The following is a 54,571-nucleotide window of genomic DNA, read 5'->3' as shown; positions in this document are numbered from 1 at the left end:
GGCCAGACGGCGACCGGCGATATCAACGGCACGATCGCCTTCGCCAAGGATGGCGCGGCTCCGAACCTCACCATCAATGCGGCCAGCACATCGATCGCCCGCGGCGAAGTGGCGGCGAAAGCGATCACCGTCAATGCGCTGATCGCCAATTATCTCAAGGGACCGGCAATATCGGGCACGATCAAGGCCGACAGCGTCACTTCCGGCAAGACAGTGGTCAGCGGTATCGGCATCGACCTGAAGCGCGACGGCGACTGGACCGCCTTTTCCGGCGGCGCGACGGCATCCGGCATTCCGGCCACCGCGACCGGGCGCGTGAAGATCGCCGACGGCAAGACCAGCGTCGAGATTGCGTCCGGCGAAGCGACCCTGCGCGGCATCAAGGCGGCGATCGCCGAGCCGTCGCGCCTTGCAATCGCCAACGGCGTCGCTAGCGTCGAGAAGCTTGCGCTCAATCTCGGCGGCGGCTCGGCGACCATTTCCGGCAGCGCCGGCCAGCTCCTCGACCTGACGACCAATTTCGCCGGCCTGCCTGCGGCGCTCGCCAATGATTTCGTGCCGGGCCTGGATGCTGCCGGAACGCTGGAAGGCACGGCACACGTCACGGGCCCGTCGGCCAATCCCGATATCGAGTTCGACGCCAAGCTTGCCGGCGCCGAGACCAGCCAGACCCGCCAGGCGGGACTTGGGCCGCTCAATCTGGATGCCGTCGGCAGCTACGGTCTGGCGAGCGGCCTGGCCCTGGACCATGCAACGCTTGCGGGCGACAAGATTTCCGGCAACGCCGCCGGCACCTTAAATCCGAACGGCGTCAGCGATTTTTCGCTCGATCTGACGTCATCCGGACCCAGCCTGCCGTTGACGATCGGCAGCGCCGAAAGCCCGGTCAAGATCGAGGTCCAGTCATTGTCGGCAAAGATAGCCGGCCAAAGCACGCAAGCTCGCCTCGAGGCTTCCGCGATCCTGCCTTCGGTTGCCGCCAGCCAGGTGAATGTGGACGGCCTTGCCGTTGCGCTGCATTCGGATGCGTTCGATCTCAAGGGGCGGGCAGGCCCGGTCTCCGGGACGGTGTCGATTGACAGGATCGGCCTGGACAATCCGATGATCGCGCCGTTGGTTGCCGGCAAGGTCACGGCCGAGGTCAACGGCCGTTTGACGAGCGACGCCGTTGCCGTCAACAGCGGCTCGCTCAAGAGCGATGCGCTCAACAGCCAGGTCGCCGGCCGCATGTCGCTGCGCGACGGCGCCGTCGACCTCAATGTGAACGCCAATGTCGCTTCTTCCGCCTTGCCGGCGGCGGCGCGCGGCATGCTGGGCGAGAGCGCGAAATTGAGCGCCGCGCTGAAACGCGACGCCAACGGCAACGTCAATGTCTCCGGCTTGAAGCTCAACTCGGGCGCACTGAGCGCCGACGGGCAGGCGAGCCTTGCCGACAACAAGCTTGCCGCCGACATCAGGGGGGCGTTGAGCGACGTTTCGCTGCTGTCGAAAGACGCCAAGGGCGCCATCGCTTTTGGCCTGAATGCGCAAGGTCCGATCATGGCGCCCGACCTTGCGCTGACGGTGAACAGCGACAGGCTGTCCGTGGCAGCGCGCGAGATCACCGGATTGAAACTCACCGCGACAGGCAAGGCGGATGCCGCCAATCCGGCGGCCGATGTGCAACTGACCGGCAATGTCGCCGGACAGCCGCTGCAGGGCAATGCGGTGCTTGCCACCGCCAATGGCAAGAGCGCGATCAACGGGCTTCTGCTGTCGCTGGGACCGAACAAGATCTCCGGCGACCTTGCGCTTGACGAAGCTTTCCTGCCGCTCGGCACGCTGACGCTGGCCGTTCCCGATGTCGGCCCGCTGGCGGCGCTAGGTGGCCAGACGGCGACCGGCGATATCAACGGCACGATCGCCTTCGCCAAGGATGGCGCGGCTCCGAACCTCACCATCAATGCGGCCAGCACATCGATCGCCCGCGGCGAACTGGCCGCGAAGGCGATCACCGTCAACGCGCTGATCGCCAATTATCTCAAGGGACCGGCAATATCGGGCACGATCAAGGCCGACAGCGTCACTTCCGGCAAGACGGTGGTCAGCGGTATCGGCATCGACCTGAAGCGCGACGGCGACTGGACCGCCTTTTCCGGCGGCGCGACGGCATCCGGAATTCCGGCCACCGCGACCGGGCGCGTGAAGATCGCCGACGGCAAGACCAGCGTCGAGATTGCGTCCGGCGAAGCGACCCTGCGCGGCATCAAGGCGGCGATCGCCGAGCCGTCGCGCCTTGCAATCGCCAACGGCGTCGCTAGCGTCGAGAAGCTTGCGCTCAATCTCGGCGGCGGCTCGGCGACCATTTCCGGCAGCGCCGGCCAGCTCCTCGACCTGACGGCCAATTTCGCCGGCCTGCCTGCGGCGCTCGCCAATGATTTCGTGCCGGGCCTGGATGCTGCCGGAACGCTGGAAGGCACGGCACACGTCACGGGGCCGTCGGCCAATCCCGATATCGAGTTCGACGCCAAGCTTGCCGGCGCCGAGACCAGCCAGACCCGCCAGGCGGGACTTGGGCCGCTCAATCTGGATGCCGTCGGCAGCTACGGTCTGGCGAGCGGCCTGGCCCTGGACCATGCAACGCTTGCGGGCGACAAGATTTCCGGCAACGCCGCCGGCACCTTAAATCCGAACGGCGTCAGCGATTTTTCGCTCGATCTGACGTCATCCGGACCCAGCCTGCCGTTGACGATCGGCAGCGCCGAAAGCCCGGTCAAGATCGAGGTCCAGTCATTGTCGGCAAAGATAGCCGGCCAAAGCACGCAAGCTCGCCTCGAGGCTTCCGCGATCCTGCCTTCGGTTGCCGCCAGCCAGGTGAATGTGGACGGCCTTGCCGTTGCGCTGCATTCGGATGCGTTCGATCTCAAGGGGCGGGCAGGCCCGGTCTCCGGGACGGTGTCGATTGACAGGATCGGCCTGGACAATCCGATGATCGCGCCGTTGGTTGCCGGCAAGGTCACGGCCGAGGTCAACGGCCGTTTGACGAGCGACGCCGTTGCCGTCAACAGCGGCTCGCTCAAGAGCGATGCGCTCAACAGCCAGGTCGCCGGCCGCATGTCGCTGCGCGACGGCGCCGTCGACCTCAATGTGAACGCCAATGTCGCTTCTTCCGCCTTGCCGGCGGCGGCGCGCGGCATGCTGGGCGAGAGCGCGAAATTGAGCGCCGCGCTGAAACGCGACGCCAACGGCAACGTCAATGTCTCCGGCTTGAAGCTCAACTCGGGCGCACTGAGCGCCGACGGGCAGGCGAGCCTTGCCGACAACAAGCTTGCCGCCGACATCAGGGGGGCGTTGAGCGACGTTTCGCTGCTGTCGAAAGACGCCAAGGGCGCCATCGCTTTTGGCCTGAATGCGCAAGGTCCGATTATGGCGCCCGACCTTGCGCTGACGGTGAACAGCGACAGGCTGTCCGTGGCAGCGCGCGAGATCACCGGATTGAAACTCACCGCGACAGGCAAGGCGGATGCCGCCAATCCGGCGGCCGATGTGCAACTGACCGGCAATGTCGCCGGACAGCCGCTGCAGGGCAATGCGGTGCTTGCCACCGCCAATGGCAAGAGCGCGATCAACGGGCTTCTGCTGTCGCTCGGTCCGAACAAGATCTCCGGCGACCTCGCGCTTGACCAAGCGTTCGTGCCGGTGGGCACCGTGTCGCTCGATCTTCCTGACATAGGGCCGCTGGCGGCGCTTGCGCTAGAAAAGGCGGAAGGCGACGTCCGCGGCGCGATCGCCTTCTCGAAGGCCGGCAACGCACCGAACGTCGCCGTCAAGGCAACCACGGCAGCGATCAGGCGCGGCGACCTCTCGGCCAAAAAAGTCGCCGTCGACGCCCAGATCGCCAATTACCTCGCAGCACCTGTCATCTCCGGCAAGATCCGCGCCGACAGCGTGACCTCCGGCGGCACTGCCGTTACCGGCATCGATGTCGACCTGAAGCGCGATGGCGACTGGACCGCCTTTTCCGGCGGCGCCACCGTGAAGAACATTCCGGCGAAAGCGGCCGGCCGGGTGAAAGTGGCGAACGGCACGACGACCGTCGAGCTCGCGTCGGGCCAAGCGACGGTGCAAGGCATCAAGGCGGCGATCGCGCAGGCCTCGACCGTGACCATCGCCAACGGCGCGACGACGCTCGACCGGCTGGTGCTCAATCTCGGCGGCGGCACGGCGACGGTGACGGGCAAGGTCACGCAGACGCTCGACATCAACGCCAATCTGGCCCGGGTGCCGGTCTCGCTCGCAAACAGTTTCTCGCCTGGCCTCGATGCGGCAGGCTCGATCTCCGGCACGGTCAAGGTCTCCGGCGCGCCGGCCACTCCGACGGTCGCCTTCGATGTCGATGCCTCGGGCGTGCAGACTTCGCAGACGCGGGGCGCAGGCCTCGGCGGCATGAACGTATCCTCGTCGGGAACCTTTGCCGGCAGCAAGCTTGCCTTCGACGCCAACATCAGCGACGGCGCCGGCCTTGGTCTCAAGGGCGGCGGCACGGTGACGACGGCAGGCGGGCCGACCCTGGCGCTCGATTTCAAAGGCAAGGTGCCGTTTTCCTTCCTTGCCTCGAAACTCGCCGTGCAAGGCCTGGCGCTCAACGGAACCGCCAATGTCGACGTGCAGGTGCGCGGTCCTGTATCCGCGCCGGTGATCAGCGGCAAAGTCACGACGTCGGGCGCCCGTCTCATCGACGCGCGCTCCGGGCTGGCGGTCAACGACATCGGGGCCGACGTCTCGATCGGCGGCGGCGTCGCCAGGATCAATCGCCTGACGGGCACGTTGTCGACGCGCGGCAGCCTTTCGGCGAGCGGCACCGTCGGCATCACGCCGTCGCAAGGTTTTCCGGCCGACCTGTCGATAAAACTCACCGACGCCCGCTACACCGACGGCAGGGTGGTGACCGCCAATCTCGGCGGCGACCTGACCATTAAAGGCCCGCTCGTGTCGGCGCCGGTGATCGCCGGCACCATCAATCTGGCGAGGACGGTCATCACCGTGCCGGACAAGCTGCCCGGTTCGCTCTCGGAGTTGGATGTGAAGCATAAGAACCCGCCGCGCGCGGTGCGCGCGCAGGACAGGGCGCTGAACCCGCCGACATCCAGCAGCGGAGGCAGCAGCGGCAGCGGCCTTGTCCTCGACGTGACGGTCAACGCACCGAATCAGATCTTCATCCAGGGCAGGGGCGTCGACGCCGAGCTAGGCGGCTCGCTGAAGCTGACCGGCCCGGCATCCTCGCCGCAGGCCGTCGGAACCTTCACCTTGCAACGCGGCCGGCTGACGATCCTTGCCAAGCGGCTGACCTTCACCGAGGGCACGGTCGGGTTCCAGGGTTCGCTTGTGCCTTACCTCAACCTGACCGCGACCACGACGACCAGCAGCGCCACCGTCACCATCGTCGTTTCGGGCGAGGCGACCAACCCGAAGTTCAACTTCTCCTCCGCACCGGCGCTGCCTGAGGACGAGGTGCTGGCGCAACTGATCTTCGGCCGCTCGATGTCCAATCTCTCGCCGCTGCAGATCGCCCAGCTTGCCGACGCGGCCGCGCAATTGGCCGGCGCCGGCGGCACGACCTCGCTGCTCGACAATCTACGCAGCGCGATCGGCATCGACGATCTCGACGTGACGACCGACGAGAAGGGCGGCACCGCGGTTTCGGCCGGCAAGTACCTCAACGACCGTACCTATGTGACAATCCAGAAGGGCGACAAACCGGGCTCCGGCAAGGCGACGATCGATCTCAATGTCGGGAGGGGCGTGAAGCTGCGCGGCGAGGCCAACGACGCGGGCGAAGCCAAGGGCGGCGTCTTTTACGAACGCGAATATTGACGGTGTTGCCCGCCCCGGCAGGCTGAAGCGGACTTTTGGCGCGCGCGCGAGGCCCTGTCCGCCGACAATGTCTTGATTTGATTGCCCTGTTAATTTTTGGAAATGTGCTGTGGACTAACAAATTTGCGTCAAGGCTGTCGCTATCACGCCAACCGGCCCCATTCCAAAGTTGCACATTCCCCACCATGTTCCAATTCCAAACCGGCTTTTGACATCACGGTCTGGATGCGGAATGTTAAAAGGCAGAAAGCCAACAATGGGAGTCAGTCATGGCAATCTACAAAAGTAACGGTGACCGCGTTCCGGACCACATCCTGGCGATGGCCGAAGCGGCCAAGTCGGGCACGGTGGACCGCCGTGAATTCCTGGCTTTGGCCAGCGTTTTCGGTGCATCGACGGCAATGGCTTACGGCATGCTCGGTCTCGCCGCGCCGACGCCGGCCAAGGCCGAGGACGTGCAGGGCAAGAAGGGCGGCGTGCTGAAGGTCGCCATGTCGATCAAGGATCCCAAGGATCCACGGACCGCCGACTGGTCGGAAATTGCGAACGCCGAGCGCCAGGCGCTCGAGCCGCTGGTGAAGTACACGAAGGAGTACACCTTCGCGCCTTACCTGCTGGCAAGCTGGGATATCAACGACGACGCCACCGAATACACGCTGCATGTGCGGCCAGGCGTCGAATGGAATAACGGCGACAAGTTCACCGCCGACGACGTGATCTACAATTTCACCCGCTGGGCCGACAAGGCAGCGGAAGGCAACTCGATGCCTGGCCGCCTCGGCAGCCTGGTCGACGACGGCACCAAGAAGCTGCGCGAAGGCTCCGTGGTCAAGGTCGACGACATGACGGTCAAGCTCAAGCTGAGCAAGCCCGACATCGCGATCATCCCGAACATGTGCGATTACCCGGCACTGGTCGTGCACAAGACCTTCGATGAGAAGGGCGCCAACTTCAAGAATTGCCCGATCGGCACCGGCCCGTTCGAGCTTGTCTCCTACGATGTCGGCCAGAAGGTGGTCTACAAGCGCCGCGAGACCGGCAAGTGGTGGCAGGGCGAAGCTTTCCTCGACGGTGTCGAGTTCATCGATTACGGCACCGATCCGGCGGCGACGGTTTCGGCTTTCGAATCCGGCGAAGTCCAGACCAACCACGAAACGACCGCCGACTACATCAAGATCATCGCTGATGTCGGCGCGCCGGTTTCGGAGGTCGTCACGGCCGCCACCGTGGTGTCGCGCTTCAACATCACCCACAAGCCGTATGACAACCAGAAGGTTCGTCAGGCGATGTTGCTTGCGGTCGACAACGCCACGGTGCTGCAGCTCGGCTACGGCAATGCCGGCACCCCGGCTGAAAACCACCATGTCGCGCCGATCCATCCGGAATATGTCAAGCTGCCCGAGGTCAAGCGCGACATCGCCAAGGCCAAGCAGATGCTGACGGAAGCCGGCGTGATCGATTTCGAGCACGAACTGATCAGCAACGACGAAGACTATCACAAGAACACCACGGACGCGATCGCGGCCCAGCTGCGCGAAGCGGGCATCAAGGTGAAGCGCACCGTGCTGCCGAGCTCGACCTTCTGGAACGACTGGACGAAGTATCCGTTCTCGCAAACCAACTGGAACATGCGCCCGCTGGGCATCCAGGTCATCTCCATCGCCTATCGCTCCGGCGAAGCGTGGAACGAGACGGCCTACGCCAATCCCGACTTCGACAAGAAGGTCAACGAGGCGCTCGGCATCGCCGATGCGGAGAAGCGCAAGGTTGTGATGAAGGACATCGAGCAGACCCTGCAGGATTCCGGAATCATCATCCAGCCCTACTGGCGCAAGCTCTACATCAACATCAAGCCCGAGGTGAAGAACCACTCGATGCACCCGACCTATGAGCACGACTTCGGCAAGGTCTGGCTCGAACAGGCGTGATCCTTTTGCGAGAAATATGAGGGGCGTCAGCCCCTCTTATTTGCAGCTTCGTCGCCGTTGCGTATTGTGCAACGGTGGCGGAGCCTCACAAGGTATCCGACACAGGGTTGAACCTATCTGATCCCAACCCGGCCGGCAGGGGAGCGCGCATGTTCTCATTCATTGCCAGACGCATCGGCACGATTCTGCTCACGATGCTATGCCTGACGCTGGTCGTCTTCTTTCTCGTCAATCTCGAGCCCAACTTGAAGAAGCTGGCGATCAGCCAGACCGAGATGCACACGTCGGCCGAACAACTCGAAAGCTGGCTGGTCAATCACGGCTACCGGCAGAACTTCTTTGCGCGCTACGGCCAATGGCTGGGCGTCCTGCCCAAGCAGCCGATCACCGATCCTGCCACCGGCAAGGTGACGCAGCGCTTCTCCTTCTGCAACGACCCGGTCGAGCCGAAATTCTCCGGCGTGCTGCAGGGCGATTTCGGCTGTTCGACCAAGTTCAAGACGACGGTCGCGGCCAAGCTGTTTCCGGCACTTGGCGCCACCGGCATATTGATGTTCTGGGTGCTGGCGGTGATGGTGCCGATCTCGCTGCTCATCGGCATCCTTGCCGGCATGCGCGAAGGCTCGCGAACGGACCGGACCCTGTCGGTGGCCTCGATCGCCTCGACGGCGACGCCCGAATATGTGTCGGGCGTCATCTTCACCGTCATCTTCGCCTCGTGGTTGGGCTGGCTGAACGGCTCGGCAGCATCCGCCAGCCAGGGCATCACCTTCTACAATTTCACCCTGCCGGTGATCACGCTGGCGATCTACGGCACCGGCTATATCGCACGCATGACACGGGCCTCGATGGTCGAGGTAATGACGCAGCAGTATATCCGCACGGCCCGCCTCAAGGGCCTCTCCTTCGGCAGTGTGGTGATCAAGCATGCGCTACGCAACGCGCTGATCGCGCCTTTCACCGTCATCATGCTGCAGTTCCCGTGGCTGCTCACCGGCGTCGTCATCGTCGAGGTGATGTTCCGCTACCAGGGTTTCGGCTACACGCTGGTCGAGGCCGCCGGCAACAACGACATCGACCTTCTGCTCGGCTGCTCGCTGGTCTCGGTGTTCATCGTGCTGATCACCCAACTCATCTCGGATGTCGGCTACGCGTTTCTCAATCCGCGCATCAGAGTTCAATAGGGGGCAGGGCGGATGCAGATCGAATATATCGGTGCCTTCGATGTCGTGCTCGGCGTGCTTTGGCGCTTCTGGCCGGTATGGGTCGCGCTTGTCCTGGTGATGGGCGTTAGCTTTACCTACAAGAAGAAGCTCGGGCTCTACGGCCAGCTCTTTGACAGCGGCGTCGGCATTGCCGGCGTCGGCATCTGCCTGTTCTGGCTGTTCACGGCGATCTTCGCCTCGACCATCTCGCCTTTCGATCCGCTGGCGCAGGTGTCGATCATGAAGGATACGCTGCCCGGCGCGATCGAGCCGACATCGAAGCTCGTCTACTATTTCGGCGGCGACAAGCTCGCCCGCGACGTGTTCTCGCGCATGGTCTATGGCAGCCAGATCGTGCTGATCATCGCGCCGGCGGCGACCGGTTTTGCGCTGATGGTCGGCATCACGCTCGGCCTGCCGGCCGGTTACTACGGCGGCAAGATCGACACGGTGCTGTCCTTCCTCGCCAATCTGGTGCTGGCCTTCCCGGTGATCCTTTTGTTCTACCTGCTGGTGACGCCAGGCATCATGGATACGCCTATCCCGTACGCCCTGGCGGGGCTGTTCTTCCTGTTCCCGATCATCTTCTTTTGCGTGCTGTTCTGGACCCGCTACAAGAACCGGCCGGACCGGCTCTATATCCTGCTCGGCCTGACGCTCGTCATCGGGGGCTGGATCTATACGGGCCTCGTCTTCGACAAGGATCCGCTGAGGATCGTCCACATCGATCCCAACCAGCTCAACATTTTCGTGGCGGTGGTGTTCGCTTCCAGCCCCGGCGTGTTCCGCATCGTGCGCGGGCTGACCATGGATATCAAGACGCGCGACTACGTGGCGGCGGCGCAGACGCGCGGTGAATCGCCCTGGTACATCATGCTGTGGGAAATCCTGCCCAATGCACGCGGACCGCTGATCGTCGATGCCTGCCTGCGCATCGGCTATACGACGATCCTGCTCGGCACGCTCGGTTATTTCGGCCTGGGGCTGGCGCCGGAGAGTCCCGACTGGGGCACCGCGATCAAGGATGCCAGCCGGCTCTTGCGCTCTTTCATCCACCCGGCGCTGCCGCCGACGATCGCGCTGATGTCGTTCGTGCTGGGCCTGAACCTTTTGGCGGATTCGCTGCGCGAACAGTCGATGAAGGATTGATGGCGGGGCTTCGGGCCCCATCTTCCAGGAAGCAAGGATTGGAGCGACCCATGAACGAGGCAGTTCGAGATCCAGCCAAGACGACCAATGGGCCGATCATCGAGATCGAGAACCTCTCGATCTCCTTCTTCACCCGCAAGGGCGAGATCCCGGCGGTGATGGACTTTTCCTGCACGGTCATGCCCGGCGAGGCGATGGGCATCGTCGGCGAATCCGGCTGCGGCAAGTCGACCGTGTCGCTCGGCATCATGCGAGACCTCTCAAACATCGGAAAGATCGTCGGCGGCCGCATCAAGTTCCAGGGCAGGGACATGGGCGAGATGTCCGACGAGGAGCTTCGGGCGATCCGCGGCAACAAGATCGCCATGATCTATCAGGAGCCGATGGCGAGCCTCAATCCGGCGATGAAGGTCGGCCAGCAATTGATGGAAGTGCCGCTGATCCACGACAAGGTCTCGAAGGAAGAGGCCCATAACCGTGCACTGGAGATGGTGCGCGCGGTCAAGCTGCCCGATCCGGAGCGCATGATGCGCTCCTATCCCCACCAGCTTTCGGGCGGCCAGCAGCAGCGCATCGTCATCGCCATGGCGCTGCTGTCGAAACCGGCGCTGCTGCTCCTCGACGAGCCGACGACGGCGCTCGACGTCACCGTCGAGGCCGGCATCGTCGAACTGGTCAAGGGGCTGGGCCAGAAGTTCGGCACCTCGATGATCTTCGTGTCGCACAATCTCGGCCTCATTCTCGAGACCTGCGACAAGATCACGGTGATGTATTCCGGCGAGGCCGTCGAGACCGGCAAGATCGAGGACGTGTTCGACCGGATGCGCCACCCCTATACGCAAGGGCTGTTCCGCTCGATTCCGCTGCCCGGCGCCGACAAGAATTCGCGGCCGCTGATCTCCATTCCCGGCCAATTGCCGCTGCCGCATGAGCGGCCGAAGGGATGCAATTTCGGACCCCGCTGTCACCATTTCGTCGAGGGCGTCTGCAATGCCGCCGAAATTCCGATGGTTGCCGTCGAGGGGCATGAGGGCCATTTTTCGCGCTGCGTGCGCTTCAACGAGATCGACTGGGAAGCGCTGCCGCCCGGCGCCAAGAAGGTCAACGAAAAGGTCGAGCCCGGCGCGCCGGTGCTCAAGATCGACAATCTCAAGAAGTACTACAAGGTCGGCGGCAGCGAGGTGTTCGGCTCGAGCGAAGGCCGCGTCGTCAAGGCCAACGAGACGATTTCGTTCACCGCGCGCGAGTCCGAAACGGTCGCGATCGTGGGCGAGTCCGGCTGCGGGAAATCGACGCTCGCCAAGGTGCTTCTGGGGCTTGAGACCGCAAGCTCGGGCACCGTGACGCTGGGCAACAAGGAGATCCAGTCTACCGGCATCGAGAGCCGCAATGTCGAGACAGTGTCGTCGATCCAGATGGTTTTCCAGAACCCGTTCGACACGCTGAACCCCAGCCATACGGTCGGCTCGCAGATCATCCGCACGCTGGAGAAGTTCAATGTCGGCAAGACCGTCGCCGAGCGGCGCAAGCGCATGCTGGAGCTGCTCGACCTGGTGAAGCTGCCGCGGGCCTTCGAGACCCGCAAGCCGCGCCAGCTCTCAGGCGGCCAGAAGCAGCGCATCGGCGTGGCCCGCGCCTTCGCTGGCGACGCCAAGGTGGTGGTGGCCGACGAGCCGGTCTCGGCGCTCGACGTCTCGGTGCAGGCGGCGGTGACCGAGCTCTTGATGGACATCCAGCGCAAGAACAAGACGACGATGCTGTTCATCAGCCACGACCTGTCCGTGGTGCGCTACATCGCCGACCGTGTCGTCGTCATGTATCTCGGCTATATCGTCGAGCAGGGGACGACGGACCAGATCTTCTCGCCGCCCTACCATCCCTACACCGAGGCGCTGCTCTCGGCGATCCCGATCGCCGACACCAGCGTGGTCAAGAAGCACATCGTGCTCGAAGGCGATATCCCATCGGCGATGAACCCGCCGACCGGCTGCCCCTTCCAGACGCGCTGCGGCTACAAGAAGCTGGTGCCGGACAATCTGTGCGAGACGACGGTGCCGCCGGTGAAGAATCTCGGCAACGGCCATATGAGCCTGTGCTGGCTGTCGGACGATGTCTTGGCGAAGATGGAGCCGGTCATCAAGTTCGACAAGGAGCATGCGGCACATGAAGGCGTGCCGGACGACGCGCCGCACGGCACCGGGCCGGGCTTTGCCGGCACCCCGCCCAAGCGCCCGAGGGGCAAGAGGCCGAAGCCGAACTAAGACTTCGCCCGGTCCCGGGGTCAGCTCCCACATTGCCGCAACTGGGCGGCGTAGTCGCGGGCCATTTGGTCGGTGGCGCGCGCGTAGTTCTGCACGCCGGCATCGCCGCGATTGCCGCGTCCGTAGGCCGACCAGCCGAGATAGTAGGCGAGATAGAGACTGTAGGTGTCGTTGCGGGCGACGCCGAAAGTGTCGACGGTCTTGGAATGATACCAGCCGACGAAGTCGATGGCGTCGGCGAAACGGCTGCGGCGCGCTGCCCAGTTGCCGGTCTCCATCTGATATTGCGACCAGGTGCCGTCCAGCGCCTGCGAATAGCCCGCGGCGGTGGAGACATGTTTCCAGGGAATGAAGCCGAGCAGCTTGGTGCGCGGTGGCCGGGCGTTGCTCTTGAAGCCGGATTCCTTGCGCACCGTCGCCATCAGCACCGGAACGGGAATGCCGTATTTTTGTTCGGTGCGCTCGGCGGCGGACTGCCAGTTGTCGAACCAGCCGTCATTCTGGTCGAAGACGGCGCAGACATTGTTGATGTGGCTGGGCGCCGTCGCGCAGGCCGAAAGCGCCAGCAGCACAGAGACAACGACAATTTTACTAAAACTCGACCTAAGCATCGGCAGACGAATAGGCCGAAATCATAAAAGGAATCTTTCGAGCTTCCTTAACGCCGGCCGAGGCGCCGCGTGGCTCTATCGATATTTCGACTTCGCTCGTCGCATTTGTCTTCATCAGAATGAAAAAATGCCGCCTTGGCTAAAATCACGCCGGCAAATGGCGAATTCCTGACAGCTCGCGCCTGACGTCGGCGCTCTGATAGACGCATGACCGAACCAAGACGAAAACGCGGCGCCGAACGGACCAGCAACCGCGGGCCGGCCGCCATTCCGCAGCTGCCGCCACGGCGCGTGGTCAACCCTTACCCGCCGATGGCGGTGCTTTCGGCCGACCAGATCGAGGCCATTCACCAGGCCTCGATGCATATTCTCGAAAATTTCGGCATCGAGGTGATGAGCCCGCGAGCGCTCGCGCTGTTCGAACGCGCCGGCGCGAAGGTCGATCACAGCTCGATGAATGTGCGCCTCGATCGGGGCATGGTCGACGAAGCGCTGAAGACGACACAGGCCGGCTACACACTTACGCCACGCAACCCGGCTCACGCCGTTTATCTCGGCGGCAACACGATCAACTTCACGCTGGTGGCCGGGCCGCCCAATGTGCACGACATGGAGCGCGGCCGCCGCGCCGGCAATCTCGCCGACTATTGCGATCTCGTCCGGCTGGCGCAGCATTTCAACTGCATCCATATGCTGGGGAACCAGGTCTGCGCGCCGATCGAGCTACCGGCGAATTCGCGGCACCTCGACACCTACTTCGCCAATCTGACGCTGACCGACAAATGCTTCCATGTCTCGGCGATCGGCCGGGGCAGGGCGCTGGACGGCATCGAGATGATGGCGATCGCGCGTGGCTTGACTCTCGACCAGATCGGCCGGGATCCCGGCGTCACCACCATCATTTCCGTCAACTCGCCGCGCCGCTTCGACGAGATGATGGCCGAAGGGCTGATGACCATGGCCGAGTTCGGCCAGTCGGTGGCGGTGACGCCGTTCACGCTGATGGGCGCGATGAGCCCGGTGACGCTTGCCGGCGCGCTGGCGCAGCAAAATGCCGAGGCACTGTTCGGCATCGTGCTGACCCAATTGGTGCGGCCCGGCGCGCCGGTGATGTATGGCGCCTTCACTTCCAATGTCGACATGAAGTCCGGCGCGCCGGCCTTCGGCACGCCGGAGAACACCAAGGCCAACATCGCCTCCGGGCAATTGGCGCGGCGCTACAATCTGCCGTACCGCACGACGCCGGGCTCGGCGTCCAATGCCGCCGATGCGCAAGGCGCCTATGAGACGCTGATGGCGCTGTGGGGTGCCGTGCTTGGCCACGGCAACCTCGTCTATCATGCCGCCGGCTGGCAGGAGGGCGGACTGACGGCCTCATTCGAAAAACTCATCATCGATGTCGAGATGATGCAGCACATGATGGAATTCCTGCGACCGATCGTGGTCGACGAAGGCGAATTGGCGGTCGACGCATTGGGCGCCGTGCCCACCGGCGGCCACTTCTTCGGCGAGCCGCATACGCTTGAACGCTATGCCACCGCCTTCTATCAGCCGATGCTCTCCAACTGGCAGAACTACGAGGCTTGGCAGGAGGCCGGCGCGCTTGACACGACGGCGCGCGCGACCCGGCTCTGGAAGAAGGCGCTGGGAGAGTACGTTCAGCCGACAATGGACCCAGCCGTGCGCGAGGCACTTGAAGTCTATATGGCGCGCCGCAAGGAAGCGATCGGGCAGGGCGAGCCGTGACGGTTTTGGAACGCTGGCGCCGCCCCTCATCCGCCTTCCGGCACCTTCTCCCCGTGAAGGACGGGGAGAAGGGAAGCGCTACAGCGCTGGCGACCCCTCTCCCCGTTTTTCACGGGGAGAGGGCAAGGTGAGGGGCAGCGCCGACGTTTGAGGAGAGACATGCCTCTCATCCTGAATCCACTCAGTCATCCAACTCACTGAAACAACGAGAAGAACCCATGAAGTCGCATGCAAAGGTCGTGGTCATCGGCGGCGGTGTTGTAGGATGTTCCGTGCTGTTCCATCTTGCCCGCCACGGCTGGACGGACGTGGTGCTTCTGGAGCGCGATGAGCTGACCTCGGGCTCGACCTGGCACGCGGCCGGCGGCATGCACACCATCAACGGCGATCCCAACGTCGCCAAGCTGCAGAAATACACGATCTCGCTCTACAAGGAGATCGAGGAGCTTTCCGGCCAGGCGACGGGGGTGCATCTGACCGGCGGCGTGCTCTTGGCAGCAACCGAGGCGCGGCTCGACTGGCTGCGCGGCGTCGTCTCCAAGGGCCGCTATCTCGGCATCGACCTCGAGGTGATCTCGGCGAAGGAAGCGGCCGAGTTGATGCCGCTCATCGATCCGAAGCAATTCGTCGGCGCCGTGCGCAACAAGGAGGACGGCCATCTCGATCCCTCCGGCGTCACCCACGCTTACGCCAAGGCGGCGCGGAAGCTGGGCGCGGAAGTGGAGCGCTTCACCAAGGTCGAGGACATCGTGCGCCGGCCCGACGGGCTGTGGCGGGTCATCACCAACAAGGGCGATGTGATCACCGAGCATGTCGTCAACGCCGGCGGGCTTTGGGCGCGCGAGGTCGGCCGCATGGTCGGGCTCGAACTGCCGGTGCTCGCCATGGAGCACATGTATCTGATCACCGAGGACATGCCGGAGGTCGCCGACTGGAACAAGAAGACCGGCACGGAAATCATCCATGCGGTCGACTTCGACGGCGAGCTCTATCTGCGCCAGGAGCGCGGCGGCATGCTGATGGGCACCTACGAGAAAGCCAACAAGGTCTGGTCCGAATTCTCCACACCCTGGAATTTCGGCCATGAGCTCTTGGAGCCGGATATCGACCGTATCGCGCCCTCGCTCGAAGTCGGCTTCCGTCACTTCCCGGCCTTTCAGAAAACCGGGATCAAGCAGATCATCAATGGCCCCTTCACCTTTGCGCCGGATGGCAATCCGCTGGTCGGTCCGGTGCGCGGCCTGCCGGGCTTCTGGGTCGCCTGCGGCGTCATGGCGGGTTTTTCTCAAGGCGGCGGTGTTGGCCTGGCGCTCTCAAACTGGATGATCGAGGGTGATCCCGGCGCCGATATCTGGGCGATGGACGTGGCGCGCTACGGCGACTGGGCGACGATGACCTACACCAACGCCAAGGTGCGCGAGAATTACTCGCGCCGCTTCTCGATCCGCTTCCCGAACGAGGAACTGCCGGCCGGACGGCCGCTGAAGACAACGCCCCTTTACGACACATTGTCGGCCAAAGGCGCGCAATGGGGCGTCGCCTTTGGGCTGGAAGTGCCGCTCTGGTATGCGCCCGAAGGCATCAAGGACGAGTTCTCGTGGCGGCGGTCGCCCGATTTCGACCATGTCGGCAGCGAAGTGGCCGCCGTCCGCAACGGCGTCGGCCTCTCGGAGATCTCGAGCTTTGCCAAGTACAAGGTGACGGGCGAGGGGGCGGCAGCCTGGCTCGACCGTCTGCTTGCCTGCAGGCTGCCCAAGCCCGGCCGCATGACGCTGGCGCCGATGCTGAAGGAAGACGGCAAGCTGATCGGCGATTTCACGCTCGCCAATGTCGGCGAGGGCGACTGGTTCGTCGCCGGCTCCGGCGTCGCCGAGCAGTACCATATGCGCTGGTTCGAGGCGCATCTGCCGAAGGACGGCTCGGTGCGTATCGAGGCGCTGGGGCAGAAGCTCACCGGCCTTGCCATTGCCGGGCCGAAGGCGAGGGCGGTGCTGGCCAAAGTCACCCGCGCCGACGTCTCAAACCCGGCGTTCCCATTCATGGCCGTCGCCAGGATGGATATCGGCATGGCGCCGTGTCTTGTCGGCCGCGTCAGCTACACCGGCGATCTCGGCTATGAGATCTGGATGGCGCCGGAGTATCAGCGCGCCGCCTACCAGGCGCTGATCACGGCCGGCGAGGAATTCGGCATCGGCCTGTTCGGGTCGCGCGCGCTCAATGCGCTCAGGCTCGAAAAGAACTACGGCTCATGGGCGCGCGAATACCGGCCGATCTACGGACCGGTCGAGGCCGGGCTCGACCGTTTCGTCGCCTACGGCAAGGAGGCCGGGTTCATCGGCAAGGAAGCAGCACTTGCCGAGCGCAAGCAAGGCGGCAAGCTCCGGCTGCGCGCCTTCATCGTCGAGGCCACTGATGCCGATGTCATCGGCGACGAGGCGATCTGGCACGACGGCGTCGTGCGCGGCTGGGTCACGTCCGGCGGCTATGCGCATAATGCAAAGAAGTCGATCGCCATGGGCTATGTGCCGAAGGAGATCGCCGACAGGCCCGACGGCTTCGAGATCGAGATCCTCGGCAAGCGCTACGCCGCGCGCATTCAGGCAACGCCGCTGTTCGATGCCAATTTCGAGCGGATGCGCGCCTGAAAAACAGGCGCGCGTCCGCACAGGGCATCAGGCGCTGCGGCGGTTGTCGAGCGCGAAAGCGCCGGGACCGGCAAAGACCAGATAGAGGAAAATGAAGCAGAACGAGATCGCCGCGTCGCCGCCATTGTTGACGGGGAAGAAGTCGCGCGGGAAATGCGCCATGAAATAGGCGATGGCCATTTCGCCGCAGAGCAGGAACGCCACGGGGCGGGTCAACAGCCCCAACGCCAGCAGGATGCCGCCGGCGAATTCGAGGATTGCGGACGTCAGCGCGAGCCCCGTCAGCGCCCCGGCATGGGCGCCGGCGGGGAAATTGAACAGCTTCTGGGTGCCGTGCTCGGTGAACTGCAGCGCCGTCATGATGCGAAGCACGCCCAGCGCCTGCGGCTGATAGCGGGAGAGACCTTCAAAAAGCTTCATCTAAACTCCATCTTGCCCTTCTCGACCCGCCATAAATTATCGCTCGGAAGCGGACCATTCACTTCCCATGCCCTGCCATCAACAATCGGTGAGTGGGCATGAGTTCACCTCTTCCGGTTCATTCGCCGTGGTTGCAATTGTCTCCTATAAGTTGTATTGATGCGCGGATACACCAAACCATCCGGGGAATCCATTCGCCATGAAAAAATTCGCCATCAGCCTCTTCGCACTCCTTGCAGGCACTAGCTTCGCCATAGCTGCCGATGCCGGTTGTGATGCCTTCAAATGGCCGGTGACACGCGAGCAGGCCTTGTTTCCGTCAGCGTCCGCCGCCCAGTCCGGCGCCGCCCTGACAGTCGGGCAAGCGGCGGATTTCGCACTTGCAGCGGTCGACACGATCGGCTTTGAAGTTCCGCCGGGACGTGCACCGGCAGCCGGCACGTTCGGCGCGATGGCAAGCGTGACCGTACCGGCTGAAGGCGAGCTCCAGTTCAGCCTGTCCGATGAGGTCTGGATCGATGTCGTCCAAGACGGCCGCGCCGTGAAGTCGGCGGGCTTCAGCCGCGCAAAGACCTGCCCGGGCATTCGCAAGAGCGTGCGCTTCAAGCTGTCCGCCGGTCCGGCCACCGTGCAGCTCAGCGGCGCCAAGAAGGCCGATCTCAAAGTGGCGGTGCTGACGCCGGAGTGATGCCCAAGAGGGCGACGCCGGCGCCGGGCTGGCGCCCCCTCTGCCCGGCCCGACCTCCGCAGCAGCTGCGCTGCGGCTGCGGAGGTGAACGGGACATCTGCCCCACAACAGAGGCGGCAGTTTCTACCGCCCAGGCGCCAGCAGCGCGAAATGGGCGCCTTGCGGGTCCTGGCATTGGATGATCCACTGTGCGCTCGGCACCTCCATCGGCCCCATCAATACCTTGCCACCATTGTCGGTGACGCGCTTGGCGGCGGCGTCGATCGCGTCGACGTTGAAATAGAACTGCCAGACCGGGACCGGGATCTGCGGCGGCTTGTTCATCATGCCGCCGCCGGATTCGGGGCCGGCGCCGAAGGTCTGGTAGATGCCCATCTCGCCCATGTCGAACTGACCGGCGCTCTCCCAGCCGAACTGGCTGGAATAGAAGTCGAAAGCGGCTTTCCAGTCCGAGGTGTAGAGCTCGTGCCAGCCAACATGGCCGGGCGTGGTAGCGGGTACCGGCGGCTGCTCGGGCTGGTTGGGCTGCAGGAACATGAAGGTCGCGCCCTGCGGGTCGGCGACGACGGCGAAGCGACCGACGCCGGGAATATCATCCGGCGCGCGATGAACGGCACCGCCAGCGTCCTTGAGCGCCTTCGTCGAGGCATCGACGTCCTTGGTGTAGATGTAGCCGAGCCAGGCCGGCGGCATGCCCATCTTGGCGGCATCCTCTGGCATCGTCATCAAACCGCCGACGCCGCGCAGGCTGGAATTCAACACGATATAGCGCGGCATGCCCGGCGCCTTGTCGAAGGGCTCGGCCCGCCAGCCGACGACGGCAGTATAAAAAGCCTCGGCGGCGTCGAGATCGGTGGTCATCAGTTCGTACCAGAAGAAGGGTTTTGCGGCATTCGGCATGGTCGGTCTCCTCACCGGTTCAGGCAGCGATCGCGGTTCCGATCCATCGTAGGACGATCTCGGCGACAGAAATCCGACATCTGGACCAGAAATCGAGAACGGCAAGGCGCTCATGCATGTCACTCAAAAATGCGCAGCGGTTTTGGGCGGCCGACACGCATCAAAATCGGAGCTTGAAGCGCGTCGGCCTATCCGTTCTGCGCGAAGCGCCATAGGAACCGTGATCTTGCATGGCCCGGGGTTTTAGCCTTTGCTGCGGGCAACGAGGGGCTGTCTTCCACGCGTGAATGTCGCTTACGCCCGAGAGTGGCTTTGTGCCATCGCGAGGAGCTCGACCCTAGTCCGAGCGGGGACTGGACGCAGCTTAACGACGACGATTTCCGCGCGCTCGCCTCGCGCCTGTCAGACGAGGCCGACGAGGGGCCGCTCTGGGTGTTCGCTTATGGCTCGCTGATCTGGAAGCCGGCGTTGGAATCCATCGAGCAACGCCGCGCCTCTGCCTATGGCTGGCATCGCTCCTTCTGCCTCGACATGGTGCGCTGGCGAGGCAGCGCCGCGCAGCCGGGGTTGATGATGGCGCTCGAGCGCGGCGGCCGTTGTGACGGCGTCATCTATCGTCTGCCGGATGGCGAGAAGCCCGCCCAGATCGAGAGATTGCTGCGGCGAGAAATCGACGAAGATGAAAGCGTCAGCTCGGTCCGGTGGGTTCCGGTACGCACGGCGCAAGGATCGCTGCGAGCGCTGAGCTTCTGGATCGGGGTGACGGGTAGGGGCACGTCGCTCAGGCAGCCGCTCGAAAGGGGTGGCAAAGACACTGGCACGCGCATGCGGCCATGTCGGTTCCGGCGCCGAATATCTTTACAACACCGTCAGCCACCTCGAAACATTCGGCATCCATGACCGCAATCTGTGGCGCCTGCAGGAACTCGTGGCCGACGAGTATCAGGTCGATCCATCCCTCCAGGATTGAAAGCGCTGAACCGACAGACATCGGCGTCGCGATAATATGAGTACGACTATCATGTTTTGTCCAAGCAATACAGCAGCTTGGCCGAAAATTGACCAATTGATAAAAAAATAAAACGTGCTAGCTTTCCTCAAAACAAACAAGGGGAACTGGAATGGCGACTGGTCATTTCATCGAAGGCATAGCCGGCGGCCGGCTGTCTGCGGAGCAATACGCCGATAATTTTTCCGACCTGCACCCGCCGCTCGATCACCACGAGGCGCTGGTTGAGGCCGATCGCTGCTATTTCTGCTACGATGCGCCGTGCATGAATGCATGCCCGACCTCGATCGATATCCCGTTGTTCATCCGGCAGATCGCGACCGGCAATCCGCTGGGCTCGGCCAAGACCATTTTCGACCAGAACATTCTTGGCGGCATGTGCGCCCGCGTCTGCCCGACGGAGACGCTGTGCGAAGAGGTCTGCGTGCGCGAGGTCGCGGAGGGCAAGCCGGTGCAGATCGGCCGGCTGCAGCGCTATGCGACCGATGTCGCGATGGATGAGGGCAAGCAGTTCTACAAGCGCGCCGAACCGACCGGAAAAACGGTCGCTGTGGTCGGCGCCGGGCCAGCGGGCCTGGCGGCGGCGCATCGCTTGGCCCGCCACGGCCACGATGTGACGATCCTCGAAGCGCGGCCGAAGGCCGGCGGCCTCAATGAATACGGCATCGCGGCTTACAAGAGCGTCGACGATTTCGCTCAGGCCGAGGTCGACTACGTCACCGCGATCGGCGGCATCGACATCCAGAACGGCAAAGCGCTCGGACGGGACTTCCAGCTTTCCGACCTGATCCGCAACTACGATGCGGTGTTCCTTGGCCTCGGGCTCGGCGGCGTCAATGCGCTGCGCGCCGAAGGCGAGGATACGGATGGCGTCGCCAACGCAGTCGAGTTCATCGCCGAACTCAGGCAGGCAAGCGACCTTTCCAGCCTGCCGGTCGGCCGCCGCGTCGTCGTCATCGGCGGCGGCATGACGGCGATCGACGCCGCGGTGCAGTCGAAGCTGCTCGGCGCCGAGGAGGTGACGATCTGCTACCGGCGCGGCCAGGAGCATATGAATGCCTCCGGCTTCGAGCAGGATCTGGCCGCCGCGAACGGCGTCACGATTCGCCACTGGCTGCAGCCGAAGCGCGTCATCGCCGAGAACGGCAAAGTGTCGGCGATCGAGCTCGAATACACAGCCATGAATGGCGACAAGCTCGCCGGTACCGGCGAAATGCTGAGGCTCAACGCCGACCAGGTGTTCAAGGCGATTGGCCAGAGCTTTGTGCCGGCTCATCTCAACGGCAGCGTTGCTTCCATCGAGCTCGATGGCGGCCGCATCAGGATCGATGCCGAGGGTCGCACCTCGCTGGCGAAAGTCTGGGCGGGCGGCGACTGCATCTTCGGCGGCGACGACCTGACGGTCTCGGCCGTGGCGCAAGGCCGCGACGCCGCCGAATCCATCCACCGGGCACTGACCTCTAACGGGAGGGCATGAGCATGGCAGACATCCGCAACACCTTCGTCGGCATCAAGTCGCCAAATCCGTTCTGGCTGGCTTCGGCGCCGCCGACCGACAAGGCCTATAATGTCGAACGCGCCTTCAAAGCCGGCTGGGGCGGCGTGGTCTGGAAGACGCTTGGCGAAGAGGGCCCGCCGGTCGTCAACGTCAACGGCCCGCGCTACGGCGCGATCTGGGGCGCCGACCGCCGGCTGCTCGGCCTGAACAATATCGAGCTGATCACCGACCGCGACCTGCAGACCAATCTGCGCGAGATGAAGCAGGTGAAGATGAACTGGCCGGATCGGGCGCTGGTCGCCTCGATCATGGTGCCTTGCGAGGAGGAAAGCTGGAAGGCGATCCTGCCGCTGGTCGAGGAGACCGGCGCCGACGGCATCGAGCTCAATTTCGGCTGCCCGCACGGCATGAGCGAACGCGGCATGGGCTCGGCGGTGGGCCAGGTGCCGGAATATATCGAGATGGTGGTGCGCTGGTGCAAGCAGTACACGCGCATGCCGGTCATCACCAAGCTGACGCCGAACATCACCGACATCCGCAAGCCGGCGCGGGCCGCCAAAGCCGGCGGCACCGACGCGGTGTCGCTGATCAACACCATCAACTCGATCACCGGGGTCGACCTCGACAGTTTTGCGCCGCAGCCGACCATCGACGGCAAGGGCTCGCATGGCGGCTATTGCGGCCCGGCGGTGAAGCCGATCGCGATGAACATGGTGGCCGAGATCGCGCGCGATCCGGAAACGCACGGCCTGCCAATCTCGGGCATCGGCGGCATCACAACCTGGCGGGATGCTGCCGAATTCATGGCACTCGGCGCCGGCAACGTGCAGGTCTGCACGGCGGCAATGACCTATGGTTTCAAGATCGTGCAGGAGATGATCGCGGGGCTGGAGAACTGGATGGACGAGAAGGGCCACGCCTCGCTCTCCGACATCATCGGCCGCGCCACACCCAATGTCACGGACTGGCAGTATCTCAACCTCAACTATGTCGCCAAGGCGCATATCGACCAGGACGCGTGCATCAAATGCGGGCGCTGCCACATCGCCTGCGAGGACACCTCGCACCAGGCGATCACCAGCATGGTCGACGGCGTCAGGCATTTCGAGGTGATCGAGGCCGAATGCGTCGGGTGCAATCTTTGCGTCAATGTCTGCCCGGTCGAGGGCTGCATCACCATGGAACCGCTGGCCGCCGGCGTGCTGGATCAGCGCACGGGCATACCGGTGTCGCCGGTCTACGCCAACTGGACGACGCATCCGAACAATCCGATGGCCAAGGTGGCCGCGGAGTAGGGAACACTTTTGAAAGAAATGCGGCGCCTTCGGGTGCCGTTTTTCGTTACCTATATTGCAGATAATAATTATCCATGATAGGTACTATCCATGAATTGGAGCCAAAGATCGTGAAGCTGGGAGAGGGCGTCGAAGCGGCGATCCACTGCGCCGCCATGCTTGCCGGCGTCGACGGCAACAGCACCATGTCGGGCGCGGCCATGGCCGAGGCGTTCGGCCTGTCGCCGAGCTATCTCTTGAAGCATCTCAATCAGCTGACAACGGCGCGCATCCTGGAATCCGTGCCGGGGCCGGCAGGCGGCTACAGGCTGGCGCGGCCGGCCGAGCGGATCACGCTGCTCGACATCGTGCTTGCGGTCGAGGGCAGGGAGCCGGCCTTCCGCTGCGGAGAGATCCGCCAGCGCGGGCCGGTCAAGCTAGACGCGTCGGCCTATGTCAAACCGTGCGGCATCAATGCCGCGATGCTGAAGGCCGAGCGCGCTTATCGTGCCGCCCTTGGCGAGGCAAAGCTCTCCGACATCGTCGCCGATTTCATGAACGACGCCGATCCCCGCACCGTCGCCGCAAGCTGCGCCTTCGTCGAACGCCATCAGCGGCTGCAAAAGTTCAACAACCAAGCAAAGCGTGAAAGGTAAGAGAATGAAACAGAGGCTGCAGTTCTTCGCCAAGGCGCCTGAAATCATGAAGGCGGTGATGGCGCTCAACAAGGCCGTCGAGGAGTGCGGGCTGGAAGAAAGCCTGATGCACCTGGTCAAGCTCAGGGCTTCCCAGATCAATGGCTGTTCCTATTGTGTCGAGATGCACAGCCGCGAGGCAAGACGCGATGGCGAAACGGAGCAGCGGCTTTATCTGGTCGCCGCCTGGAAGGAGTCGCCGCTGTTTTCCGAGCGCGAGCGCGCCGCGCTCGCTTGGACCGAGAAGGTGACGAACATCTCCGACAATGGCGTTCCGGACGATTTCTACGCCAGGACGCTGGAGCAGTTCTCCGAGGAAGAGCTGGTCAAGCTGACAGTGGTGATCGGCATGATCAACACCTGGAACCGGCTCTGCGTGTCGTTCCACGCCATCCATCCGATGCCGGCCGCCAAGGCTGCCTGACCATCCAAAGCCGCGCGGATCGCAAAACGTTCCGCGCGGCTTTCATTTGCGAAATCAATGACATGTTTGAGAATTTTCAGAACGAGATTCTGTTTGCCGCGCGCCTGCTGCTCGGCGGCGCCTTCGTCATTGCCCGGCCTGCGCAACGTCCAGCACAAGATCTGCTCATCCCGATGATGGCGGTACGCGGCGTGCCTTAGGCAGGGCCGGCATTGTGGCTGGGCATGTCCTGCAGGTCGCGCCGGACGGCTGGTGATCGGCGGCTTATGGACCGCGCTGGCGGCGGCAAGCCTGACCCTGTTCCTGATCGTCGCGACGCCGATGTTTCACAATTTCTGGAATCATCAGGGTCCGGATCGCACCTCACGCATCAACGGCTTCGTCGGCAATGTCGCCTTACCCAGCGGCATTCTGGCACTGACCACGCACTATGCCTGACAACCGCACTCGGATTCCGCACAATTGAGTGGCGCCGCGTTAATCGGTTTGTCGCGATTGTCCTGTATTGGCAAAAAACAGGTTCGCCGTCGGAGCGTTCATGGAGCAGAGCTGGACTGCATTCTGGGCACGCGTTTCGGATGCCTTCCACCAGACGCTGTTGCCGTTCCGTGCAGTCGCGGGAGCCTTCGGCCAGCATCCGAGCGACATTCAGATATGGTGCTTTCTGTGCGGCGTCTTCTTCCTGGCGGTCGTCGCCATACAGACCTATGGCGACATCATGCTCAGGCGACGCGGCGCCTTTGCCACCGGCAAGGTGATCGGCATCGACAAGTCGAGCGACGGGCCGGACACGCCGATCATCGAATTCGCCGACCGACTGGGCAAGACCTGGCGTTTCGGATCGCATCTGCCGGTCAACGGAACGACCGGGAACGTCGGCGCAGTGGTCGAAGTGATTTATGACCCTCTCCACCCGAAGCGGGCGCGGGAAGTCGGCCGCCCGCTGATGAAGGCCGTCCACCTGGCTGTCTGGTATGCGGTCGTCGCCGGGCTGATGGTGCTGGCCTTCTTGCCCGGCCTCTTTTCCAATTGATCCATTCAGGCGGCGAAGCGCAGGCCGCCGTCGCAGGTCAGCACCTGGCCGGTCATGAAACCGTTGGACACCAGGAAGGCGATCGCGTCGGCGACGTCCTCGGCGCGGCCGATGCGGCCGACCGGCGTCTTTCCGGCGTACTCGGCAAAGACCGCCTGCCGCTCTTCGCCCGATAGAAAATCCCACCAGGGCGTATCGATGACGCCGGGGGCCACGACGTTGACGCGCAGCGGCTTCAGTTCGACGGCCAGGATCGGGACTACGGTCAAAAGCATGCCGTTGATGGCGCCGATGCCGGCAATGCCGGGTGCTGCGATCTGCGCCGAGACGGCCGAAATGAAAGTGACCGATCCGGCTTTGTTCAAGGTCGGCAGGGCCGCTTGCAAGCAGCCTAGCTGCGGCTTGATCTTCTCGTCGACGCCGCTGCCGATGTCGGCAAGGTCGAGGGTCGCGAACGGCCCAAGGCCCCTGCCGCCGCTTGCGGCGAGAACGAGATGGTCGAATGGGCCGAGACCATCGAAGAAGTGCCGGACCGCGTCCGGCTTGGTCGCGTCGAAAGCGGCCTTGCCGACGGTGCCGCCGAGGCTCTTCCAGGCGTTGTTCAGCTTGTCCTCGCTGCGGCCGGTGATCGTCACCTTCATCGTGGGGCTGAGCAGCCGTTTGGCTGTGGCAAGGCCAATGCCAGACGAGCCGCCGATGATGACGCAATGTTCGATGCTCATGAATGCTGTTCCCTGGATGTCGCGGAAGATTGTCCGGTCAGTTCGAGGCTGAGCGCCCGCAACCGGCTGCGGGCTCTTTCGTCATAGGCCTGGGCATCGGCGCGCGCTTCCCGCTGGCCATCGAAATAGAGGCCGCTGCGCCCTTCGAGCGCCGGAGATATTGCCAAGTTGAGGATCGCGTCGGCGCCGGTCTCGACCGAGCTCCATGGTGTGATGCCGGCCTGCCGGACCATGGTGGTATCCATGTAGCTTGCCGGATGGAGTGCATTGACGGTGACGCCGCTGCCTTCGAGCTGCTCGGCCAGATCGATGGTGAACAAGATCTGCGCCAGCTTGCTCTGGCAATAGGCGCGCACGCCGCTGTAGCCGCGGGCCAGATTGATATCGTCGAAATCGATCGCCTGCTGGCCGGCGGAGGCGACATTGACGATGCGCGCCGGCGCACTTGCCTTCAGCAAGGGCAAAAGCTCCGACGACAGCAGGAAGCCTGCGAGATAGTTGACGGCGAAGCGCATTTCGTAGCCGTCGGCGCTCACTTGCCTTTTTGCGCCTTCGCCGCCCGTGCCGACGCCGGCATTGCTGATCAATATGTCGAGCCGGTCGGTTCCTGCCCGCACGGCGCCGGCAAGGCGGCGCACTTCGGCGAGCGACGAAAGATCCGCAAGCAGAAATTCGGCGTTGCCGCCCTCGGCTTCGATGGCAGCGACTGTCGCCTTGGCGCGAGTTTGGTCGCGGCCATGCACCAGCACGCGGGCGCCGGCAGCGCCGAGCCTTTCAGCGACCACGCGGCCAACCCCGTCGGTCGAGCCGGTGACGAGAACGGTCTTGTTCTTAAGTTCCATGTTCAGAGCCTCCTTATGCTGCTCTGAACGCAAGATGGGGCGCGGCGCGCAGGCCAAACAGTTCAATTTTTATCCTGGTATCGATACTGCTATAATAGCTGCATGGATGCCGTGCCCCATTCCCCTGACGACAGCCGCCGCCGCGAGCTCGGCGCTTTCCTGCGCTCGCGCCGGGAGCGGCTCTCGCCTGCCGACATTGGGATTGCGAGCGGCGCCAGGCGGCGTACGCCCGGGCTGAGGCGCGAGGAAGTGGCGATGATCGCCGGCGTCGGCACCACCTGGTACACCTGGCTGGAGCAGGGGCGGGACGTGCGGCCCTCGGTCGAGGTGCTGACCGCGCTCTGCGATGCGCTGCGCCTGGACGCCGTCGAGAAGCGGCATCTGTTCATCCTTGCCGGCCGCCAGCAGCCGGAGCGGCGCACGGCGACGTCTGAAAAGGTCGACGCCACACTGCTGCACATGCTGGGGAGCCTCGTCCTGCAGCCGGCTTATGTGGTTGGCCGGCGTTGGGATGTGCTCGCCTGGAATCCGGCGGCGGTCGCCTTGTTCGGCGACTATGGCCTGCTGGAGGGCGATGCCCGCAACATCGTCCATCTGGTGTTCACAAGCCCGCATCACCGCCGGCTGCTGGTCGATTGGGAAGAGCTTGCCCGCGTGGTGCTCGCTTCGTTTCGCGCGGAGAGCGCCAAATATGTCGGCGATCCGGATTTCGAGCGGCTGATCGCGCTGATGATGCGCTCAAGCCCGGAGTTCCGTGATTGGTGGCCGCGGCGGGACGTGGCGAGAAGGCTGACGGGCGTGAAACACGTCCGCCATCCCACAGCCGGCCCGATGGCTTTCGAGCATATGAGCCTGTCGATCGACGATGGCTCGGACATGCGGCTGATCGTCTACACGCCGTTGCCCGAGCAGAATACGATCGCCAAGCTCAAGAAGCTGCTAGAAGAGAAGCCCGCCGAGCGGCGCAGCGCCTGATCTTCGCCCGACCTAGACTTTCGGCTTCAGCCCATCGAGGAACAGTTGCTCCAGGAACCGGGCAGCATCCTCGAAGCGGCCGTCGCCGCCGCGGTCGGGGCCGAGCACGGCGCGCACCTGGACATCGAAATCGGCGTAGTGCTGCGTCGTCGCCCAGATCGAGAAGATCAGATGCCAGGGGTCGGTGCGGGCTATCTTGCCGGCGCGCATCCAGCCCTTGATGACGGCGGCCTTCTCCTCGACCAGCGTTTTCAGCTCGCCCTCGAGCATCGGCATGATGCGCGGCGCGCCCTGCAGGATCTCGTTGGCGAAGAGCCGGCTTTCGCGCGGAAAATCGCGCGCCATTTCGAGCTTGCGGCGGATGTAGCTTCTGAGCTCGGTCATCGGATCGCCGATATCGTCAAGCTCGCGGAGCGGCGCCAGCCAGGTGTCCAGGAGCCGCTGCATCAACGTCTCGTGAATGTCCTCCTTGCGGCGGAAGTAATAGAGGAGGTTCGGCTTCGACATGCCGGCGGCTTCGGCAATCTGGTCGATGGTCGAGCCGCGAAAACCGTTGGCGGAGAAGACTTCCAGCGCGGCTTCCAGGATGAGCTCGCGCTTTTCCTGCTGGATGCGGGTGCGGCGTGGAGCTGAGCCTTCCATCGTGTCCGTCATCCTTGCCGGCTGCTGCCGTGTGGGCACTCTGGACCAATTCTCTGGACCAGTTTTTCTCCGAGCCGTGGAGCGCGCTTTCGATGCCGCATTTCCGTTAGTAGTCCCTTGACCGCCGACAGGGCGGTGCTAACGTTTGTCCAACCGGTCAAAATTTTGCGTAGCACGAAAACGCAACGAAGACCAAGCCTTGGGAAGACCAAGCGTTAGCGCACCGAAACAGGTTACAAGGGGAAATCTTGGTCATGTCCAACCGGCTGAAAGTCACGCCGAACGATCTCAGCGCATTCTGGATGCCGTTCACGGCAAACCGGCAGTTCAAGCAGGCGCCGCGCATGTTCGTGTCCGCCAAGGACATGCACTACACGACGAGCGATGGCCGCAAGGTGCTCGACGGCACTGCAGGCCTCTGGTGCGTCAACGCCGGCCATTGCCGGCCGAAGATCACCGAGGCCATTCAGCAGCAGGCCGCCGAACTCGACTATGCGCCGGCCTTCCAGATGGGCCACCCGATCGTCTTCGAACTGGCGAACCGCCTGGTCGATATCGCGCCGAAGGGCATGGACCATGTGTTCTTCACCAATTCCGGTTCGGAGTCGGTCGAGACCGCGTTGAAGATGGCGATCGCCTATCACCGTGTCCGCGGCGAGGGCTCGCGCACCCGGCTGATCGGCCGCGAGCGCGGCTATCACGGCGTCAATTTCGGCGGCATTTCGGTCGGGGGCATCGTCGCCAACCGCAAGATGTTCGGCACGCTGCTCGGCGGCGTCGACCATCTGCCGCACACCCACTTGCCGGAGAAGAACGCCTTCTCGAAGGGCGTGCCTGAGCACGGCGCCGAATTGGCGAACGAGCTCGAGCGTCTCGTCACCCTGCATGACGCCTCGACCATCGCGGCGGTGATCGTCGAGCCGGTCGCAGGCTCGACCGGCGTCATCCTGCCGCCGAAAGGCTACCTGCAGAAGCTTCGAGAAATCTGCACCAAGCACGGCATATTGTTGATCTTCGATGAAGTGATCACCGGCTTCGGCCGTCTTGGCGCGCCGTTCGCGGCGGATTATTTCGGCGTCACGCCGGATATCATGACGACGGCCAAGGGCGTCTCCAACGGCGTCATCCCGATGGGCGCGGTTTTCGTGAAGAAGGAAATCCACGACGCCTTCATGAACGGCCCGGAGCACATGATCGAGTTCTTCCACGGCTACACCTATTCGGGCAATCCGATCGCCTGCGCCGCGGCTCTCGGCACTTTGGACACTTATAAGGAAGAAGGCCTGCTAACCTGCGGCGAGGAACTGGCGCCTTACTGGGAAGACGCGCTGCATTCGCTAAAGGGCGAGCCGCATGTCATCGACATCCGCAATATCGGCCTGATCGGCGCGATCGAGCTGGCGCCGATCGCCGGTAGCCCGACCAAGCGGGCCTTCTCGGCCTTCGTCAAAGCGTTCGAACGCGGCGCGCTGATCCGCACAACCGGCGACATCATCGCGCTGTCGCCGCCGCTGATTATCACCAAGGGCCAGATCAACGAACTGATCGACCATGTTCGCGATGTGCTGCGCTCTATAGACTAAGTGCTCAAACCGCTCGGGCGGCGACGGGAACCGCCGCCCGACCGGAGACCTGAAATGAGAGGACTTTGAATGGCCGCCCCCGGCGAGAATCTGCGAATCAATTCAGACCGTTTGTGGGATTCCATCATGGAGATGGCGAAGATCGGCCCCGGCATCGCCGGGGGCAACAATCGCCAGACGCTGACCGATTCCGACAAGCAAGGCCGCGAACTGTTCAAGTCCTGGTGCGACGAGGCCGGGCTCACGATGGGCGTGGACCAGATGGGCACCATGTTCATGACGCGGCCCGGCACCGATCCGGACGCGCTGCCGATCTATGTCGGCTCCCATCTCGATACCCAGCCCACCGGCGGCAAATATGACGGCGTGCTCGGCGTGCTCTCTGGCCTCGAGGTCGTGCGCTCGCTCAACGATCTCGGCATCAAGACCAAACATCCGATCGTCGTCACCAACTGGACGAACGAGGAGGGAGCCCGTTTCGCGCCGGCCATGCTCGCCTCCGGCGTGTTCGCAGGCGTCCACACTCAGGACTATGCCTATGCCCGCAAGGATCTCGACGGCCTGAGCTTCGGCGACGAGCTGAAGCGGATCGGTTGGGTCGGCGACGAGACGGTCGGCGCGCGTAAGATGCACGCCTATTTCGAGTACCATATCGAGCAGGGGCCCATCCTCGAGGCCGAGAACAAGCAGATCGGCGTGGTGACCCACTGCCAGGGCCTGTGGTGGCTGGAATTCACGCTGACCGGCCGGGAGGCGCATACCGGCTCGACCCCGATGAACATGCGCGTCAATGCGGGGTTGGCCATGGCCCGCATCCTGGAGATGGTGCAGACGGTCGCGATGGAGAACCAGCCTGGCGCCGTCGGCGGTGTAGGCCAGGTGAAGTTCTCGCCCAACTCCCGCAACGTTTTGCCGGGCACGGTGATCTTCACTGTCGATATCCGCTCGCCCGATAAGGCGAAGCTCGACGGCATGCGCGCCCGCATCGAGAAGGAGGCGCCGAAGATCTGCGAGCCGCTCGGCGTGAAATGCGCCGTCGAGGCGGTCGGCCATTTCGATCCGGTGACCTTCGATCCGACGTTGGTCGGCCGTGTCCGCACCGCCGCCGAGAAGCTGGGCTACAGCCATATGAACATCATCTCCGGCGCCGGCCACGACGCCTGCTGGGCGGCCAAGGTCGCGCCGGCGACCATGGTCATGTGTCCCTGTGTCGGCGGGCTCAGCCACAACGAGGCCGAGGACATCTCCAAGGAATGGGCGGCGGCAGGCGCCGATGTGCTGTTCCACGCGGTGGTCGAGACGGCAGGAATCGTCGAATGACCGAATAGAAATCACCTCGAAAAAGCCGCTCGCAAAGAAGCGCGAAAAGATCAGGGGAACGGATATGACCAAAGTCATCAAGAACGGCACCATCGTCACCGCCGACCGCACGTGGAAAGCCGACGTGCTGATGCAGCACGGCAAGATCATCGCCATCGGCTCGAACCTGCATGGCGATCACGAGTTCGACGCCACGGGCTGCTATGTCATGCCGGGCGGCATCGATCCGCACACCCATCTCGAAATGCCCTTCATGGGCACCTATTCGGCCGACGATTTCGAATCCGGCACGCGCGCGGCGCTTTCCGGCGGCACGACCATGGTCGTCGATTTCTGCCTGCCGGCGCCGCAGCAGTCGCTGCTGGAGGCGCTGCAGATGTGGGACAACAAGACCTCGAAGGCTGCCTGCGACTATTCCTTCCACATGGCGATCACTTGGTGGGGCAAGCAGGTCTTCGACGAGATGGCGACCGTCGTCGACAGGGGCATCACCTCGTTCAAGCATTTCATGGCCTATAAGGGCGCGCTGATGGTTGACGACGACGAGATGTATTCCTCGTTCCAGCGCTGCGCCGATCTCGGCGCGCTGCCGCTGGTCCATGCCGAGAATGGCGACGTGGTCGCGGCACTCTCGCAGAAGCTGCTTGCCGCCGGCAATAACGGCCCCGAGGGGCATGCCTATTCGCGTCCGCCCGAAGTGGAAGGCGAGGCGACAAACCGCGCCATCATGATCGCCGACATGGCGGGCGTGCCGCTCTATGTCGTGCACGTCTCCTGCGAGCAGAGCCATGAAGCCATCCGCCGGGCACGCCAGAAGGGCATGCGCGTCTATGGCGAGCCGCTGATTCAGCACCTGACGCTCGACGAGAGCGAATATTTCAACAAGGACTGGGACCATGCGGCGCGGCGCGTGATGAGCCCGCCTTTCCGCAGCAAGTGGCACCAGGATTCGCTATGGGCGGGCCTGCAGGCCGGATCGCTGCAGGTGGTGGCGACCGACCACTGCTCCTTCACCACCAAGCAGAAGCGCAACGGCGTCGGCGACTTCACCAAGATCCCGAACGGCACCGGCGGCCTCGAGGATCGTTTGCCCGTGCTTTGGACTACCGGCGTCAACACCGGTCGGCTGACGATGAACGAGTTCGTCGCGGTGACCTCGACCAACATCGCCAAGATCCTCAACATGTATCCGAAGAAGGGCGCGATCGTCGAAGGCGCCGATGCCGACATCGTCGTCTGGGACCCGAAGCGCAAGAAGACGATCACGGCCAAGAACCAGCAGTCGGTGATCGACTACAACGTCTTTGAGGGTTTCGAGGTGACGGGGCTGCCGCGATTCGTCTTTTCGCGCGGCGAACTGTCGATCGAAGAAGCGGACGTCAAGGCCAAGGTCGGGCACGGGGAGTTCGTGGCGCGCGAACCGAACGCCGCTGTCAACCGCGCGCTTTCGACCTGGAAGGAGATCAGCGCACCGCGCAAGGTGGAGCGCACGGGCATTCCGGCGACCGGAGTTTGAGCGTGCGCGCAACTCACCTTCTCGTCGTGGCAGCCGTGCTGCTGGCCGCCGGCCAAGCTTTCGCCGCCGGCATCGATCTCTCCAAGCCCTGGGGCAATAAATCCGGCTGCATCAACAAGAACGGCCAGGAGGTCTATGCCGAGGACATGCTGCTGTTGACCAGCGAGGCGTTCGTCACGGTCGCCAGCGCCTGCACCTTTACCGACAAGAGACCCCGGGCGAATGGCTCCCTTGTGGTGACGGCGCAGTGCGAGGCGGAAGGCGAGGAGGGGCAGACGCCGGCCCAGTTCATCATCAAGCGCAGCGCCAAGAACGCCAAGAGACTGGTGATCGCCGACAAGGACGGCAACGCGATGGGAGAAGTCTCCCGGTGCAAATGACGGCGGTCCCGTCGACTTCAGGCAACCAACGCATCCAGTTCCGGCATCAGGACCACGCTTTCCTGCTCGTTGGGATCGGTGCGGGCGATGACCGCCGAAGAGGGCGCACCGCTCAGATTGGCGGGCAGATGCGGAACTCCCGCCGGAATGTAGAACAGGTCGCCGGCCTGGACGACTTTGTGATGCTCGAGCCGGTCGCCATACCAGGTATGGACCTCGCCGGAGAGCACATAGATCGCGGTCTCGTGGTTCTCATGCATATGCGCCTTGGCGCGGGCGCCGGGCGGCATGGTGAGAAGATGCATACAAATGCCGGAGGAGCCGACGGTTTCGGCGGCAATACCGGCGAAATAGCTCAAGCCTTGCTTGCCTTCATAAGTGCTTTCAGGGCGAATAAGATGGCATGTGGGTTTAGGCGACATCGGCAAGGCTCCGGGCGTCGATCAAGTGGGACTGGACGAGTGGAAAGCAAGGCAATCGTAAAATCAACCGGATTCCGGCCGGCGCGGCAGCGGCTGCGAAAGACAGGTTTCTGCCGATGAGCGGACAGTCGCCAGCCGTCGTTTCGGCAAGCAAGCTCGGCCTCACCTTCCAGACCAATGACGGTCCGGTGCAGGCGCTGTCCAATGTCGATCTCACCATCGGCAAGGGTGAGTTCGTCTCCTTCATCGGCCCCTCCGGCTGCGGCAAGACAACCTTGCTGCGCGTTATCGCCGATCTGGAGAAGCCGACCTCGGGAACGATCTCCGTCAATGGGATTTCGCCGGAGCAGGCGCGCGAGAAGCGGGCTTACGGCTATGTCTTCCAGGCGGCGGCGCTGTTTCCTTGGCGCACGATCGAGCGCAATGTGGCGCTGCCGCTGGAAATCATTGGCCTCAGCCAGGCCGAGCAGGCGGAACGCATCAAGCGCACCCTCGAACTCGTCAACCTCTCCGGCTTCGAGAAGAAGTATCCCTGGCAGCTGTCCGGCGGCATGCAGCAGCGCGCCTCGATCGCGCGCGCGCTCGCCTTCGACGCCGATTTGCTTTTGATGGACGAGCCGTTCGGCGCGCTCGACGAGATCGTGCGCGACCATCTGAACGAACAGCTTCTTGAACTCTGGGATTCGACCAACAAGACGATCTGCTTCGTCACCCATTCGATCCCCGAGGCGGTCTATCTGTCGACCCGCATCGTGGTGATGTCGCCGCGGCCGGGCCGCGTCACCGACGTGATCGAATCTACCTTGCCCAGGAAGCGGCCGCTCGACATCCGCGAGACGCCGGAATTCCTGGCGATCGCCGCGCGCGTGCGCGACGGGTTGAGGGCGGGGCACAGCTATGATGATTGAGCGTGCTTGCCAGCGGCCGGACACCCGCTGCTTCGACATCCTGGGGCGGAGCAAGCGCGAAGCCGCGCGCGTGGCGGGAGCCGCCCGCCGTGATTTCGTCATCCTAGGGCGGAGCGACGCGAAGCGACGCGGCGCAGACCCTAGGATCCATGCCGTGACCTCGGCCGAAGGCCGTAAGCGGCTCAGAATACCCGACGAGCTGAGCGCGACGCAGGGAGCCGTAATCTGCACCACAGCGGAGCGTCGAGATAACGGCATGGATCCTAGGGTCTGCGCCGCGTCGCTTCGCTCCTTGCTCCGCCCTAGGATGACGAAGAACGCGCAGCTGGGCGTATTGCCGTTGCGCCGGGGGAAGGCCTGCTAAATGGACTCCTTCCGTTCCAAGATCATCCCGGTCACCTCAATCCTCGCCGGCGTGGTGGTGATCTGGTATGTCTTCGCCGTCATCCTCAATGCGCCGTTCCAGCGCGATCTCGACGGCAGAGCCAACGAAACCCCCGGCACGGTCGAATTCATCGGCAAGACGTTGTCGCAGCCGAAGCCGACGCTGCCGGCGCCGCACCAGGTGGCGGTGAACTTCTTCGAGAACACCTTCCTGCGCGGCATCACCTCGAACCGCAGCTTGGTCTACAATGCCTGGGTGACGCTGTCCTCGACGCTGCTCGGCTTTGCTTTCGGCACGGCGCTCGGCATCGTGATCGCCGTCGGCATCGTGCATGTGACGACGCTCGACCGCAGCCTGATGCCATGGATCATCGCCTCGCAGACCATTCCCATCCTGGCGGTGGCGCCGATGATCATCGTGGTGCTGGCGGCCATCGGCATCACCGGGCTGATCCCGAAGGCGCTGATCTCGACCTATCTGTCGTTCTTCCCGGTTGCGGTCGGCATGGTGAAGGGATTGCGCTCGCCCGAGCTCATGCATCTCGACCTGATGCACACCTATAATGCCAGCGCCTCGCAGACCTTCTGGAAGCTGCGCGTCCCCGCATCGGTGCCGTTCCTGTTCACGTCGATGAAGGTGGCGGTGGCGGCGAGCCTGGTCGGCGCCATCGTCGGCGAATTGCCGACGGGTGCTGTCGCCGGAATCGGCGCCAAGCTGCTCTCGGGCGCCTATTACAGCCAGACGATCGACATCTGGTCGGCGCTGGTTGCGGGCTCGGTGGTTGCCGCGCTTCTGGTCATGGTGGTCGGCATCGCCGGCCGCCTGGTCGACCGCGCCATGGGCGGGAGGCCGGCATGACCTGGCTGAAACCATCCTGGCAAGCGGTGCTGGCGATCCTTCTTTGCGTCGCCGCCTTCGCGCTCGGCGCGATGTCGACACCGGAAGCGGCGGCGCTCGCCGAGCCTGCCGCGACGGTTGCCTACCCGTATATGGGCACCAAAGGTCTCATCCTCGGATTGCTGCTGATCGCGGCGCTGGTTTCGACGGTGAGACTCGCGCCACTTGTCGAAGCGATTGTCCTGTTCATCGGCGCTCATGTCGCAGCGTGGCTTCTGGTCAAGGGCATCGGAGGCTTCGAGGGCACGGCACTGGCGCCGTACTTTCTGGTTCTCGCGGCCGCCTGGTTGCTTGCCTGGCGCTGCGTCGCCCTGTTGTCCTCGTTACGGCCTGCAGCCAGCGGGGCCAAAACGGCGCTACGGCTGATCATTCCGGCGATCTTCGGCGCCTGGATCCTGATCATCTGGGAAGCGGTGACGCGCGGCGCCGGCATTCCCTTCATCCTTTTGCCGCCGCCGAGCGCCATCGGCACGCGCATCGCCAACTCGCTGCCGATCCTGGGATCGGACGTGCGGCAGACGATCTTCAAGGCGGTGCTGATCGGCTACATCGTCGGCAATCTCGCCGGCTTCGTCGTCGCCATCCTTGCCGACCGTGTGCCGTTCCTCAGACGCGGGCTGCTGCCGATCGGCAACATGGTATCGGCGCTGCCGATCATCGGCGTCGCGCCGATCATGGTGATGTGGTTCGGCTTCGACTGGCCGTCCAAGGCGGCGGTCGTCATCATCATGACCTTCTTCCCGATGCTGGTGAACACCGTCGCGGGGCTTGCCGCCTCCGGCCACATGGAGCGGGATTTGATGCGCACTTATGCGTCGGGCTACTGGCCGACCTTGCTGAAGCTGCGGCTGCCGGCGGCAATGCCGTTCATCTTCAATGCGCTGAAGATCAACTCGACGCTGGCGCTGATCGGCGCCATCGTCGCGGAGTTCTTCGGCACGCCCGTGGTCGGCATGGGATTCCGCATTTCGACGGAAGTCGGGCGGATGAACATCGACATGGTCTGGGCCGAAATCGCAGTTGCAGCACTTGCGGGTTCGGTCTTTTATGGCGTGGTCGCTCTTGTCGAGAGAGCCGTCACGTTTTGGCATCCCTCTGTCCGTGGTGGATAGGGGCGGTGGGTTTGGGTGCTAACTTCAGAGGGTAAAAACATGAAAAGACTGGTAATTTCTGCTCTGGCCGGGGCGATGTCGCTGGCCGCTTTCCAAGCGATGGCGGCCGACAAGGTGACGCTGCAGCTGAAATGGGTCACGCAGGCCCAGTTCGCCGGCTACTACGTCGCCAAGGCCAAGGGCTTCTACGAGGCCGAAGGGCTCGACGTCGACATCAAGCCGGGTGGGCCGGATATCGCGCCCGAGCAGGTGATCGCCGGCGGCGGCGCCGATGTGATCGTCGACTGGATGGGCGGCGCGCTGGCCGCCCGTGAAAAAGGCGTGCCGCTGGTCAACATTGCCCAGCCGTTCAAGAAAGCCGGCATGGAGCTGGTCTGCCCGAAGGACGGCCCGATCAAGACCGAAGCCGACTTCAAGGGCCACACCCTCGGCGTCTGGTTCTTCGGCAACGAGTACCCGTTCTATGCCTGGATGAACAAGCTCGGCCTCAAGACCGACGGCGGCAAGGACGGCGTCACCGTGCTGAAGCAAAGCTTTGACGTGCAGCCGCTGATCCAGAAGCAGGCGGACTGCATCTCGGTCATGACCTATAACGAGTACTGGCAGCTGATCGACGCCGGCTACAAGCCGGAGCAGCTCACCGTCTTCAACTATTCGGCCATGGGCAACGACCTGCTCGAGGACGGCCTCTACGCGCTGGAGAACAAGCTCAAGGATCCGGCCTTCGAGGACAAGATGGTGCGCTTCGTGCGCGCCTCGATGAAGGGCTGGAAATACGCCGTCGACAATTCGGATGAGGCGGCCGAGATCGTCATGGATAATGGCGGCCAGGACGAGAACCATCAGAAGCGCATGATGGGCGAAGTCGCCAAGCTGATCGACAATGCCGACGGCAAGCTCGATCCGGCCACCTATGAGCGCACCGCCAAGGCGCTGCTCGACCAGAAGATCATCGCGAAGGAGCCGTCGGGCGCCTATACGACCGCGATAACCGACAAGGCGATCAAGTAAGGTTGACCTAGCCAGTCGAGACTTAACGGGGGCGGGTGACCGCCCCTTTTGCTTGGCTGTGGTAAAATATCCGTGTGCAGGGATACAAGCGGCCTGCCAACCGTTGCAGTGGGGCATCCGCGCGCCGGGGGAGCCGCGGCGGGGCGGATGCGCGCCAGCCAAGGAGGTTCTCCAATGCGCATCCAATCATGGCCGATGCTTTCGGCCTTTGCTGTCTCGACTGCTTTGCTGCTCGCATCTCCGGCCTTGGCCGAAACTGTGAAGTACAATGCGACGCTCGACGGTAGCCAGCAGAGCCCGCCCGTCACCACCAAAGGCAAGGGAACCGCCACATTCACCTTCGACACCGCCAAGAAGAAGCTCAGCTGGAACGTCAAATATTCCGGCCTCAGCGGACCTGCGACGGCTGCTCACATTCACGGCCCGGCCGCGTCGGGTGAAAACGCACCTCCGGTGATCCCATTCAAGAAGCTCAAGAGCCCGATCAAGGGATCGGCGACGCTGACCGACGCGCAGGCGGCCGACCTCGAGGCCGGCAAGTACTACGTCAATGTCCACACCAAGGCGAATCCGGACGGCGAGATCCGCGGCCAGATCGAGAAAGCCGGCGGATCGATGTAGCGGAGTTTCCTCAGGCAGCAACGAGGGGGGCGACCGCCTCGTTCTGCCTGATCAGGACTTGTCGCGTATCTGTGTCAGCGTGCGGGTCGGCGTGATGGCTTCAGGATCGAGCCTGATCTCGACGATCGCCGGCTTGCCGCTGGCGCGTGCGCGTTCGAAGGCCGGAGCGAAGTCTTCGGTCTTTTCGACGGTCTCGCCATGGCCGCCATAGGCGCGGGCGAGAGCGGCGAAATCCGGGTTCTTGAGGTCGGTCGCCACGACGCGGCTCGGATATTCCCGCTCCTGATGCATGCGGATCGTGCCGTAAATGCCGTTGTTGACGACCACCACGATGATCGGCAGGTCGTATTGCACGGCGGTCGCGAACTCCTGCCCGTTCATCAGAAAACAGCCGTCGCCGGCAAACGCGATGACCTCGCGGTCCGGGTATAGGGCCTTGGCCGCGACCGCGGCCGGCGTGCCGTAGCCCATCGAGCCGGAAGTCGGCGCCGCCTGCGTGGCGAAGCGGCGGAAGCGGTGGAAGCGATGCACCCAGGTGGCGTAGTTGCCGGCGCCGTTGGTGAGGATGGCGTCTTCCGGCAGCGCCTTTTCCAGATAGGTCATGATCGGCCCCATCTGCACGGCGCCGGGGCCGGTCTGAGGCGGCGTCGACCATTCGAGATAGGCGGCATGCAGCTTTGCCGTCTCCGCCGCCCAACCGGGCGCGGCCGAACCTTTGCGTCTGGCGAATGCCCGCACGAAGGCGGTGGGGGAGGCGTTGATCGCCAGGGTCGGCCGATAGACGCGGCCAAGCTCGCCGGCGTCGGCGTGGACATGCACCAGCATCTGGTCGGGGTAAGGGCTTTTCAACAGCGTATAGTCCGAGGACGGCATCTCGCCCATGCGGCCGCCGATGAGCAGCACCAGGTCTGCCTGCTTGATCGCTGCAGCCAGCTTCGGATTGATGCCGATGCCGACATCGCCGGCATAGTTCGGATGCAAGTGGTCGAACAGCATCTGGCGGCGGAAGGAGCAGCCGACCGGCAGTGACCAGGCCTCTGCGATCCGGGTGACGTCCTGAACCGCTTGAAAATCCCAGCGCGTGCCGCCCAGGATGGCAATTGGCCGTTTGGCGGCATTGAGCAGGGCCTCAAGCCGGTCGAGTTCGGCTTCACCGGGGCTTGTTTCGACCGGCGTATGAGCCAGCGCCGGTGGGGCCTCGACCTCGCTGGTCAGCATGTCCTCGGGCAGCGAGATGACGACCGGACCAGGTCGGCCCGACGTCGCCACCGCGAAGGCGCGGGTGACGAATTCCGGGATGCGCGAGGCATCGTCGATCTCGACCACCCATTTGGCGATGTCGCCGAAGAAGCGCTTGTAGTCGACCTCCTGAAAAGCCTCGCGCTCCTTAGCGTGACTGGCGACCTGGCCGATGAACAGGATCAGCGGCACCGAATCCTGCATGGCGATATGAATGCCGGCCGAAGCGTTGGTGGCGCCGGGGCCGCGGGTGACAAAGCATATCCCGGGCTTGCCGGTCAGGCGCCCCTGGCAGTCGGCCATCATCGCCGCTCCGCCTTCCTGACGGCAGACGATAGTGCGGATCGGCGAGTCATGCAGCGCGTCGAGCACCGCCAGATAGGATTCGCCTGGAACGCAGAAGATGCGGTCGGTGCCGTTCGCTTCGAGCGCCTCGACGATCAATTGTCCGCCGGTCTTCATTTTGCTGATCTCTCCAGTTCGGCAAGGATTTCCTCAGTGTGCTCGCCGAGACGCGGCGAGGGGCGCTCATAGACGAGCGGCGTGCCGGACATCACCATCGGCGCACGTACCGTAGGCAGCAAATTGCCATGACCGTCGTCCAGGTCGAGCCGCATGCCGCGCGCGATCGTCTGCGGGTCGGCGAACATCTGGCCGATCGTGTTGATCGGGCTTGCCGGCACGCCGGCCGCCTCGAGCTTCGCCAGCAGCGGATCGCGATCCCACGTGCTCAGCGTCTCGATGATCTGTTCGCGCAGCTTGGCGCGATTGGCGACGCGGGCCGGATTGGTGGCGAAATCCGGATTGGCTGGCAGATCGGTGAGGCCGACCGCTGCGCAGAACTTGGTGAATTGTCCGTCATTGCCGACCGCCAGGATGATATGGCCGTCTTTCACCGGCAGCACCTCGTAAGGCGCGATGTTCATATGCGCGTTGCCCATCTGCATGGGCGACTTGCCGGAGACCAGATAGTTGAGGTTCTGGTTGCCGAGCGCCGAGATCTGGCTGTCGAAAAGCGCCATGTCGATATGCTGGCCTTCACCGGTCCTTTCTGCGTGGCGGAGCGCCGCCTGGATGGCGATCACCGAATAAAGCCCAGTGAACAGGTCGGAGATGGCGACGCCCGCCTTTTGCGGCTCGCGGCCGGCCTCGCCGGTGATCGACATCATGCCGGCCATCGCCTGGATGATGAAATCGTAACCCGCGCGGGGCGCGTACGGCCCGTCCTGGCCAAAGCCGGTGATCGAGCAATAGACGAGGCGCGGGTTGATCCTCTTCAGGCTCTCATAGTCGAGCCCGTATTTCTTGAGACCGCCGAGCTTGAAGTTCTCGATCAGCACGTCGGCCGTGGCGACGAGGCGGCGGAGCGTGTCGGCGCCCTCGGGCTTGGAGAAATCGATGGCGATCGAGCGCTTGCCGCGATTGCAGGAATGATAATAAGCCGCCGAAAGGTTCTCGCCGTCATGGCTCATGACGAAGGGTGGGCCCCATTTGCGGGTGTCGTCGCCGCCGTCCGGGCTCTCGACCTTGATGACATCGGCGCCGAGATCGGCGAGCAGCTGCCCGGCCCAGGGGCCTGCCAGGATGCGAGCGAGCTCGATGACGCGGATGCCTTTCAGCGGGGGTTCAGCCATGGATCACCGTGAAGGGTTGAAAGCGCAGCGTCTACCAACAGAGGTCGCCCCTGTCACGACCCATGCAATGGGCCAATGCCTAGGGTTTCAGCGTATGATCCGCCCAGGCGGCGAAATCATTCATGATGACGTCGCGGTTGACCTCGTTCAGGCTCTCGTGGCGGGTGTCGGCGTAAACCTTTGAAACCAGATTCGAAAAGCCCATTTTGTCCATACGCCGGGCAAGGTGGTGAACCGCTTTGCCGTAGTCCGATGCCGGATCCTTCTCGCCGCCGATCAGATTGACGAAGAGGTCGCGGCGCACGCCGGCGAAGCTCGAATCCCTGCCGGCGTAGAGCGCCAGGTTGACCACATCGCGCCACATGGAGACCGAGGCATCCCAGCCGCAGAGCGGGTCGGCGATGTATTTGTCGAGCTCAACCGGATCGCGCGACAGCCAGTCGAACAAGGTCCGGTGATTGGGCACGGCCTTGCCCCAGGCCTGGAAGGTCAGCTTGGGCAGCAGCCGAGATGGCACGTCGGAGCCCAGCCGCATCCTTTCCCAGCCCAGGATGGCCAGGGCCAGCCGGCCGAGCAGGCCTTGCGAGAAATTGCCGTTCCAGATCGCTGCGGCATGGACGCGATCGGAATGGCGGAGCACGAAATTCAGCGCGATCGAGGCGCCGAGCGAGTGTCCAAAAGCGATGACCGGCAATCCCGGATGTTCAACGGCGATCAGATCATGCACCGCGCCGACATCGGCAATCACCTTGGCGATGCCGTCGGTATCGGCGAACCGGCCGAGCGGCGCATCGGGCGCCTTTGTCGCGCCATGGCCGCGATGGTCATGGGCGTAGACATGGAAGCCGCGCGCGCCGAGGAAGTCGGCAAAGCGGGCGTAACGCGCCGCATGCTCGGCCAAGCCGTGATTGATCTGGATGACGGCGCGCGGGGATATTTGCGCATGTCTCACATAGAGGTTGAGGTCGGCCCCGGTCGGTGAGGCCAGCCTGGTCTGCTTGTCGAATGGCATGTCTCGCTCCCTTGGCGACTGATGGGCGAGGGCTTCGGCTGCGTCAAGAGAGCGCGATCCTTTCGAGCCATGTGGAGTGCGCTTATCGCTCTCCTGGGGATTATTTTCGCGCGACGACAAAGATCGCAATTCTGACACGTCGCCTGTTCTAATGTGGCGAATCCGATACGCTTCGATGATCGCCGGGAGAGCGGGAATGCGGGTTTGGGCAGTATGGGGTTCGGTTGTTCTGGCCCAGGTTGGCGCCGGCGCGGCTCAGGCCGATGTGAAGATGCGCGGCACCTTCGTGGCCGACAGCGCCTGTCCGGCAACGCAAGCCATCAGGAGCGGCAAGAACTCCGGCAACGTGACTACCGAAGCGGGACAGACCTATCAGCTTCTGGCAGGCAACAAGGACGAGCCCACCCATTATCTCATCCAGGTTCCTGGCGCCGATCCGGAGCGACGCTGGGTGAAGATCGGCTGCGGGCATGTCACCGGCAGCAGCGCGTCCGCCACGCCCTCGCCGGCCGATCCGATGAAGCCGTCGCAACCTGGTTCCGGCAAGCCTGAATATGTGTTCGCGCTGAGCTGGCAGCCCGCGTTCTGTGAGACCAAGGCCAGCAAACCCGAATGCAAGGCGCAGAATCCCAACGAATTCGACGCTTCGCACTTCACGCTGCATGGGCTGTGGCCGCAGCCGAACGGCAATTTCTATTGCCAGGTGTCGGCGGGCGACAAGGCCAACGACAATCCCGCGCATTGGGGAGATTTGCCACCCGTCGAACTCGACGCCAACACGCGCGCCGAGCTCGACCAGATGATGCCGGGCACGGCGTCCAAGCTGGAGCGCCATGAATGGATCAAGCACGGCACCTGCTACGGCAAGAGCCAGCAAGAGTATTTCTCCGACGCGCTCAATCTGATGCGCGCGGTGAACGCCTCGCCGGTGCGCGATCTCTTTGTCAAAAACATCGGCAAGCAGCTGACATCGGAGCAGATCCGCAATGCCTTCGACCAGGCCTTCGGCAAGGGCGCCGGCGACCGCGTGCGCGTCTCCTGCCTTGTCGATCCGTCGAGCGGAAGGCGGTTGATCGGCGAGCTGACGCTCGGTCTCTCCGGTCCGATCGGCCCCGACAGCAAGCTCGCCAGCCTGCTGATCGCCTCGGCGCCGACGAGCAAGGCGGGCTGCCCGAAGGGCACGGTCGACGCGATAGGGTTCCAATAGGGCGCGTGCCAGGCCCGGATCTGGCCGCCGAACCGAGCATGATCGCCGGCTGGTGAAGATCGCGGCGTGCCGAAAGCGATTGCCGTTCGGCGCTTCATCGCCTACATAGCGCGCAACTCCACCCAATTCGACAGTTCAGTTTCAGGGAAAGCGCGCGTGGCTCGCCAGTTCATCTATCACATGTCAGGCCTCTCGAAGGCCTACGGCACCAAGAAGGTGCTCGATAACATCCACCTGTCCTTCTATCCGGACGCCAAGATCGGCATCCTCGGCCCCAACGGTTCGGGCAAGTCGACCATCCTGCGCATCATGGCCGGGCTCGACAAGGAGTTTCAGGGCGAGGCGTGGCTGGCCGAAGGCGCGACCGTGGGCTATCTCGCTCAGGAGCCGCAGCTCGACAACAGCAAGACCGTGCGTGAAAACGTCATGGACGGCGTCGCCAGGAAGACCGCCATCATCGAGCGCTATAACGAGCTGATGATGAACTATTCCGACGAGACGGCGGACGAGTCGGCCAAGCTGCAGGACGAGATGGACCGGCTGAACCTGTGGGATCTCGAGCAGCAGGTCGAGATGGCGATGGACGCCCTGCAGTGCCCGCCGGCCGATTCAGAAGTGACCAACCTGTCGGGCGGCGAGCGGCGCCGCGTGGCGCTCTGCCGGCTGCTGCTCGAGCAGCCCGACCTGTTGCTGCTCGACGAGCCGACCAACCATCTCGACGCCGAGACCACGCAGTGGCTGGAAAAGCACCTGCGCGACTATCCGGGCTCGGTGCTGATCATCACCCACGACCGCTACTTCCTCGACAACGTCACCGGCTGGATTCTCGAGCTCGACCGCGGCCGCGGCATTCCCTACGAGGGCAACTACACCAGATATCTCGACGCCAAGGCCAAGCGCCTGATCCAGGAAGGGCGCGAGGACGACGCCCGCCAGAAGGCGATCTGGCGCGAGCGCGAATGGATCCAATCCTCGCCGAAGGCGCGCCAGACCAAGTCCAAGGCGCGCATCAAGGCCTATGAGGAATTGGTCGAGCAGTCGCAGAACCGCAAGCCGACCGACACGCAGATCGTCATCCCGTCGAGCGAGCGCCTCGGCAATGTCGTCATCGAGGTCGAGGGCCTCAACAAGGGCTTTGCCGACGAGCTTTTGATCGAGGATTTGTCGTTCAAACTGCCGCCGGGTGGCATCGTCGGCGTCATCGGCCCGAACGGCGCCGGCAAGACGACCCTGTTCAAGATGATCACCGGTCAGGAAACACCGGATGCCGGCTCGATCCGCAAGGGCGAGACTGTGAAGCTCGGCTATGTCGACCAGAGCCGCGACGCGCTCGACCCGAACAAGACGGTTTGGGAAGAGATCTCGGGCGGCGCCGAGGTCATCAAGCTCGGCAAGCACGAGGTCAACAGCCGCGCTTACTGCTCGTCCTTCAACTTCCGCGGCGGCGACCAGCAGCAGAAGGTCGGCAATCTTTCCGGCGGCCAGCGCAACCGCGTGCATCTGGCCAAGATGCTGAAGGGCGGCGGCAATGTGCTGCTGCTCGACGAACCGACCAACGATCTCGACACCGAAACGCTGGGCGCGCTGGAAGATGCGCTCGAAGCCTATGCCGGTTGCGCGGTGATCATCAGCCACGACCGCATGTTCCTCGACCGCATGGCGACCCACATGCTCGCCTTCGAGGGCGACGCGCATGTCGAATGGTTCGAAGGCAACTTCGAGGAATATGAGAAGGACAAGCTGCGCCGCCTGGGCGCGGAAGCGGCAACCCCGCACCGCATGACGCACAAGCGGCTGACGCGGTAGCAAAGTCCATGGGCGGCGAACAAATATGAGGTTCTGAAATGGCTGACTGGTCCGCCGCCCAATATCTGAAGTTCGAGGACGAGCGCACGCGGCCCGCGCGGGACCTGGCAGCACAAGTCCCGGTCGACTTCCCGCGCCGCGTCGTCGATATTGGCTGCGGTCCGGGCAACTCGACGGAGCTGCTGGTCGAGCGCTGGCCGGATGCGGAGGTCAGCGGCTTCGACACCTCACCCGACATGATCGAGAAGGCGAAGGCGCGGCTGCCCAACGTCAATTTCGAGCTAGCCGATGCTTCCGCATGGCAGCCGGCACAGCCCGTCGACGTGATCTTCGCAAACGCGGTCTTTCAATGGCTGCCGGAGCATCCGGCGGTGTTCCAGCGGCTGATCGGGCTGCTCGCGCCGGGCGGCGCCTTGGCCATCCAGATGCCTGATAATCTTGGCGAACCCTCGCATCGGTTGATGCGCGACACCGCGGCCGAGATGCCGTTCTCGGCCAAGCTCAGGAGTGCCGCCCGCGCGCCGCTGCCCCCGGTTTCCTTCTACTACGATCTTCTGTCGCCGCTCGCCGATCGCGTGGATATCTGGCACACGATCTACCATCATCCGTTGGCCGATGCCGAAGCGATCGTCGAATGGGTTAAGGCGACGGGGCTGAAGCCGTTCCTCGATCCGCTCGACGCGGACGAGAGAAAGACATTCCTCGAAAGCTACACCGCAAAGATCGCAAAGGCCTATCCGAAGACGGCGACCGGCAAGGTGCTGCTGCGCTTCCCGCGCATCTTCATCATTGCCAAGCGGGCCTGACCGTTTCCGGTCAACTCATCGCGATAGCCGGAACTGCGATTTAGGCTGGCATAAACCGGCCAAATGCGACAAGGGTAGCGCGCTCCGGCACAAAGGGCCGTGCCTCGGACGGATTGGACATGCATCGCGTCATCATCAGCGGCATCGGCGCCGAAATCCCCGAGCCTGTCATCACCAATGAAGAGCTGGTCGAAAGCTTCAACAGCTGGGTCGACACCGAGAATGCGCGCCGCGCCGTCGCGGGCGAGACGCTGCTGCAGAAGTCGGACAGCGACTTCATCGTCCATGCGTCGGGCGTGCAGACCCGCCATGTGATCGAACGCGAAGGCATCCTCGATCCGACCCGCATGGCGCCGCGCATTCCGGCCCGGCCGGACGACGCGCTGTCGCTGCAGGCGGAGTTCGGCATCGCTTCGGCCAAAAAGGCCATCGCCCATGCCGGCGTGGAAGGCTCGGATATCGATCTGGTGATCTGCTCGGCCTCGCATCATCAGCGGCCTTATCCGGCGATCGCCATCGAGATGCAGCAAGCGCTGGGCAGCAAGGGCGCCGGCTTCGACATGGGGCTCGGCTGCTCTTCCGCCGCGGCGGCGCTGCACATCGCGGTCAACCTTGTCAGGGCAGGGGCGCACAAGCGCATCCTGGTGTCGACGCCCGAAATCATCACCGGCCATCTGAACTTCCGCGACCGGCAGACGCATTTCATCTTCGGCGACGCGTCAGTCGCGATGGTCATCGAAGGGCTCGACCAGGGCGAGAAGCGGCCGGGACGCTTCGAGGTGCTCGACACGCGCACTTGGACGCAAATGTCGAACAACATCCGCACCAATCTCGGCTACCACACCCGCACTGCCCAGGACGATCCCTACCAGATCAAACTCGAGGGCAATCTGATCAAGCAGGTCGGCAACAAGGTGTTCAAGGAAGTCACGGTCGCGGGCCACAAATTCATCGTCGAGTTCCTGGCCGAGCATGGTCTGACGCCGCAAGGCATCCGCCGCTTCTGGCTGCATCAGGCCAATGCGCGCATGAATGCGATGATCCTGAAACTCGCCTTCGGCCACGATGTCGACCACGACCGCGCGCCGATGGTGCTGGAACGCCTCGGCAACACGGCGGGCGCCGGCGCCATCGTGGCACTGGCCGAAAATCATGCGGACATGAAGGCCGGCGATTTCGGCCTGCTCTGCGCCTTCGGCGCCGGCTATTCGATCGGCGGCGCGCTGCTGAGGATGTTGTAAACCGGCTCAGGCGGGGACGAACGGCACCAGCATCGGCACGCGTCTGGCATAGTCGTCATAGGCGGGGCCGAGCTCGCCGCGCAGGAAGCTCTCTTCCAGCCTGGCCTTGACGACGATGCCGACGAGCAGCAGGGCAGTGCCGGCAACACCCCAGACAGTGCCCTTGGCTGCCATGGTAGCGAGGATCGACACCAGCAGGCCGGTGTAGATCGGGTGGCGGACCAGCCGATAGGGACCGGTGCCGACCACGCGGTGATCGGCTTTGGCGGTGACGGTGCCCGACCACAGCCGACCGAGATGCAAGCGCGCCCACCAGGCGAAAGCGATGCCGATCGCGATCAGGGCGACGCAGATCCAGCCCTCGGCAAGCGTCGGCGTCCACAGCCGCAATCGGCCGACATAGCCGTGCGCCGGCGCGAACAGCAGAAAGGTGCCGGCCAGCCAGAGAACCCGGTAACGGGCCTCAGCCTTGAAGTCCGCGCGCTTTTGCGCTGGATCGGCCCACGCGGCGGCCAGCACCCAAGACACCACCCAGGCCAGCCAGAGCGCGGCGATCGCATGTTGAACCTGCATGATCTGAACCCTCCCAAGTTCGCGCCGCCATTTACGCCGCCGGCGCGGCGGCAATGCGGCGGAACGTGAAAGCGTGCGGCGTCTTCAGGTAAGAAAGTCGTGATCGCCATCAAGCGCTGTGATCGGATCATCAGCGCTTTCGACTGGACCGAGTAGCCGAGCGTCTCTAGACCAACGCTATGCAGGAAACGAACCTAGAGCTTTTTCCGTCGGCGGAGCCGACGGCCGACATCGTCGCCGGCCGCAAGCTGACAGCATTGGCAGCGGCACTCTATGCCGCGCCGTCCGATCATTTCGAGACAAGGCCCGTGGACGAATTGCGCCTTGGCTTCGACGGGATCGAGGGTGACTTCCATGCCGGCGCGACGCGGCGCTCCGGCGGGCGCGAGCCCTGGTACCCGCGCGGCACCGAAATGCGCAACGAGCGGCAATTGTCGCTCGTCGCCGCGAATGAGCTCGCCATCGTCGCCCACCGCATGGGCCTCGAGGAGATCAAGGCGGAATGGATCGGCGCCAACCTGATGATCGAAGGCCTGCCGCATCTTTCGATGCTGCCGGCGGGGTCGCTGTTGTTCTTCAAGGGCGGCGTGACGATCAAGATCGACGGCCAGAACAAGCCCTGCCGGGTCGCCGGGCAATCGATCGCCGAACATGTCAACGCGGCGGATCGCGACGCGACGGCCTTTCTGTTTCCGAAGACGGCGAAGAGGCTGCGCGGTCTGGTCGCCTGGGTCGAAAAACCCGGCATCATCAGGACAGGCGAAGAGATTTCGGTGCGGGTGCCGGAGCAGTGGATCTATCGCGCGTGATCGGGCTTCGGCTTTGGATATCGCCGGTTCAAGTCTCGCTCTGAGTGAACTGTTGGAGTGGCTTTGGTCGTCATCCGTAGCGCACCGCGCTCGACCAAGCCGGATCCTCGTGCTTTTGCCAGTAGAGGCGCATCAGACGCTCAGTGATCGCCCCGACCTTGCCATCGGCAACCGGAGCACCGTCGATCATCGTGACGGGCATGATGCCGCCGGCCGTCGAGGTGATGAAGACTTCGTCGGCTGACTTGAGCGCGGCCACGCTGACATCCGCGGCAACCGCGGACAGTCGCGCCTCGGCGCACAGGTCAAACACGGTGCGGCGCGTTATGCCGGGCAGCACGCCGACGGCGGGCGTGGTCAATTTGCCTGCCCTGACACAGAACACGTTGAAGCCTGGACCTTCGGCGAGGTTGCCGTTGAAGTCGAGGACCAGCGCGGTGTCGGCGCCGCGGTCATAAGCGTCGTAGAGCCCGCGCACCAGGTCCAGCCAATGGTAGTTCTTGATCGAGGGATCGATCGAGGCAGGTGGGATACGGACCTTGTCGCTGATCGCGACGTGGAGGCCGCTTCGCAACTGTTCGGCATTGGCGACCGAGCCGAAGGGGACGGCGAAAGCCATGAACCGGTTGATCGCCTGACGCGGATCGCGGCTGAAGGTCGGCGAGGCACCGCGCGTGCACAGCATCTCGACATAGGCGGCGCGATGGCCGGACAGCGCGACGCAATTGTGCAGGATTTCGGCAACGCCGTCGCGGTCGAACGAGATGGTCATGCGAAGCTTTTCCAGCCCGCCGAAGAAACGGTCGAGATGCAGATCGAGACGGAAAAAGCGGCCGTCCCAGACATGGACCGTGTCGTAAGTGGCGTCGGAATGCAGAAAGCCCCAGTCCAGCACCGACACCTTTGCCTGCGACATCGGCAGATATTGTCCATCGAGGTAAGCGACGCCGTTGGGATAGGCATGCGGATCGAGATGACGCTCTGACAGAACGGGTAGTGGCGCGGCAGGCGCGGGGGCGGCTTGGCTCATTTCGCTCCTTCTTCGTCGTTGTGGAAAGGCAGGCTAGCGTCCCGCTTCGAATGAAGTAAGAGCCAGGCCAACGGCGCTGTCTAGCCTAGCCTGTGCTTTACTCGTCCTCGTCATCCTCTTCCAGCAGCCGCGTCGCGCGCCAGCGGGTCAGCACCTCATTGGTCTCGTCGATGACAAAGAAGCGTGCCGAGTCGCGGTCATAGCCTTCGGCCAGCAGTTTGTCATAGTCGGTATGGGTGTGGCGGACATGCGCGATGGTTGCCAGCCACACCGCGATCGTCGGCGGCAAGCTCTTCATATGCACGGCTCCGGCATCGGCGCGGATTTTTTCCATGTCGGAATAGGGGGCGAGCGGCAAGAGCGCGGTGAGCGCCTTGGCAATCGCGCGGCGGCGGCCGGTCGGCGCGCTCATTTCTCCTCGCGTCCGGCAATGGCCGCCTCAGGGAAGGCATCGGTCGACGCATAGTAGGGCTTGATGTCGACGACCGGCGTGCCGTCGAGCACGTCGATGGCGTCGATCTCGATCCGGCCTTCCTCGATATCGAGCGCGACGAGCTTCGCGATGTGCAGGCCGACAGGGTTCGGCCGGGCAGGGGAGCGCAGCGAGAAAACGCCTTTCGGTTCAGCCGCATGGCGCGGTTTCTGCACAATCAAATTCCGTGGGGCATGATCGAGCCAGGACAGGATGACGATGTGGCTGGCGCGATCGAGGTTCTGCAGCCCCCGGCGGTAGGGCTTGTCGATCAGGATGGCCGCAGTCCGGCCGGTCTCGCGGGCGGCGCGCATGTTCTTGGGACAATCCTCGCGGCTCGTCCAAGGCGAGGCGATCCGGCCGATGAAGACGACATGGCCGTCCGGCGGCAGATCGGCCGGGTCGTTTTCCAAGAGCGTCTCGTCCTCGCGTCTCTCGAACATCGTTCAATCAATCCGCGGACGCATGGCCTGCAATGCGCGGATCATGGCTGCGCCATTTTCTTGTCAGGGAGCGACATAGCGCTTGCCAGGCTTTCAAATTCGACATAAACATATCTTTATATCTTTCAGCGAGAACCTTTCATGCATGTCACGCTCGACACGATGGTAGATACATTGAAGGCGGCTGCCGAATCCAGCCGCCTGCGCATTCTGGTGCTGCTGTCGCGCGGCGATCTCACGGTCTCCGACCTCACCGAAATCCTTGGCCAGTCGCAGCCGCGCGTCTCACGGCATCTGAAGCTGCTGCTCGATGCCGGGCTGATCGGCCGCTACCAGGAAGGGTCCTGGGCCTTTTTCAGGCTATCGGACACAGACAGCTCGCGCGATTTCGTTCAGCGGCTGGTCTCTGGCGTGCGCGAGGCCGACCCGCAGGTGGTGCGCGACCTGGAGCGGCTGGCCGCTGTCAAGCGCAAGCGGCAGGACCGGGCCGCGGAGTATTTTTCGGAGAACGCCGCCAGCTGGGATCGCATCCGCTCGCTGCATGTGCCGGATCGCGCGGTGGAAGCGGCACTGCTCAAGCTTGTCGGCAAACGGCCGTTCCAGTCGATGCTCGACCTCGGCACCGGCACGGGCAGGCTGCTGGAGATCTTCGCGCCGCTCTACCGGCGCGGCGTCGGCATCGACATGTCGCGCGAGATGCTGACGGTGGCGCGCGCCAATCTCGACAAGGCCGGCGTCGCCAATGCGCAGGTGCGCCAGGGCGACATCTTTTCGCCGCCCGTCGAGCGCAACGCCTTCGATCTCGTCACCATCCACCAGGTTCTGCACTATCTCGACGATCCGGCCCGCGCCATCGGCGAGGCGGCGAGGCTGTTGCGTCCGTCCGGCAGGCTGGTGATCGTCGATTTCGCGCCTCACAATCTGGAGTTCCTGCGCGACCAGCACGCGCATATGCGGCTCGGCTTTTCCGACCGGCAGATCGCCGACTGGTTCGAGGAGGCAGGACTTGACCTCGAAGAGAGCCAGGAGTTCGAGCCGCGCGGCCAGGCCGAGGCGAGACTCACCGTCAAGCTCTGGTTGGGTCGCGATCGCCGCCTGCTGATCGCCGATCCGTCCAACGACACACTTCCAGCAAGGGAAACAGCCTGATGAACCAGTTCCGCTTTTCCCGCCGCCCCGATATTGGCGACAAGGTCCGGGTTTCGTTCGAGTTCTTCCCGCCCAAAACGGATGAGATGGAAGCAAGGCTCTGGGACACCGTCACAAGGCTCGAGCCGCTCAAGCCGCGCTTCGTCTCGGTGACCTACGGTGCCGGCGGCTCGACCCGAGAGCGCACGGCGCGCACCGTGAAGCGCATTCTCAACGAGACGACGCTGACGCCGGCGGCGCATATGACCTGCGTCGACACGGCCCGGCATCAGGTCGACGCCGTCATCCAGGAATTCGCCGACTTTGGCGTCACCCGTTTCGTCGCCTTGCGCGGCGATCCGGCAGCAGGCGTGGGGACCGCCTATCGTCCGCATCCCGATGGTTATGCGAACGGCGCCGAACTGGTCGGGGCGCTGAAGAGCGTCGGCGATTTCGACATCTCGGTCTCGGCCTATCCGGAAAAGCATCCGGAAAGCCCGGACTTCGCCACCGACATCGACATGCTCAAGCGCAAGGTCGACAATGGCGCGACGCGGGCGATCACCCAGTTCTTCTTCGACAACGACCTCTACGAGCGCTATGTCGAGCGCGCGCGCCGCGCCGGCATCTACATCCCGATCGTGCCGGGCATCCTGCCGGTGCACAACTTCACCCAGGTCGCCAATTTTTCCTCCCGCTGCGGCGCGCTGGTGCCGGCCTGGCTGGCCGAGCGCTTCGAAGGGCTGGAGAACGATCCGCAAACGCATGCACTGGTGGCCTCAGCGGTCGCGGCAGAGCAGGTCCATGATCTGGTCGAGCGCGGCGTCGGCGATTTCCATTTCTACACGATGAACCGTGCCGATCTGGTCTTCGCCGTCTGCCACATGATCGGCATCCGCTCGCATGAGGCGGAGGCGGCCGGCTCGGCCGCGGCCTGATGAAGTGTGCAGCGGTTTTGCGAAACGACATGCATCCCAAACAATGATTGAAACGGAAAAGGCCGGGCGGAACCCGGCCTTTTCGAATCGGTTGGACTCATCCTCGGTGCTGGTCTTCCCGGCTTCGGCGGGTCAGGGAAGAACGCCCATGATAAGGGCGCCGATGAATGCAAACGCAGCACAAATCATCAATGCGTTGATTGGCCTCGTCAGTCCCATGCCATAGCCTCCTCTTAAGAGCTATGGCCGGAATCTAGAGTCATTTGGGTCACAGGCAAGCGGAAAATGTGCTGCATTGCGACGCGATTGTGGAATTTGCGACCTCGAATTTGCCGTTAGCCATTGAAACTCTTCGGCAAAAATCGATCCAAGGGTTTGTGAATAAATTATGGCGAAGCCGTGGCATGGCACCGCTACCATCGGCCGAACAGGCGCCCGTCAATGGTGATCAGACCGACTCCGATCAGCGCCATGCCGCCCATTTCGAAGAGCTGCAGCCGCTCGCCCAGAAACAGGAATCCGAGCAGCACGGCACTCACCGGTACGATCAAAGTGACCAGCGAGGCGTTGGTGGCGCCGGCCGAGGCAACGAGGTTGAAATAGAGGATGTAGGCAAAGGCTGTGGAGAGCAGGGCCAGCCCGAGCACCGCGGCCCAGACCGGCGGCGAGACCGAAAACAGCCCGGCCGGGCCGTAGGCAATCAGCACGACGGGGATCATGATGATGGTCGATGCGGTCAGTTGCCCGGTGGCGATGACCGGCGCAGGCACCCCCTTGAAGCGGCGCGCGATCATCAGGGCAATCGCGTATGACACCGAGGCGCCGATCAGCGCGAGCTTGGCCCAGACCGGCTCGCCGAGACCGACAGCCAAACCAGGACCGATCATCACAGCTGTTCCTGCAACGCCGAGCGAGATACCGGCCAGCTTGTTCCAGGACAGTTTTTCGTCAGCGGTGAGCGCATTGGCGAGGAGCAGCGTCCAAAATGGCGTCGTGGCATTGAGCACAGAGGCAATACCGGCGCCGAGCTCGGTCTGGCCGGCGAAGATCAGCGAAAACGGAATGACATTGTTGGCCAACGCCAGCAGGAAGAACAGGCCGGCGTGGGGAAAGGCGAGACGGAAGGACGGGCCGCGGATCGCCAGATAGAGCTGAAGCGCGGCCGTCGCGATGGCGACGCGAAACAGCACCAGCGCCAAAGGATGGATCTCCGCCACGGCAATGCGGGCAAAGAAGAAGGAGCCGCCCCAGATCGCGCCGAGCAGCAGGAGCTGCGCCCAATCCCTGAGCGTCATCGGTCCGCGTGTCGGCGCGGCGCCAGCCGCCATCGTCATGTCGTCACCCCTCCCATGCCGATCGCTCCCTCAATCCCCGAACCAGCTCCAATCGATATACGGTTCGGTGGCAAGGGCCACCCGAAACCTGACCAGTGGTTTAGCGTGGCGCAAAGGGTGCGGACGCTCGCAGGCGAAGGCGAGACACAGAACTGTTTTCTTTGGCGTCTAGCTAGGATTAATTGTGCGCGCCGAGATCAAGGATTCGTCCATGCAGCGATTCG

At 63.7% G+C, this 54,571-nt stretch carries 48 protein-coding genes and 1 pseudogene (1 of these 49 running past the window's edge); 34 read left to right on the top strand and 15 right to left on the bottom strand.

The features are described from left to right. From CK224_RS26775 to CK224_RS26755, 5 genes are all read left to right on the top strand, one after another. Positions 1-5,853 (top strand): translocation/assembly module TamB domain-containing protein (locus tag CK224_RS26775; RefSeq protein WP_141245883.1); only part of this gene is annotated, 5,853 nt, incomplete at its 5' end. Between the two features lie 269 nt (positions 5,854-6,122). Continuing rightward, positions 6,123-7,781, top strand: coding sequence for an ABC transporter substrate-binding protein (locus CK224_RS26770; protein WP_095779087.1), 1,659 nt, complete (start codon positions 6,123-6,125; stop codon positions 7,779-7,781). Positions 7,782-7,930: 149 nt separating this feature from the next. Next, the gene (locus CK224_RS26765; protein ID WP_067328931.1) at positions 7,931-8,965 is read left to right on the top strand and encodes an ABC transporter permease; all 1,035 of its coding nucleotides are present in this window, start codon (positions 7,931-7,933) and stop codon (positions 8,963-8,965) included. A 12-nt stretch (positions 8,966-8,977) separates the two neighbouring features. Then, entirely contained in the window at positions 8,978-10,135 is a 1,158-nt protein-coding gene (locus CK224_RS26760; RefSeq protein ID WP_066990564.1) for an ABC transporter permease, read from the top strand. Positions 10,136-10,185: 50 nt separating this feature from the next. Further along, a complete protein-coding gene (locus tag CK224_RS26755) occupies positions 10,186-12,396 on the top strand; it encodes an ABC transporter ATP-binding protein (RefSeq protein ID WP_066990565.1) in 2,211 nt (736 codons plus the stop codon). 20 nt (positions 12,397-12,416) lie between these two features. Here the strand turns inward: CK224_RS26755 and CK224_RS26750 are convergent, their stop codons facing one another. After that, positions 12,417-13,007, bottom strand: coding sequence for a transglycosylase SLT domain-containing protein (locus tag CK224_RS26750; RefSeq protein WP_095783854.1), 591 nt, complete (start codon positions 13,005-13,007; stop codon positions 12,417-12,419). A 207-nt stretch (positions 13,008-13,214) separates the two neighbouring features. Between CK224_RS26750 and CK224_RS26745 the strand changes: the two genes are divergently transcribed. Together CK224_RS26745 and CK224_RS26740 are read left to right on the top strand one after the other, a co-directional pair. Beyond that, entirely contained in the window at positions 13,215-14,753 is a 1,539-nt protein-coding gene (locus CK224_RS26745) for a trimethylamine methyltransferase family protein (protein WP_066990572.1), read from the top strand. A gap of 218 nt (positions 14,754-14,971) precedes the next feature. Beyond that, positions 14,972-17,398 (top strand): FAD-dependent oxidoreductase, encoded by a 2,427-nt coding sequence (locus tag CK224_RS26740; RefSeq protein ID WP_095783853.1) that lies wholly within the window; start codon positions 14,972-14,974, stop codon positions 17,396-17,398. A gap of 27 nt (positions 17,399-17,425) precedes the next feature. On the opposite strand, the gene CK224_RS26735 is transcribed toward CK224_RS26740, so the two are convergent. After that, positions 17,426-17,818: a DoxX family protein gene (locus tag CK224_RS26735; protein WP_067328942.1), complete on the bottom strand. Its 393-nt coding sequence runs from the start codon at positions 17,816-17,818 to the stop codon at positions 17,426-17,428. A 199-nt stretch (positions 17,819-18,017) separates the two neighbouring features. On the opposite strand from CK224_RS26735, the gene CK224_RS26730 reads away from it, so the two are divergent. Then, positions 18,018-18,506, top strand: coding sequence for a hypothetical protein (locus tag CK224_RS26730; protein WP_095783852.1), 489 nt, complete (start codon positions 18,018-18,020; stop codon positions 18,504-18,506). Between the two features lie 123 nt (positions 18,507-18,629). On the opposite strand, the gene CK224_RS26725 is transcribed toward CK224_RS26730, so the two are convergent. Further along, positions 18,630-19,406 carry a VOC family protein gene (locus CK224_RS26725; protein ID WP_095783851.1) on the bottom strand — a complete coding sequence of 259 codons (777 nt, stop codon included), beginning with the start codon at positions 19,404-19,406 and terminating at the stop codon, positions 18,630-18,632. A 306-nt stretch (positions 19,407-19,712) separates the two neighbouring features. On the opposite strand from CK224_RS26725, the pseudogene CK224_RS26720 reads away from it, so the two are divergent. The 8 genes and pseudogenes from CK224_RS26720 (at position 19,713) to CK224_RS26690 (ending at position 25,339) form a co-directional block, all read left to right on the top strand. Next, positions 19,713-20,416: pseudogene (locus CK224_RS26720) on the top strand (gamma-glutamylcyclotransferase). 111 nt (positions 20,417-20,527) lie between these two features. Next, complete coding sequence (locus tag CK224_RS26715; RefSeq protein WP_095783850.1) at positions 20,528-21,892, top strand: NAD(P)-dependent oxidoreductase; 1,365 nt, start codon at positions 20,528-20,530, stop codon at positions 21,890-21,892. 2 nt (positions 21,893-21,894) lie between these two features. Beyond that, positions 21,895-23,208: an NAD-dependent dihydropyrimidine dehydrogenase subunit PreA gene (gene preA / locus CK224_RS26710; protein ID WP_067329150.1), complete on the top strand. Its 1,314-nt coding sequence runs from the start codon at positions 21,895-21,897 to the stop codon at positions 23,206-23,208. Between the two features lie 110 nt (positions 23,209-23,318). Next, complete coding sequence (locus CK224_RS26705; protein ID WP_095783864.1) at positions 23,319-23,843, top strand: Rrf2 family transcriptional regulator; 525 nt, start codon at positions 23,319-23,321, stop codon at positions 23,841-23,843. A 4-nt stretch (positions 23,844-23,847) separates the two neighbouring features. Continuing rightward, complete coding sequence (locus CK224_RS26700; protein ID WP_095783849.1) at positions 23,848-24,306, top strand: carboxymuconolactone decarboxylase family protein; 459 nt, start codon at positions 23,848-23,850, stop codon at positions 24,304-24,306. Between the two features lie 62 nt (positions 24,307-24,368). Beyond that, positions 24,369-24,506, top strand: a complete 138-nt coding sequence (locus CK224_RS32535; RefSeq protein WP_348628415.1) for a hypothetical protein — start codon at positions 24,369-24,371, stop codon at positions 24,504-24,506. 52 nt (positions 24,507-24,558) lie between these two features. Next, complete coding sequence (locus tag CK224_RS32530; RefSeq protein ID WP_245418755.1) at positions 24,559-24,744, top strand: hypothetical protein; 186 nt, start codon at positions 24,559-24,561, stop codon at positions 24,742-24,744. Positions 24,745-24,844: 100 nt separating this feature from the next. Continuing rightward, a complete protein-coding gene (locus tag CK224_RS26690) occupies positions 24,845-25,339 on the top strand; it encodes a DUF3592 domain-containing protein (RefSeq protein WP_095783848.1) in 495 nt (164 codons plus the stop codon). A gap of 5 nt (positions 25,340-25,344) precedes the next feature. Here CK224_RS26690 and CK224_RS26685 read toward each other — a convergent pair whose 3' ends face one another. Both CK224_RS26685 and CK224_RS26680 read right to left on the bottom strand, forming a co-directional pair. After that, a complete protein-coding gene (locus tag CK224_RS26685; protein ID WP_066990603.1) occupies positions 25,345-26,061 on the bottom strand; it encodes an SDR family oxidoreductase in 717 nt (238 codons plus the stop codon). Next, positions 26,058-26,903 carry an SDR family NAD(P)-dependent oxidoreductase gene (locus CK224_RS26680; protein ID WP_095783847.1) on the bottom strand — a complete coding sequence of 282 codons (846 nt, stop codon included), beginning with the start codon at positions 26,901-26,903 and terminating at the stop codon, positions 26,058-26,060. The genes CK224_RS26685 and CK224_RS26680 overlap by 4 nt, the downstream gene beginning before the upstream one ends. Before the next feature lie 102 nt (positions 26,904-27,005). Between CK224_RS26680 and CK224_RS26675 the strand changes: the two genes are divergently transcribed. Next, positions 27,006-27,878 (top strand): helix-turn-helix transcriptional regulator, encoded by an 873-nt coding sequence (locus CK224_RS26675; RefSeq protein WP_095783846.1) that lies wholly within the window; start codon positions 27,006-27,008, stop codon positions 27,876-27,878. Between the two features lie 12 nt (positions 27,879-27,890). Here CK224_RS26675 and CK224_RS26670 read toward each other — a convergent pair whose 3' ends face one another. After that, positions 27,891-28,520, bottom strand: a complete 630-nt coding sequence (locus CK224_RS26670) for a TetR family transcriptional regulator C-terminal domain-containing protein (RefSeq protein ID WP_095783863.1) — start codon at positions 28,518-28,520, stop codon at positions 27,891-27,893. Positions 28,521-28,774: 254 nt separating this feature from the next. On the opposite strand from CK224_RS26670, the gene CK224_RS26665 reads away from it, so the two are divergent. The 4 genes from CK224_RS26665 to CK224_RS26650 all read left to right on the top strand — a co-directional run bounded on the left by CK224_RS26665 (position 28,775) and on the right by CK224_RS26650 (position 33,319). Then, positions 28,775-30,103: an aspartate aminotransferase family protein gene (locus CK224_RS26665; protein WP_095783845.1), complete on the top strand. Its 1,329-nt coding sequence runs from the start codon at positions 28,775-28,777 to the stop codon at positions 30,101-30,103. 69 nt (positions 30,104-30,172) lie between these two features. Further along, complete coding sequence (locus tag CK224_RS26660) at positions 30,173-31,423, top strand: Zn-dependent hydrolase (protein ID WP_095783844.1); 1,251 nt, start codon at positions 30,173-30,175, stop codon at positions 31,421-31,423. 64 nt (positions 31,424-31,487) lie between these two features. After that, the gene (gene hydA, locus CK224_RS26655; RefSeq protein WP_067328963.1) at positions 31,488-32,939 is read left to right on the top strand and encodes a dihydropyrimidinase; all 1,452 of its coding nucleotides are present in this window, start codon (positions 31,488-31,490) and stop codon (positions 32,937-32,939) included. A 2-nt stretch (positions 32,940-32,941) separates the two neighbouring features. Next, complete coding sequence (locus CK224_RS26650) at positions 32,942-33,319, top strand: hypothetical protein (RefSeq protein WP_176478032.1); 378 nt, start codon at positions 32,942-32,944, stop codon at positions 33,317-33,319. 17 nt (positions 33,320-33,336) lie between these two features. Here the strand turns inward: CK224_RS26650 and CK224_RS26645 are convergent, their stop codons facing one another. Further along, positions 33,337-33,747: a cupin domain-containing protein gene (locus CK224_RS26645; RefSeq protein ID WP_176478031.1), complete on the bottom strand. Its 411-nt coding sequence runs from the start codon at positions 33,745-33,747 to the stop codon at positions 33,337-33,339. Positions 33,748-33,857: 110 nt separating this feature from the next. On the opposite strand from CK224_RS26645, the gene CK224_RS26640 reads away from it, so the two are divergent. From CK224_RS26640 to CK224_RS26615, 5 genes are all read left to right on the top strand, one after another. Further along, entirely contained in the window at positions 33,858-34,649 is a 792-nt protein-coding gene (locus CK224_RS26640) for an ABC transporter ATP-binding protein (protein ID WP_066990627.1), read from the top strand. 364 nt (positions 34,650-35,013) lie between these two features. Continuing rightward, entirely contained in the window at positions 35,014-35,892 is an 879-nt protein-coding gene (locus CK224_RS26630; RefSeq protein ID WP_095783842.1) for an ABC transporter permease, read from the top strand. After that, positions 35,889-37,043, top strand: coding sequence for an ABC transporter permease (locus CK224_RS26625; protein ID WP_095783841.1), 1,155 nt, complete (start codon positions 35,889-35,891; stop codon positions 37,041-37,043). The genes CK224_RS26630 and CK224_RS26625 overlap by 4 nt, the downstream gene beginning before the upstream one ends. Positions 37,044-37,082: 39 nt before the next feature. After that, positions 37,083-38,054 carry an ABC transporter substrate-binding protein gene (locus tag CK224_RS26620; protein ID WP_066990642.1) on the top strand — a complete coding sequence of 324 codons (972 nt, stop codon included), beginning with the start codon at positions 37,083-37,085 and terminating at the stop codon, positions 38,052-38,054. A gap of 174 nt (positions 38,055-38,228) precedes the next feature. Next, positions 38,229-38,675, top strand: a complete 447-nt coding sequence (locus tag CK224_RS26615; RefSeq protein ID WP_066990644.1) for a CHRD domain-containing protein — start codon at positions 38,229-38,231, stop codon at positions 38,673-38,675. A 51-nt stretch (positions 38,676-38,726) separates the two neighbouring features. Here CK224_RS26615 and CK224_RS26610 read toward each other — a convergent pair whose 3' ends face one another. From CK224_RS26610 to CK224_RS26600, 3 genes are all read right to left on the bottom strand, one after another. Continuing rightward, positions 38,727-40,376 (bottom strand): thiamine pyrophosphate-binding protein, encoded by a 1,650-nt coding sequence (locus CK224_RS26610; RefSeq protein ID WP_095779068.1) that lies wholly within the window; start codon positions 40,374-40,376, stop codon positions 38,727-38,729. Continuing rightward, positions 40,373-41,548 carry a CaiB/BaiF CoA-transferase family protein gene (locus CK224_RS26605; protein ID WP_095783840.1) on the bottom strand — a complete coding sequence of 392 codons (1,176 nt, stop codon included), beginning with the start codon at positions 41,546-41,548 and terminating at the stop codon, positions 40,373-40,375. The genes CK224_RS26610 and CK224_RS26605 overlap by 4 nt, the downstream gene beginning before the upstream one ends. A gap of 79 nt (positions 41,549-41,627) precedes the next feature. Beyond that, positions 41,628-42,560 (bottom strand): alpha/beta hydrolase, encoded by a 933-nt coding sequence (locus CK224_RS26600; protein ID WP_095783839.1) that lies wholly within the window; start codon positions 42,558-42,560, stop codon positions 41,628-41,630. Positions 42,561-42,756: 196 nt separating this feature from the next. Here CK224_RS26600 and CK224_RS26595 point away from each other — a divergent pair, with 196 nt between their 5' ends. The 4 genes from CK224_RS26595 (at position 42,757) to CK224_RS26580 (ending at position 47,620) form a co-directional block, all read left to right on the top strand. Beyond that, entirely contained in the window at positions 42,757-43,767 is a 1,011-nt protein-coding gene (locus CK224_RS26595; protein ID WP_095783838.1) for a ribonuclease, read from the top strand. A gap of 156 nt (positions 43,768-43,923) precedes the next feature. Beyond that, entirely contained in the window at positions 43,924-45,573 is a 1,650-nt protein-coding gene (gene ettA / locus CK224_RS26590) for an energy-dependent translational throttle protein EttA (RefSeq protein WP_095779096.1), read from the top strand. Positions 45,574-45,611: 38 nt separating this feature from the next. After that, a complete protein-coding gene (tam, locus tag CK224_RS26585) occupies positions 45,612-46,379 on the top strand; it encodes a trans-aconitate 2-methyltransferase (RefSeq protein WP_095783837.1) in 768 nt (255 codons plus the stop codon). 119 nt (positions 46,380-46,498) lie between these two features. Continuing rightward, positions 46,499-47,620, top strand: coding sequence for a beta-ketoacyl-ACP synthase III (locus tag CK224_RS26580; RefSeq protein ID WP_095783836.1), 1,122 nt, complete (start codon positions 46,499-46,501; stop codon positions 47,618-47,620). Between the two features lie 6 nt (positions 47,621-47,626). On the opposite strand, the gene CK224_RS26575 is transcribed toward CK224_RS26580, so the two are convergent. After that, the gene (locus CK224_RS26575; protein WP_095783835.1) at positions 47,627-48,193 is read right to left on the bottom strand and encodes an isoprenylcysteine carboxylmethyltransferase family protein; all 567 of its coding nucleotides are present in this window, start codon (positions 48,191-48,193) and stop codon (positions 47,627-47,629) included. A gap of 179 nt (positions 48,194-48,372) precedes the next feature. Between CK224_RS26575 and CK224_RS26570 the strand changes: the two genes are divergently transcribed. After that, the gene (locus tag CK224_RS26570; protein WP_095783834.1) at positions 48,373-49,002 is read left to right on the top strand and encodes an MOSC domain-containing protein; all 630 of its coding nucleotides are present in this window, start codon (positions 48,373-48,375) and stop codon (positions 49,000-49,002) included. A 70-nt stretch (positions 49,003-49,072) separates the two neighbouring features. On the opposite strand, the gene CK224_RS26565 is transcribed toward CK224_RS26570, so the two are convergent. From CK224_RS26565 to tsaA, 3 genes are all read right to left on the bottom strand, one after another. Continuing rightward, on the bottom strand, positions 49,073-50,032 hold the full coding sequence (locus CK224_RS26565; protein ID WP_095783833.1) for an aminotransferase class IV: 960 nt from the start codon (positions 50,030-50,032) through the stop codon (positions 49,073-49,075). A 97-nt stretch (positions 50,033-50,129) separates the two neighbouring features. Further along, positions 50,130-50,444 (bottom strand): DUF2293 domain-containing protein, encoded by a 315-nt coding sequence (locus tag CK224_RS26560; protein WP_066990672.1) that lies wholly within the window; start codon positions 50,442-50,444, stop codon positions 50,130-50,132. Continuing rightward, complete coding sequence (gene tsaA / locus CK224_RS26555) at positions 50,441-50,947, bottom strand: tRNA (N6-threonylcarbamoyladenosine(37)-N6)-methyltransferase TrmO (protein WP_066990675.1); 507 nt, start codon at positions 50,945-50,947, stop codon at positions 50,441-50,443. Before tsaA ends, CK224_RS26560 begins: the two co-directional genes overlap by 4 nt. A gap of 141 nt (positions 50,948-51,088) precedes the next feature. Here tsaA and CK224_RS26550 point away from each other — a divergent pair, with 141 nt between their 5' ends. Further along, entirely contained in the window at positions 51,089-52,096 is a 1,008-nt protein-coding gene (locus tag CK224_RS26550; RefSeq protein ID WP_067328997.1) for a metalloregulator ArsR/SmtB family transcription factor, read from the top strand. Then, positions 52,096-53,013 (top strand): methylenetetrahydrofolate reductase [NAD(P)H], encoded by a 918-nt coding sequence (metF, locus tag CK224_RS26545; protein WP_095783832.1) that lies wholly within the window; start codon positions 52,096-52,098, stop codon positions 53,011-53,013. Before CK224_RS26550 ends, metF begins: the two co-directional genes overlap by 1 nt. 413 nt (positions 53,014-53,426) lie before the next feature. On the opposite strand, the gene CK224_RS26540 is transcribed toward metF, so the two are convergent. After that, positions 53,427-54,347, bottom strand: coding sequence for a DMT family transporter (locus tag CK224_RS26540; RefSeq protein ID WP_095783831.1), 921 nt, complete (start codon positions 54,345-54,347; stop codon positions 53,427-53,429). A gap of 211 nt (positions 54,348-54,558) precedes the next feature. On the opposite strand from CK224_RS26540, the gene CK224_RS26535 reads away from it, so the two are divergent. Further along, positions 54,559-54,571: the 5' portion of an alanine racemase gene (locus tag CK224_RS26535; protein WP_095783861.1), read on the top strand. Its footprint extends 1,208 nt past the window's final position; the window shows 13 of its 1,221 coding nt (coding positions 1-13); it begins with the start codon at positions 54,559-54,561; its stop codon lies beyond the right edge, outside the window.

The organism is Mesorhizobium sp. WSM3862, assembly GCF_002294985.1.
In the GTDB taxonomy this organism is placed as follows: Bacteria; Pseudomonadota; Alphaproteobacteria; order Rhizobiales; family Rhizobiaceae; genus Mesorhizobium.
This window is presented reverse-complemented; position numbering and strand designations above follow the sequence as displayed.

Bases quoted from the DNA above. Each gene is read 5' to 3' on its own strand.
- CK224_RS26755 (WP_066990565.1), top strand. From the start codon at position 10,186: ATGAACGAGGCAGTTCGAGATCCAGCCAAGACGACCAATGGGCCGATC.
- CK224_RS26745 (WP_066990572.1), top strand. From the start codon at position 13,215: ATGACCGAACCAAGACGAAAACGCGGCGCCGAACGGACCAGCAACCGC.
- CK224_RS26685 (WP_066990603.1), bottom strand. From the start codon at position 26,061: ATGAGCATCGAACATTGCGTCATCATCGGCGGCTCGTCTGGCATTGGC.
- CK224_RS26670 (WP_095783863.1), bottom strand. From the start codon at position 28,520: ATGGAAGGCTCAGCTCCACGCCGCACCCGCATCCAGCAGGAAAAGCGC.
- hydA (WP_067328963.1), top strand. From the start codon at position 31,488: ATGACCAAAGTCATCAAGAACGGCACCATCGTCACCGCCGACCGCACG.
- CK224_RS26640 (WP_066990627.1), top strand. From the start codon at position 33,858: ATGAGCGGACAGTCGCCAGCCGTCGTTTCGGCAAGCAAGCTCGGCCTC.
- CK224_RS26715 (WP_095783850.1), top strand. From the start codon at position 20,528: ATGGCGACTGGTCATTTCATCGAAGGCATAGCCGGCGGCCGGCTGTCT.
- CK224_RS26575 (WP_095783835.1), bottom strand. From the start codon at position 48,193: ATGCAGGTTCAACATGCGATCGCCGCGCTCTGGCTGGCCTGGGTGGTG.
- CK224_RS26760 (WP_066990564.1), top strand. From the start codon at position 8,978: ATGCAGATCGAATATATCGGTGCCTTCGATGTCGTGCTCGGCGTGCTT.
- CK224_RS26600 (WP_095783839.1), bottom strand. From the start codon at position 42,560: ATGCCATTCGACAAGCAGACCAGGCTGGCCTCACCGACCGGGGCCGAC.
- tam (WP_095783837.1), top strand. From the start codon at position 45,612: ATGGCTGACTGGTCCGCCGCCCAATATCTGAAGTTCGAGGACGAGCGC.
- CK224_RS26615 (WP_066990644.1), top strand. From the start codon at position 38,229: ATGCGCATCCAATCATGGCCGATGCTTTCGGCCTTTGCTGTCTCGACT.
- CK224_RS26625 (WP_095783841.1), top strand. From the start codon at position 35,889: ATGACCTGGCTGAAACCATCCTGGCAAGCGGTGCTGGCGATCCTTCTT.
- CK224_RS26725 (WP_095783851.1), bottom strand. From the start codon at position 19,406: ATGCCGAATGCCGCAAAACCCTTCTTCTGGTACGAACTGATGACCACC.
- CK224_RS26610 (WP_095779068.1), bottom strand. From the start codon at position 40,376: ATGAAGACCGGCGGACAATTGATCGTCGAGGCGCTCGAAGCGAACGGC.
- CK224_RS26770 (WP_095779087.1), top strand. From the start codon at position 6,123: ATGGCAATCTACAAAAGTAACGGTGACCGCGTTCCGGACCACATCCTG.
- CK224_RS26660 (WP_095783844.1), top strand. From the start codon at position 30,173: ATGGCCGCCCCCGGCGAGAATCTGCGAATCAATTCAGACCGTTTGTGG.
- CK224_RS26605 (WP_095783840.1), bottom strand. From the start codon at position 41,548: ATGGCTGAACCCCCGCTGAAAGGCATCCGCGTCATCGAGCTCGCTCGC.
- CK224_RS26735 (WP_067328942.1), bottom strand. From the start codon at position 17,818: ATGAAGCTTTTTGAAGGTCTCTCCCGCTATCAGCCGCAGGCGCTGGGC.
- CK224_RS26740 (WP_095783853.1), top strand. From the start codon at position 14,972: ATGAAGTCGCATGCAAAGGTCGTGGTCATCGGCGGCGGTGTTGTAGGA.
- CK224_RS26630 (WP_095783842.1), top strand. From the start codon at position 35,014: ATGGACTCCTTCCGTTCCAAGATCATCCCGGTCACCTCAATCCTCGCC.
- CK224_RS26580 (WP_095783836.1), top strand. From the start codon at position 46,499: ATGCATCGCGTCATCATCAGCGGCATCGGCGCCGAAATCCCCGAGCCT.
- CK224_RS26690 (WP_095783848.1), top strand. From the start codon at position 24,845: ATGGAGCAGAGCTGGACTGCATTCTGGGCACGCGTTTCGGATGCCTTC.
- CK224_RS26665 (WP_095783845.1), top strand. From the start codon at position 28,775: ATGTCCAACCGGCTGAAAGTCACGCCGAACGATCTCAGCGCATTCTGG.
- CK224_RS26560 (WP_066990672.1), bottom strand. From the start codon at position 50,444: ATGAGCGCGCCGACCGGCCGCCGCCGCGCGATTGCCAAGGCGCTCACC.
- CK224_RS26595 (WP_095783838.1), top strand. From the start codon at position 42,757: ATGCGGGTTTGGGCAGTATGGGGTTCGGTTGTTCTGGCCCAGGTTGGC.
- CK224_RS26765 (WP_067328931.1), top strand. From the start codon at position 7,931: ATGTTCTCATTCATTGCCAGACGCATCGGCACGATTCTGCTCACGATG.
- CK224_RS26730 (WP_095783852.1), top strand. From the start codon at position 18,018: ATGAAAAAATTCGCCATCAGCCTCTTCGCACTCCTTGCAGGCACTAGC.
- CK224_RS26675 (WP_095783846.1), top strand. From the start codon at position 27,006: ATGGATGCCGTGCCCCATTCCCCTGACGACAGCCGCCGCCGCGAGCTC.
- CK224_RS26570 (WP_095783834.1), top strand. From the start codon at position 48,373: ATGCAGGAAACGAACCTAGAGCTTTTTCCGTCGGCGGAGCCGACGGCC.
- CK224_RS26620 (WP_066990642.1), top strand. From the start codon at position 37,083: ATGAAAAGACTGGTAATTTCTGCTCTGGCCGGGGCGATGTCGCTGGCC.
- CK224_RS26750 (WP_095783854.1), bottom strand. From the start codon at position 13,007: ATGCTTAGGTCGAGTTTTAGTAAAATTGTCGTTGTCTCTGTGCTGCTG.
- CK224_RS26680 (WP_095783847.1), bottom strand. From the start codon at position 26,903: ATGGAACTTAAGAACAAGACCGTTCTCGTCACCGGCTCGACCGACGGG.
- CK224_RS26550 (WP_067328997.1), top strand. From the start codon at position 51,089: ATGCATGTCACGCTCGACACGATGGTAGATACATTGAAGGCGGCTGCC.
- metF (WP_095783832.1), top strand. From the start codon at position 52,096: ATGAACCAGTTCCGCTTTTCCCGCCGCCCCGATATTGGCGACAAGGTC.
- tsaA (WP_066990675.1), bottom strand. From the start codon at position 50,947: ATGTTCGAGAGACGCGAGGACGAGACGCTCTTGGAAAACGACCCGGCC.
- CK224_RS26700 (WP_095783849.1), top strand. From the start codon at position 23,848: ATGAAACAGAGGCTGCAGTTCTTCGCCAAGGCGCCTGAAATCATGAAG.
- CK224_RS26565 (WP_095783833.1), bottom strand. From the start codon at position 50,032: ATGAGCCAAGCCGCCCCCGCGCCTGCCGCGCCACTACCCGTTCTGTCA.
- preA (WP_067329150.1), top strand. From the start codon at position 21,895: ATGGCAGACATCCGCAACACCTTCGTCGGCATCAAGTCGCCAAATCCG.
- CK224_RS26540 (WP_095783831.1), bottom strand. From the start codon at position 54,347: ATGACGATGGCGGCTGGCGCCGCGCCGACACGCGGACCGATGACGCTC.
- CK224_RS32535 (WP_348628415.1), top strand. From the start codon at position 24,369: ATGTTTGAGAATTTTCAGAACGAGATTCTGTTTGCCGCGCGCCTGCTG.